Consider the following 57,671-nt stretch of genomic DNA (forward strand, 5'->3'; position numbering starts at 1 on the left):
AACCGCCAGCGGCCACATCGTGCGAATGGTGGCATCAGTCCGCTGGCGGCGGAAGAAAAACTTAAAACCGTGTCCGGGATTAGTTGACCACTACACAAACGAGCAAACGCTCATCAGGCTCGCCACTATCTTATTGAGAAGCTCAGAGCCTCTCGCGTAAGAGGAGCACTCTCGATTCTAAACACTGGAGATCCAACACACACGCTAGAACGTCAGACTTTGGAAGATGCACTTACAATGAGATTAATATCTGTAATGACTAGAAATAACTCTATAAAAAGGAAAAAAGCGGACACAACCACTAAGGTTGGCCCGCAATACGAGGCAAGAAGAGTAATGGGAACCTCACAGACTTTCCTTTAATGAACAAAAGTTCCTCTCTTGCTCGGGCCACTTCATTTACCAAATCGCTAATAATCGGTTTCTTATTACCTTTAATAGTATTGTGATCAAATAAAAAATTAGAACTCAACTAACTTTTCAGTCCAGGTTTAGCAACAAACTTTTAGACCGCCTCAATGATTGAGGCTATGCCCTGGCCAACACCTATGCACATGGTAGCCAGTCCATATCGCCCTCCGATGTACTTCAACTCAAGAGCAGCTGTTCCGATGAGACGTGCTCCCGACATCCCTAAGGGGTGACCAAGTGCAATTGCTCCGCCATTAGGGTTCACTCTGTGGTCGTCATCTTGCAATCCTAAATACCTAGCACTGGCCAACGCCTGGCTCGCAAATGCTTCATTGAGTTCAATAACATCAAGCTCGTCGATCGAAAGCTTCAACCTTTTCAGCAACTTCTCACTCGCTGGAGCCGGTCCGAAACCCATAATTTTCGGCTCCACTCCTGCCGTTGCGCCTCCGACGTATCGCGCAATGGGAGTCAACCCATATCTGTTAACGGCCTCTTCCGAGGCTAGCAGTAAGGCAGCTGCGCCATCATTCACCCCAGATGCATTTCCTGCTGTAACCGAGCCGTTCGCTTTAAAAGGAGTGGATAGCTTTGCCAGATCGTCCAGCGTTGTGCCCGGGCGAAGATGTTCATCTTTGTCGGCTATAAATCGCTCGCGCTTTTTCACCACCTCGACCCCGACAATCTCCTTAGCAAAGCGGCCACTACTATCAGCCCGTGACGCCTTTTGCTGAGAAGCTAGTGCAAACTTATCTTGATCAGAGCGCGAGATATGGAACTGTGTTGCAACGTTTTCCCCCGTTTCTGGCATCGAGTCAATGCCATACATCGCCTGCATCTTCGGGTTTACAAAACGCCATCCAATAGTAGTGTCATACACTGAGTTACTTCTGGAGAAAGCAGATTCGGCCTTTGGCATGACAAACGGAGCCCGGGACATACTCTCAACCCCACCCGCAATTGCCAGATCGGTCTCGCCTAAAGCAATCGCACGCGCTGCTGTTAAAAAAGCGTCCATTCCTGAGCCGCAGAGCCGGTTCAGCGTTGTACCTGGTACGGAAGTGGGCAGCCCCGCGAGCAACAATGACATACGTGCTACGTTTCGATTATCTTCGCCCGCCTGATTGGCACAACCGTAGACAACTTCGTCCAGTTCCGACCAGTCAATCTGCTTGTGCCGCTCAATGATCGCTTTAAGAGGAATAGCACCCAGATCGTCAGCGCGGACAGAAGAAAGGCAGCCACCGAATCGCCCAATCGGTGTCCTTACATACTCACAAATGTAGACATTCCGGCTCATACACCCTCCGGCACGACTAAGTCTTTTACACTGGCTCCAAGATGAAGTTGTGCACCGGTCAGAGACTGAAGCTCCTCAACGCTGATATTCGGGATCTTCTCTTTCAGCACAAACTTACCGTCTTCAATATCAATAACGGCCAACGAGGTATAAATCCGATTTACACAGCCAACACCAGTCAATGGAAGAGAGCAGCTTTCAACCAGCTTGGCCCCCCCTTTTTTGGTAATATGATCTGTGACTATCGCTACCGTTTTTACCCCGTTAACCAGATCCATTGCCCCCCCTACAGCGGGAATACCTCCTTTTCCGGTAGACCAGTTAGCCAAATCGCCGTTCTGGGATATTTCATAGGCGCCAAGAATCGCAACATCGAGGTGGCCGCCCCTTATCATCGAGAAGCTATCGGCATGGTGAAAAATCGAACAACCCGGTTTGAGGGTAATCGCCTTTTTACCGGCATTGATAATGTCCCAATCCTCTTCACCTGGCGCCGGTGCCTCACCAAAACCCAGTACTCCGTTTTCAGTATGAAATACCACTTCACAGCCTTCCGGCTGATACTTTGCAACCATTTCTGGAAAACCGATGCCCAGGTTGACGTAAGCACCATCAAACAGGTCTTGTGCGGCTCTCCAGGCTATTTGTGAGTTAGTTAGCTTCAACTCCTGAATTTTTTCTAGCATGGGTAACAGGCTCCTTCACGGTTCAGCACTTCTTCCTGCTTAGGTGACTTAACTTCAACAATGGTGTCGACGAAGATTCCCGGCGTTATCACCTGATCAGGATCTATTTCGCCGGCCTGAACGACATTTGACGCTTGTGCGATCGTTGTCTTCGCAGCCATGGCCATAAGTGGGTTGAAGTTCCTCGCGGCACGTCGATACGTCAGGTTACCCACGGTATCGGCGAGGTCCGCTTTTATCAGCGCGTAGTCCGCTTTTAGCCAACGTTCCTGGAGATACCGTTTGCCGTCGAAGATTGCCTCTTCTTTACCTACAGCAGTCTCTGTTCCCACCCCTGTAGGTGTATAGAACGCCGGAATCCCAGCCCCTCCGGCACGGATTCGCTCGGCCAAGGTGCCCTGAGGAACGATCTCCAACTCGATATCCCCTGCCAGGTAGAGTTCGTTAAACACTCTCGGATCTGCTGATCGGGGAAAAGAACAGATAATCCTCGCAACACGCCTCTGCTCAATTAACGCAGCTATACCAACGTGCCCGTTTCCAGCGTTGTTGTTAATGACGGTCAAATCCTTCGCTCCGCTGTCTATCAGAGCGTGGATAAGTTCGATCGGGGCTCCGGATCCACCAAATCCACCGATCATCACCGAAGCGCCATCACTAATAACGGAAACCGCTTCGAGAAGGTTACTTCCAACCTTGTTCATATCGCGAACACCTATGTATCTTTAAATCAGTAAAAAGAATATATTTCTGATTTATTATCCTTTCTACGGCAATTTAAAATAGTTAAGGATATGTTCGCCAAGCACAAAAAGGTGTTCGTAATATGAACAAAAAAGATGTAATAGGCTCTCTTGGCAAGGCCTTATCAGTTCTTGAGTGTTTTTCCGCCGATACACCCCGCTTAACGATCAGCGAAGCAGCAGGACTTACGGGATTGGACAGGGCGGCAGCAAGGCGCTACCTGATCTCGCTGGAATATTTTGGCTATTTAGAATCGGATGGAAAGTTTTACCGGCCCACAATCAAGGTTCTTCGCTTAGGCGTCAGTTCCCTAAGCTCGATGCCCCTCCCCCAAATTGTTCAGCCCTGGCTGGATCAACTATCGGAGGAGCTACAACAATCGTGCTCTGTCAGCGTTCTCGACGGTGATGAAATTGTTTACATTGCAAGAGCGAGCCAGAAGCGTGTCATGTCCGTCGGCTTGATGCCAGGTTCTCGGTTGCCGGCGCACTGCACCTCCATGGGCAGGGTTCTTTTAGCCTACTCCGATAGCACGATCGTCAATGAACTGCTGAGTAACACCAACCTCACCCCCCTAACGCCATACACGCTGAGTAATCTCGACGCGATTAAAGCAGAGCTCGAAAAAGTTAAAAAAGAAGGGTTTGCAGTGGTTGACCAAGAGGTCGAGCTCGGCTTGCGCTCAATCGCCATCCCTTTATATAGCCTACAAGGAAACGTGGTAGCAGCTCTCAATACCGGCATACCTTCGATCATCGCCGAGCCGGAACAGATGCGAAAGCTTTACCTCCCCGCGATGATCAAATTTCAAAAAGGGGTGCGCCGTTTCATACACTAGTAACGAACGGCGAACCCAACTGTCATACGACGGTGAAATAGTGAATACAGCGCTTGTTTATACTCGTTAAACCGTCTCTACAGACAGCACGGGTAAAGAGTTCAAGCTTCGCGTCATATTCGCCAGCTTGATTTCAGGCTCTCCAGCCTTAAAGCTTTTAATACGGCGGACAAAGGCCGAAAGAATTGCATTCGCCTCAATTCGAGCAAGATTCTGCCCTGCACAACTGTGTACACCACTGCCAAAGCTTAATTGGGCTGATGCATTACGCGTGACTAAATATTGATCTGGATTCTCAAACTTACGTGGATCTCGGTTCGCTGATGCAAGCATAAGTGCAACCTGACTGCCAGCTGGAATTTTCGTATCACCAATCACAACATCTTGCATGACCAAACGCCCAATCAGACCCAATGGACCCTCCAAGCGCAGCGACTCGTTAAACGCAGAGCGCACCAAAGATGGATCATTGACCAGTAGAGCATATTGATCGGGGTTCGCAGCCAAATGTTTTAGCGTATTTCCAATCGCGGCTATCGTCGATTCGAGCCCCGCTGCAATGTATTGGTGAATGATTGGCCCACAGCTCTCCCGTGCAATTTCGCCACGGTCCGCCGCTTCAAAAATACCTCGTCCCAAGCTACCTTCCGTTAGCTCCTCCGGCTTAACATTGGCGCAAAACTCGAAGAGTTCTCCAGCCAGAGGCAGGTTCTCAGCTGCACGCTGGTTCATTGGTCCCAAAACGTTAAACGCTGCATCTCCCCAAAGCAGTACTTTTTCACGCGCTTCTCCCTGAACGCCCAGCATATCTGTAACTACCTCTAGTGGAAACGCGCGTGCAACGTCCTCAATCGCATCAAAGGAGCCTTTCTCAACCACACCAGCGATCATCGTCTCCGCTTTTTTAGTGATATCGTCCTGAATTTTCTTCAGCGCAATCGGCGTCAAAGGCGCAAGAAGCGTTTTGCGCAGTTGAGCGTGTTCAGGCGGATCTGTCGCGAGGCTCGTTCCTTTCAAGGCCTCGTTCATTACATCGTTAAATGCCACTTTTGTTGAGGAGAAGACCTCAGTGTTACTCAACGCGTCACGAACATCATCGTATCGGGTTATTGCCCAAACCTTATATTTATCCATCCAGACAACGGGAGCCATTTCACGCAATTCGGCAAACACTGGATTGGGATTTCTGAGCGTCTCATCAGAAAAAAGGTCGATATTACTTGTCTGCATAGCGTCTTTATTCATGGGGCCCTCCTCGGGCATATTCGACCAACCATCACAGAATTCAGCCTGATCTCTTTCTGCAACCAAATGGTCATAATATTATAACATTGGCTTGGCTATTTTAGCCTCGAAACTCTTTATTGAGTTGTAGCTTTACCAGCGCGAGAGTTCCCAGACTCACTCGAGCAAACGAATTGTTAGGCGGTCACTCTGAGCACGAGAAACACATGGCATGATGTAATCGTCGCGCTGATCATCGGTCAAAACCTGATCCCTATGGTCCGGAACTCCATCAACCAACTCGCATACACAGGTCCCGCAGGTGCCACTCTCACAGGAGTAAGGTATTTGAACACCAGAGTTTTCGAGACTCTCGATGATCGTTTGACCTACCCCCACGAGCACTTCAATATCCGTATCAGCAATCGCCACTTTAAACGGCTCATTATTGGCACTATTCGGCGCCCCCATGACACCAAAATCTTCAAAATGAACGCTAGCTGGCAACCAGTGCCTCGACTTGTCTCGCACATCATCCATCAATCCCGCTGGGCCACAGCAATAGAGATAAGAACCTTTTTCGTTTTCAAGAAGCGAGCTCAGATCAACGCGGCTTTCCGACTTACCCTGGGTATGATGAATCGTAATGTTGCCGCTAAAACCTCCCAGCCCAAGCTCATTTAGGAAAGCAGTGGATTCAGGGTTACGTGTTAGATAGTGAAGCTCCCATGCGGTTGATCCACTCATCTCTAAGTATTGGATCATTGAATATATAGGGGTAATGCCTATTCCACCTGCAATAAAAATATATTTTTCAGGATCACCTACAAGCGGAAAATCATTTCTGGGTTCAGAGATCAGCAAGGTGTCGCCCACCGCTGAATCTTCAATCAAACTTCTTGACCCCCCTTTACCCTCAGGCTCATATTTAACCGCAATCTTGTATAAACCTCCTTCCGCTATCGATCCATAAAGAGAATATTGCCTTTCTTTACCATTCGGAACTCTAACAATTATATGCGATCCTGGCTCAAAGGCTGGCAGCTCTTCTCCCTTCTCACTCGCAAGCTCAAAACTATAAATACCCTGGGCTATTTTGTTTTTCCCAGAAATCTTAACTTTTATTTTTGTTAATTTGCTTGTCATCAATGGCCCCTCAATAATAATTTTGTTTACGGTACCACGGCCGAATAGCCAAACAGGTCGTTTAACTGCGTTATTTAAAATAAAGCAGCTTTAGAACCCTAAGAATTTTCCAGAACAGCAATGCCGCTCAGTGATCGGTAAACACATACGCGCAGTCTTTTAATCAAGTAGATATATGTCTCTCGAAGCCGCTTCCCTTCCTACGGAGCAAACCGGTTCTTCACTGGCTCCTTATTTGTGGACTAGGAATCTATCAAGGTAATGAAACGTCCGATCACCAATGATAAATATCGAGATCATTCGCTATTTTGAACTCACCGCTATACAGTTCGCCCATCTCCGTCTGTACTTCCGACACCTCGTCCGCAATCACGTGGTTTAGTACCAACATCCCTGGCTGCACAGTCTCAGCTATCTCAGCCAACTGACTGGTACTGGTATGCGCATCTAGCATGTAATACTGCCAACTCGGTGGCATGCGGCTGAGCGTGGCTTCGCCTATTACTTCATGAATTAGAAGGTCAACTCCCTGATAAATCTCAAGGGATTCGGGCTGGCGTGTATCACCGCTGAGCACAATAGTTTTGCCGTCGCGAGTTTCAATACGGTAACCAACACTCATACCTTCATCCCAATCGCCATGCGGGACGTAGAATGAGGATACAATCACCTTATCGTCTTGATAAACCATCCCCTCCTCATCGATCTCCGTTACATCAGCGCGATAGCCCGTCGGATTGGCAGGCTGAGACCCATAGAGACGGTGGTCGATATCCTCGCGATAGCCTTTGAGGATGTGGTGCACCATAGATTTAGTGCCCTTGGGGCCGACGACCTGAACTTTATTTTCGCGTCCTAGCGTCCAGGGTCTGAGCAGAAGTTCGGGTAATCCCAGCACATGATCGGAATCAAGATGGGTAATGAAGACCTTATCCAGCAGCGTATAGGCTGTCTCTCCACCGAAGCTGAACGATGACACCTTTGGCATAAACGCCTGGTCCTTCAATGCGTCCATATTACGCAGTGCTCCTGGGCCTGCTTCAAACAGGTAGAGCGACTTGTCGACGACAACGAGTATACCTTGCCCGGCACGATGGAGATTTACAGCGGGAACGCCTGTACCAAGCATCACGACAGTGGTCTCGGCCCTAAGTCCAAAGCACGTAAATATCAGAAAAAAAGGGATTAACCTCGAAGCGAACGATTGAATTTTCATTTAAAACTTCCATTTATTTTTATTGGAGAAGTTATTTACTCATATAAGCGGGCTCAGCTTTGACGTAGATTTCCTGCCTTTTTTAAAGCAACCATGACGCCAATAAACCCGCTAAGCAGACCGCTTACTAGTCCGGTGATACCATGACCAACGGTGTTATCCATACTGGTTTGCGGAAACGGTACGAGAAAGTGATTAGCGAGCATGCTCAGCCCCCCTGCGATGACACCACCGATAATGCCAGCGATAATTGCTTCTTTAATTTCGACAGTCATTGTTCTTATTCTCCGAATTAATTTTCATTGGATAGATTCTTGCGTAAGTCAGTGGACGCGGCGAAGGCTTATATCCCCGCGTCCCGTAGCCTCGTTTAAAAGAACTGATCAAGAGGCAGAAATACAGGTACTCTCTTTGTTACTCTCCCGGCAATTAAGCTCTTGGGCCCCGGAACCTAACTCCGTCGAATCGGATGTTTTCTCAGTCTTACGAACTTCGACCTTGAGCAAAAAGCGAGCAAGAGCGGGCAGAAGAATCAAGGCAGCCAGCATGTTACCGATGAACATGAATGCCAGCATCAGCCCCATATCCGCCTGAAACTTGATAGGACTGAACGTCCAAGTCACCACACCGATCGCCAAGGTGGCACCGATCAACATCACCACCTTGCCAGTCAGTAGCAACGCCCGATAGTAGGCCTCTGATAGCGAACGCCCTTCCCTAAGCTGATTCAGTGTTACCGAAAGGATGTAGAGTGCGTAGTCGACACCTATTCCCACCCCTAGTGCTATAACCGGCAAGGTGGCAACTTTCACGCCGATACCCAGTACGACCATCAGTGCTTCGGCAAGAATAGAGACAAGAAACAACGGCAACATCGCAACCAACACTGCACGCCAAGAACGGAAAGTCAGCATACACAGCAGGAATACCGCGCCGTAAACAAGCAGCGTCATTTTGTGCCAGGCTTCACCCACGACAATATTAGTCGCTGCGTTAATACCGGCCGTACCAGCTGCGAGCAGGAACTTCACATCATCGGTATTGTTTGCAGCCGCAAACGCCTCCACGTGTTCTACCACACGCGTGAGCGTATCGGCCTCATGGTCACTCAGGTAGACATACAGCGTTAATAGAGAACAGGAATCGTTATAAAGCCCTCGCGGCGCACTGGAAGTCACTAGGTTTAGCATCTGCTGATTGTGGTTAAACTCATACCATTTGGGGCTACCTTCATTCAGGCCTGCCAACATACGTCGGTTTAAAAGAGACAGCGTGTTAGTACCCTCGACCCCCTTGAGCTGACGCAGTTCCCATTCCAGCGCATCCACTTTGTTCAAAGTTGCGTAGTCAGAACAGTAACCCGTCGGCGTCTCGACCATAATTGCAAGTACATCGCTGGAAGCACCATAAACACCGTTCATAAAGGCTATATCTCTGTTATAGGTACTGTCTGCGCGCAGTTCAGGTGCGCCGGGATCTAGGTCGCCGACCTTAAGCTGAGTCGAAATACTGTATCCGAGACCACCAAACAGAACCGCCACGCTTATCGCACATATGGCCCAGCGCTTAGTCGTGAACAGATCCAAAAACCGCCAGACCGGGTGTCTAGCTAATCCGGTCAGGTCCGCCTGCTCCGCCTTCAGGCTTCGCACGGCGGCGGAGTCACTGACGCCAACATAGCTAAGCAGCACCGGCAGCAAAATCAGGTTTGAAAAGATCAGCAGGCCCACACCGAGCGATGCGGCCAGAGCCAGCTGCTGAATCGCGCCGATATCGATCACCAGCAATACGGCAAAGCCGACTGCATCAGACAGCAGCGCGGTCACACCGACCACAAACAAGCGCCGGAAAGTCAGGCGTGCCGCCACTAACTTGTGCATACCCCGACCCACATCCTGCATGATGCCGTTCATCTTCTGCGAGCCATGACTCAACCCTATGGCGAAGACAAGGAAGGGCACCAGGATCGAATAAGGATCTAGGACATAACCCAAGGTTGGAAGCAGACCAAGCAGCCAGGTCACTGCCACCAATGAGACCAGCACCACCAGCAGCGTCGAACGCCAGCAGCGTGTAAAGGCAAAGATGAAAAGCGATGCGGTGACGATGGTGATGGCAAAGAACAGCATCACTGAACTCACGCCCTCAATCAAATCGCTGATCAGCTTGGCGAAACCGGTAACGTGGATGTAAACACCTTGTTCCTCGTACCTGCTGCGCAGCTCCTCAAGCCTGTCTCCGAGCTCGCCATAATTCAGCCCCTCGCCATCCGGTGTCTGTGCCAACAGCGGTAAGAAGATGATGCTGGAACGATAATCTTCCGCTACTATCTGACCCACTTCTCCCGAGCGCGCGATGTTCGCTGCCAGCTGATCCAGTGATCGTTGCGAGCCGTCGTATCCCTCAGGAATAACGGGGCCGCCTTCCAGACCGAACTCAGTGACACCAGTCCAACGAGTGTTCGGTGTCCAGAGCGACTTCATCTGACTGCGATTCACACCGGGCAGTAAAAACACTTCGTCATTGAGCTGTCGGAGCGTTTCCAAGTAGTCGGCGTCGTAAATGCTGCCTCTAGGGTTTTCAACGGCAATGCGAATCACATCACCCAACCCCATCAGATCATTCTCATGCTTTGTAAAGTTCTGCACATAGGGGTGCGCCTGCGGGATCATCTTTTCGAAGCTGGCTCCCAGTTCCAGTCGCATTGTCTGATAACCCAGTAACACAGTCGCCAAAGCACATAGCATCAGCACAAACCAACGGTGATTGAAAATCACGCGTTCCAGCATAGACCCGCTTTTAAGGTCGAACCCGCGCAGGTTCTGGTTTATATCTGTCTTTCTTGTTGTCATTTTCACTAACCTTCTCAGCGATCAACCTGGCTCACCCGAACACCCTCCATGGTCAGCAGTACTAGCTGGTCCTCACTGAACGCGAAGGTATTAATGGGTGGGAAACGCTCTCCTTTGGCCGGTTTCAACCTGCCATCGGAAAGCTCAAGCAACACTCCCGCCTGGCTGCCCAGGAGCAGTTCACCTGACGCCGATAGGAGTGAGCTGGTGATTGACGCGTCAATAGGGTTTGGCAACGACGTCCAGGTGTCACCGCTATCGTCACTTCGCCAAACATTACCTTTCAATCCAGCGGCCACAATCGACTCGTCGCTTGGCAACTCAACGGTAAAAAAGCTTCCGCTATAGGGCGTGTGAATCTGAGCCCAGGTGACACCACCATCCTCTGACAGGGAGACCAATCCCCGCTCGCCTACAGCAACCAAACGATCACCCCGTTTACGAAGTGCATAGAAATGGGACATCTCAGGGTTAGCCATGCGCGACATAATCGGATGCCAGGAGCCTCCACCGTCACTCGTTTCATATGCCAGCCCATATGCGCCGACGACGATGGCGTGTTCGGGGCTGAGCAGAAGCAGATCTAGAAAGGGCTTATCCGCGCCCTCGTCAACTAGGCGCTGAGCTTCCCAAACCGCCCGCTCATCCCCACTTTTCTCAGCTGATTCCAGCGCCAACTTAGCGGCGCGTTTGCCGTCGAACAGCAGCTGCCAGGTCTCGCCCCCATCTTCTGTTCCGAGAACCACGCCAGCATGGCCAACTGCCATACCTACTTGATCATCAATAAAGCGTAAGGCGGTCAAACCAGTACTGACTGGCACCTTTCCCTGCCGCCAGCTCGTACCATTATCGTCGGACAGCAGAACTAAACCGCGCTCCCCCACGGCAACAATGGTCGACCCCGCCCTTGCCACGCCAATCATGAATGCCCCTTGCGGATTACCGACTTCAATCGCCGACCGAGCCAACGGCTCGACAACAGCTTCAGTGCCCAGCGCCACCCCGGAGGTAGCGCTCAGCAATACAGCCACCATGAGCACACGGGGAAAGTTACTGCTATTCAGTCTCATTCCTATGACCCCTTAACGGAAGCTGCTGCCTGCCATGGCATCGGGCGTATACATTATGTCCGAGCGAGGTTTTACCAGGTATTCAAACTGATTTTCTTTCTCATTGTTTATGTGAGCAAAGAACGCTGAGCCCTCTATCAGGTCATACATACCGAAAGCTCCCATGGAAATGCCCGGCAAATCAGGGGCCACGAACGTACCAGCCCACAGCACTTTCCACAGCTGACCATTGGCGTCCCAGCGATCGCCTAGCACGCAGATCCAGGTATCTTCGTCGCAGTAATATCGGCTCTTCGAAACCTGGTGACGCTCCCCGTCGCGCAAGTTGGCTTCGACGACCCATACACGATGCTTTTCCCAGCGCATGTAGTCCGGGTTCCAGTGATGCGTGCCTAATACATCATCGTCGGAGGTCGGCTGCATAAAACCGTTGGTGTTGTAGGGGATAAACATCTCCTTCTTACCGACGATATTCCAGTCGAAACGATCCAGCTTACCGGTCCAGACATAGAGTTCGTCAAAGGTCATCTCACCTGCCGACGCTGGCTGAGGGGTATCGCAACAGGCATTCGGCAGGCGACGCACACGACGCTGACCTGTCAAGTAAACCCAGGTCTGGGTGTTGTCCTGATCAAGATACTCATGGGCTAGAAGCGCTTGGCCAGCACGGATCGGCGGACCTATATTTTCGATCTTCACTTTCCAAAACGGCTGGTTATCTTCGACAAACTTTTCCAAGGTGTTGTCGTGGAAGTAATACGGTACCTGCTCATTCACCTCAGCATCGGAGATCAGCACTCGACGACCATCGTCCAGGATCTGGTACCAGTTGTCCTTATGGATCAGGTCACCGCCGCGCCAGCGAAGCTGGTGGTTCCACATCACTTCAGCGCCCGACTTAGGGATAGGGAAAGGAATGCCCCCAAATGCATTTTCAGGCACATTACCCTTCATCGTTGAACGGATGGCATTTTCGTAGGTGTTGTCATAAACCCACTGCGGCGCCGCTGCCGTGCGATGCGTATTGTAAACATCGATACGGAAAGTATCGGGGTACTTTCTCAATAGAGCTTCAGTACCCGGAGTCAGATTATCGGTATACTCCGCCATATTCTCAGCGGTGATGCTGAACTGCGGGCTCTCGTCTGCAAACGGGTCTGCACGGCGACCGCCGCGTTCATAATCAGGGTTCGGATCGGTAAACCCTCCGTTCCATTCTGGAATACTTCCATCGGCATTACCGGCGCGCTCAGCACCAAAAGGCGTAAGCTCACTCTTGAGATGCAATGCCTCCTCGGCCGTGACAGCAGCAAAGGAGATGTTGCCGAAACTCAGGGCCGATATAAGTGCGACCAATGCGTATTTGTTTCTAATAATCATAATTAATCTCCGTGATCAGAAACGACGGCTGATAGTGAAGGAGAGGAAGTCGCGATCCTTCCTGGCCTGCTTATAGCTAAAGGCTGGATCGCCGAAGGGGTCATCTGCGCGCTCGACCAAATGGCCATCGCTTGCCCCAAAGAAGTTGGTATAGGCCAGATTAATCTGCCAAGTGTTTAGGTAGGTGCCGTTCAGACCAAGGGTAAAATCGCCACCGCCTTCTGGCGGATACGCCAAACTAAAGCCTGAACGTGAGCCTTTGGGCGAGTAGCCAACACCGATAGGCACGCCAAGATCGAGGCCGGAGACAACCTGTCGGTAAACTGGTTCGAATACGAAGCGCATCGCAACGGCATCGCGACTGGCATTAGGATCCATAGCAGCGCAGTTTTCGTCGCAGTCTAGTACCCGATTCCACGCGACTTCACCAACGAAGGTTGCTTCCTGCCAGAGCGGCCCTGGATCCAGCAACCAGATCGCTGACAGGTTAATATGGGCTGTATCACCCACCGCATACCCCGGATTATCCTTATTGTCGGTGGCCGGCAGACCAAGCGCCGAAAAATCATGGGCACCAGACGATACCAGCGCCTGATCTTTGCGAAGTGACGCTTCGGCCGCTAAGTTCACAGAGCCAAAGCTTCGGCTAACACTGACGCCGTAAGCGGTGGTGTCTTCGTGATAAGTCAGATAGTAGCTCTCGGGCCCGGAAGGACCGATGTTGACGACCTGCTGGTAGTTTTTGTCATGGAAACGTACGACGTAGAACCCTAGGTCGGTATAACCCAGGCGCCAGCGCAGTTGCAGACCGAATTGACCGCCGTCGTCAGCCTCCTCCTCGCGGGTGAGTGGAATCGATGTGAATGGACCAACCCACATGTTCTCGGCTCCAGTAACACCTGTATCCTGAGTCGACATGTAGCTGCCGACCGCTGGCAGACGGTTCGGCTCGAAACCAAACTGGTAATAGGCACCAAGGGTGATATCGGGGTTAAGCTGGAAGTCTACGCCGATCTGCGGCACCGGCAGCACAAACTCTTTGGCTTCGGCTGTCGGATCTCGCATAAGTCGATCGATATCGAAGGCGTTCTGAGCGCCGGCAATACCGTTATCGGCAAAGAATAGACTCTCCCCCCAAACCGATGCGAACTGCCCGGCTCTGAAACGAAGAACCGAATTCCCAATATTGGTGCGGCCGAAAACAAAAGCGTCTCGCAACTCAATATCCCGACCCAGAATCTCTTCGGTGTCGTCGGTAAACTCGGCGGCGTCATAGCCTGAAGATACATGGTTGGGAATAGCCGAGCCGCCGGGCGGGAATCCGGAGTTGTCGTTGCTCTGGTTATAGATCTCGTCATACCAGGCAATACCGCTGATGCGACCACCCCAGCCGTTTTCATAAACAACATCAAGCTCACTGAGCAACTCGACGCGGTTGGATACTATGCCCTTATCGAAGTTAGCATTACCGTCGTCGATATTGGCGCTCTTGTTGTTCTCACCGTTGAAAAGCAGGTTTGAATCCTGATCATTCAATCTGTACATAGCGTTGTACTGAACATTATTAGTCCAGTTGAACCGCGGGCTACCAAAGTCCCCCATGGCATGGGCCGGGTTTCCCTGCACAGCAACTGCAATCAGGAAAGATAGCGGTAATATCCTGTTTTTATTACATTCCATCCTGTCCACCTCTGGTTATTTTTATTGTGAAACTGATCTACGGGCGCGAGTTAGCCCCCGTAGAGGAACTTATATCTCCACGTACTCGTTCGATCTCGTAATGGAACCCTCTCGACTGAGAGCGCTCCTCTTAATCCGACAAAGGTCGGCTAGTGGTCGACTGACACAAACGGCAGTACAAGACGCGACAAGTGCTTAGCATCTCGATAGACCGTGTGTGTTACGGATCGCCCGACAGGCAGATGGAATGCATCTGGGGGTAGCAGAGAGTTATGATCGTCAACTAGGGGCTCGTTACACATGAGCTCAACAACCAGCTTGTGGCCAACCCGGAAGTCATTGGCAAAGGGGTAGATCCGGATCACATATTCATTGATGGTGCCAGGTTCGACCGGCTCGCTACGGGTATGTGGGTGGTAGGGGTTACCCTCGCTGGTACGTTCATCAAGCTCATTGTGTGATGCCTTGAGGAAGCCGGTCGTAACCAACTGACGCTTACCCGAAGGTGCCTCATCCCAGAACCGCAGGATAAAGTTGGTATCGGGCTGATCGATCTCGACATACAGATGGGCTGCACCTACACCGTGTATCGAAGTCACTTTTTCGAAGGGCTCGGTTGCCCATGAGAGCTTTTCTACTTTGTCGGTTATGGTGAGTGGCGCCTGAAAAAAACCTTCCGGGTGTGCAACCTCAACACCGTACGGCTCGGGCTCGAAAGCCAACTTACCACGTGATCTCAGGTAGAGGGGCCGATACTCAACGTCCTTCACAGGCCATTGCTCACCTGTTGCCCAGTGCCGTGTACCTTCGACATGAACTTTGACGCTAGGCTCATCCATGATGCCGTTATCAATACCCTTCAGCCAGTAGTCGTACCAGCGGAACATCGTGTCATGTTCGTCCACCCAAGGGCGCGTTTGCATCGGTGGGTAAGGCCCAATCTCAAGCTTCTTGGGACAATTAAGGACATCAAATAGCTCGATAGTGCCATCAAGCGTCCAACCGCGCCCTTGGTTGATCTGCAAATACACCGGGATATCGATGTTTTTGGCTAGATTGATTGGGTTCTGTTCCTCATACCACTCGCCATCGACTTCGTTGGTGATGATGTCGAACCAGGACTCGTGATGAATTGGGTAATTGAGCACGTGTACCAGGTTGGGCCAAGCGGCCACATCGGGATCTGCCAAGCGCTCAGCTACGCGTCGCTTAACCTCTTCCTCAGAGTAGGTCTCCAGCATGCGAGACTTATGCCGGTGCGTGAATGCCCAACCTGAGTCTCCCCCGCGTCCCTCGCGCGCTGCGCGTGGCATAAACCACATAACACCACCGTGGTAGGTCGTCTCATAGAAATCGAAATGACCTCCACTGACGAAGATAGCCTTAAGACTGGGTGGGCGCTCAGATGCAGCAAATACCTGCATCGAGCCGAAGTAAGAAATCCCTATCATGCCAACGACGCCGTTACACCAGGGTTGAGCAGCCACCCACTCGATGAAATCGTAGGCATCCTGGCCCAGAGGTACCCCGCCGGCATTGTAGTTACCAATGTGTTCGCCCTCCGAACCGCCTGACCCGCGTACATCGCCAATGACATGCACATAGCCTTCTTTTACGACGCGAGAAATGTCACCCGCTTCTATACATCCATCCCACAAGGGAGATGGACGTTTCTGGGGAGGAATAGTCAGCGCCAGGGCTTGTAACTCTTTGCCATACGGGCTCAGTGCAACCAGGGCAGGACGCGGCTCGTCGCCTTCTGCATGGTAGGCATCAGCAGCCAGATGAACGCCGTCACGCATTGGGACATGCAGGTCTTTGTGAACTACCATCATGATCTATAACCTTTATTAAAATAGCCGTGCATCGTGGTGAAGAATGGCGATGGCTCCAGCGTCGGATCACCGTCGTAGCGCAGATAATCAGCAATACAACAAAACGGAGAACACAGCGCTTTGGCTATTTCTGCGCCATCGATACCCACCTCATCGGTGACATTACGAACACGGGCCTCTATATCGAGACTCTCCTGAATTTTCTCTGTGGCCTGCTCTCGGTTGAGCTCCACCCCCAGAGGTTTTTCACCCTGGCTTCGATATGGATGTCCGAGGAATAAGCGGTTTGGCTTAACCTGATCACGCAGGTGCAGCAGGCTGGCACGATAGGCGTCAGGATCCGCATAGCTCGGGAATCCATTGGCCGCCCCGTGAATCTGAACGGCATCGCCCACAAAGACGTCACCCTGGCCCTTGACCTCGTAGGCAACCGAACCTTCAGTGTGACCCGGCACGGAATGGACCTTGATAGTCACATCCGGACCAAGTGACAGCTCGTCGCCATCACGCACCACTATATGAGGTTCCATTTCGCCAGAGATCGCCGCGAGACAAGCTGCCATCACCTTGGACTCGCCGTCGCTATCATTGATGTAACGCCCCCTCGCAGAGAGGTATTCATCAACATGCGCACGTCGAGACTGAAGAAACGGAACATCGGCCTCGTGGATAACTACCTTGGCTTTGCGACCCGTCATCTCCCAGAGTGCATACGCACCACCGATGTGGTCGATGTGCCCGTGGGTGAGGAGTATCCAACGCACATCTTCGATGCGCCGTCCCAGCTTCTCCAGGCCCGACGCAATGCCACCGGCGGGCGAGCTGGCGATACCGGTATCGATAATTGCCGGCTCGTTACCATCGATAAAAAAGCTGTACAGACCGAAACGCCCCCACTCCGAGTACAGCGAATGAATATCTACGGCACTCATCCCTGCCCCCTCAGAAACGCCGCCGTCTCTGCAAACACGCCGTGAAACTCAGGCAACCAAGAGAAGTGCTGAACAAATCCATGGCCAGCCGACTCGTAGCGCCGCACCGTTACCGACACGCCGGCTTCGGCCAGTTTTTGACCATATACTTCACCTTCGTCGCGAAGCGGATCGCATTCAGCGGTGACGATGAGCGCGGGGGGTAGTCCAGCAAGATCCTGTCGCTTGATCGGCGACACCAGAGGGTCGGCAGGATCGGCACCACTATCGAGGTAGAAAGCGTTGAATGGTTTCAGCATGGCTGTCTCCAATCCATTACCCACCGCATTGGTCTTCAGTGACTCGTAGCGCTCAGTATCAAAGTCAAGATCGAGCCCCGGGTAATAAAGCACCTGGTGGGTGATAGATGTCAGTCCCTCGTCCAAAGCCTTTGCTGCAATCGCAGCGGCAAAACCGGCGCCCGAGCTATCACCGGCGACGGCCAATGTTTGCCCATCCCAGCCGATCCCATCACTCTCTTCCTGCCCATGTTCCGCGACCCATTGCACCACGGCGTAGCAATCGCTCAGACCAGCGGGAAAAGCGTGTTCAGGCGCGAGACGATAGCCAACTGAAATAACGACACAGTCAGTCGAATTGGCAAGTTCGCGAGCCACGTGATCATGCGTATTAAGGCTGCCGAGAAAGCCCGCTCCGCCGTGGAAATAAACCAACGCAGGATGGGTTTTTGCTGCCGACGGCGTGTAGACGCGCACCGGCACATCGCCTATTGCTGTCGATACAGCCCTGTCGATCACCGAATGCACCGGCAGACGTTTTTCCAGCGAAGGTACATTGCTTTCATCAACCGCTCGCATCGCTTCTGGGTTAAGCGGCCCGGGAGGCGGCGCGGGCAACTCGGCGATGAACTTAGCTACAGTAGGATGTAATGGCATATCAGCTCCGTGCGGCAATCTGGCCCTGGTGCTGATTGGGGAAGACATCGTTGACCTCATCTTCGCTCCAGCCTTGGCGGGACTCGTGTTGTAGGACGTCTGTTACGGGCTTGCGATTTGCCTGATAGTGCGAAAGTGCGTCAGAAACAGAATTGGCCTCTTTGAGGGAGTCAGCGAGAGCCCCAGCATCGAGAACAGCAGAGTTGGCGCCCTGACCTTGGTGATGGCACATTGCATGAGCTGCATCGCCAACCAGAACCACTGAGTTAGAATGCCAGTTATCAACCGGGTCGATATCGTAAACGGCGCGCAGGTTAACCTGGTCCATATCAAGACCTTCGGTGATATCTATCAAGCGCTGATCAAAGCCCTCGACCACTTTAAGTAACTGCTCTTTACTCGAAACCGGTGCCGGCGTGGAGTCGGTGGCGAGGCAGGTAACGTCAAAAGACACCTCGTTACGATGGAGCAGCGGGAGCAAATAAATCTTGGTCCCACGCCCCATGTACATACGCAGATTTCCGTCGTCCACCAGACCATAGGTGTCAGCCATAGGTATCACTACTCGGTAAGCGTGCTCACCAGCAAAAACAGGGGGCTTATCACTAAACAACTGATTACGAACTTGAGAGCGAATACCATCAGCACCAACAATTAAATCAGCATTCACTGTTACTCCATTGTCAAACACAGCGGTAGCACTAGAGCCGTTATCAATGATCTTGCTGAGGCGGTGCCCAAGTTTCACCATTCCTGCCGGCAGCACGTTCAGCAAAGCATCAATAAAGTCACCGCGGTGGACAAAATGGGTATCAGCAGAAAAAGCGTCTTTTTCGGGCCACTCTTCCATAGCAATGCGCTGGCTATCTGCGGTCAGAATTTCAAAATAATCACTTGGTGAAGTTACCGCATCAATCGCATCAAATATCCCAAGCTGGCGGAACTGGTCCATAGTTGAGGGACGTAACCCAATACCTGCCCCTACCTCCTTAACCTCTTGCGCTTGCTCATATACAGTGACTTTTGCGCCCATCAGATGGAGAGCATATGCAGTAGTTGCACCGGCATACCCAGCACCGATTACAGCTACATTTAGGTCTTTTAAGGCTTCTGGTTTCATGTTTTTCTCCAGTCTTATTGTTTTCGTTACTTCGGCTGTTAATCGGAGATCGGCTGCAACGTCAGGAAGTCTGCTGTGTTGTGCACAAATAGCTGATCGATTAAAGAATCATCGATACCTTCCTCGCGGAGGTCTGGAATCAGTTGTTCAAATAGGTAGTTAACAGTGTGTCCCTTCACACCCGGCCAGCCGAGCGGAGAGCAGTTCGCATCTGCCGACGCAAGAACTTGATCGACCAAACCACTGTTGATGAAACGAAGGAAATGCTTGAGGCGTTCCGCACGAGCCCTCCCCCAAAATGGCGGATCAGGCAATTCCAGGTCGTAGCCAAAAGTATCAAAACCAATTCGACCGCCTGCATCGAGGAGGGCTTTTTCGTTGATCTTGCCTTGGCTTACGCCATCATCTGCATGCCCAAACAACACCCGATGGCAAGGAAGGCCCTCTTCAGCAAAAATGTTCAAAGCAGGTTCACAGTCGACCGCTAGATGAGTAAAAATCGGCGCCCCTGTAATCTTTGATGCCCTGGCAGCGGCACGATAAATACGTAGATCCAGCTCCTTCATTTTAAAACCACGGCTCACGCCGACTTTGATGATCCCGGCTTTTGCCCCGGAGTCACCGATACCCACGGTGATCTCGTGAACAAACTGATCAGTCAAATACTCGACACTTGCTCTCTCAAAGAAAGGTAGAGCGGTATCGCCACCGACAAAGCCAGTACTGGCCACAATGTGCACACCGGTCTTTGCCGATAGAGATTTGTAGTAATCGATATCCCGGCCATTGCAGATACCAGTAGCTTCTACAAAAGTTGCTGCGCCCCACTTCTGCGTGTTTTCGTGGAATTTCCGCAGCTTAGGTACTGTCTCTTCATAACGCTCTTCGGGTGTTTTCCACCAGCGACTGTCGAGTTCACAACCCGGCATTCCGTAACCTATATGCTCATGAATGGCAACGAAGCCGAGTTCCGCAGCCGAAATAGTGCCAAGCACTGTGTTAACGCGAGTCATTTAACTTCTCCACTTACACTCAGCAGGTGCGCTGCGTTGGTGGTCAGCATCATTGCGACGTTTTCTTCGGATACCCCTGCATCCAGCAGCATGGGGACAAAGTGAGTAAGGACATTACTGTATGGAAGGTCATTGCCAGGCTCGCCAAACGACACGCCTGTGGCACTTGAAGACAGAGTAATGCGATCTACATAGCCCGCATCGATCAGCTCCTTAACCAAAGCAACACGCTCTGAATCATCAAGGTAATTTGAAGAGGTGGACCCTATGTGATCGATACAAACATGAGCACCGGCATTAACGACCTGCATAGGCCAGCCATTTTCCACGGCGTCACGACGATCCATTCCTGCCATAACAATTCGCTGCAAGTCGAGAGATTCATCACGGGCTAGCTGCATCTCAGCGATAGCATCAGACCCACACCGGATAAAAACTGGCACCCCATATGCAGCCCCTGCACGAGCAGCGCCGCGAACTAAGCTGGCATCAGTGGGTGTCATCCCTTCCTCTGTAACAGCGGTACAAATCATTCCAGCTGGAGCTCGGCGCTCCAGACGGGGAACGACCATGCCGTCGTTCACCTCACGGCCAAAGAGTTCGGCGAACTTTTGCGCTGGCCACGGAGTAGGTGGATTGGTCTGCGGTGTTAGGAAGTATCCGCCAAGCATAGCCTCCGGCCCCTGGCCCGTGGTGGCGACGATATGAACACCAGTGGCACGCGATAAAGCTTCATACAAACGTAGGTCGCGACCGTGAAACATACCGGTAGCATCAACGATTGTTCCACCACCTGCCGCCTTGAACTCCAGAAGCTTAGCTTCCAGTGCATCAAAGACATCAGCACGATCAATCCTGATGTCGTAAGCGTATTCCGCTCCCGGCAAGACATTCATCAACGATTCACTGAGAAGCGTCACGCCCAACTCATTGGAGCGGACGGAACCAAGCACGGTATTGACTGACGCCACGGTGGGGTTGTTGGAAGGGCGATCGAGAAAGAGAGATGTAAACGGCGGGACCGACTCAGATGCCCCCTTGCTGTGTTTAAGGCACATATCGACCTCCTTGAAGCATGGAAGAACCATGCATCCCCCAAGCAAAGAGTAAAGTCATGTCATTCAAGCGGAGACTCCTTCTTATTATCCGGACCGAGTCGAATCAGCCTATCATTATATTGTTATAACAATAGACCAAAAACTCGTCTCATTTGTCATATTGTTATGACAATATATTCCACAGAAAAACGGCCTGTCAACCGCCAAGGCCAAACGAATACTTAAAGTCTTCTGCGCGATGCACCGCACGCCTCCATCCTCCTGGTTGCCCATCATCGGTGTACATCGTTGTCTCGGCGACAAGAACCGGTGTCCCTACACTCAATTCCAAAGCTTCAGCTTCTTCCTCGTTCGCACCGGAAGCCCAGATGTTCTGCGTTCCCTTTGTGAATTTCAATCCAAGCTTTCGCTCGATCAAACCAAATACAGAACCTAGACGCTCAAGTTCTTCTATCTCTGGAAAAAAATCTGGCGGCGTATAGAGGTAGCTCGAAACCCAGGCAAGAGGCGTACCTTTAACGAAAATTACCCGTTTGAGGTGCAGCATTTTCGCCGACTTCCCAAGACCAAGAGCTTCCGTAACCTCCTCAGGTGCCTCGACCCGTTCAAGCCCAACAATCCGAGAGTTCGACTTTAACCCCTGCTCTGCCAAGTATTTACTAATTCCACCAAGCTCCATAGCAGGAGGTAGGCTGACATTGAGACGACGAACTGGAAAAGTACCTTTAGCCCTGTGCCGCACTACATATCCCTCATCCTCCATCTCCTTCAAAGCTTGCCGAATCGGTGCTCGACTAACCTGAAAACGCTTCATCAGCGTATTCTCGGTGAGAACAAGCTCGGATACCTTATCGATATCCCTCATCTCGTGAATAAGGATTTCCTTGATCTGACTGTACAGTGGTACCGAAGAGCTGCGGTCGAGTAGACGATTCATTACGTACATTCTGTAGCGGTTATTAGATTATGCATTTAGCCTTTTAGACGCGCCTCTTTCAAGCGAGAGATGCATCTAATCCTTCTTGCAGTATTTTGTTAGGTAGATCCACCCCAATAAACACCATTTTACTTTGCCGTACTTCGTCTGGCTTCCACTCTGGACCGAGATCGCTCCCCATAACTTGATGTACACCTTGGAAAATGACTTTCCGGTCTGTTCCCTTCATGTCCAATACCCCCTTATAGCGCAGCATTTTTGGCCCATGCACTTCAACAACGGCACCGAAAAAATCTTCAAGACGAGTAGGGTCGAAGGGTCGATTCGCCCTGTAGACGAAGCTTTTGACATCATCATCGTGATGGTGGTGACTACCATGCTCATGCTTATGCGAGGAATGACCACACTGCTCATCGTGATCATGATGACTGTCCGCCCCGCCTTCCTCGCTGAGAAAGTTCGGGTCGATATCAAGTTTGGCGTTAAGGTTAAAGCCTTGCAGGTCTAGAACCTTTGTTAATTGTGTTTCACCAAAGTGCACAGCCTCGACAGGCGCCCTTGGATTCATTTTTTTGAGTCTGGGAATTAGAGCATCCAACACTTCCTCATCCACAAGATCTGATTTACTGACAAAAATCTGGTCTGCAAAACCAACCTGTCTACGCGCCTCTTGACGATCGTTGAGCTGTTGAGCTGCATGTTTAGCATCTACGAGCGTGATTATGGAATCCAGCATATAGCTCTCGGCTACATCCTCATCCATGAAAAAAGTCTGAGCTACTGGGCCAGGATCGGCAACTCCCGTCGTTTCAATGATGACCCGATCAAAATCCAGCAAGCCATCATGCCTTTTCGCCGCGAGCATCGTCAGCGTCTCGCGCAGATCTTCTCGAATGGTGCAACAGATGCAGCCATTACTCATCTGAATTATCTGCTCTTCGCTGTCAGCTATGAGGATATCATTGTCTATATTCTCCTCGCCGAATTCGTTTTCGATGACAGCGATTTTCTGCCCATGAGCCTCGCTGAGGACTCGCTTGAGCAGAGTGGTTTTACCCGACCCAAGAAAGCCTGTAAGTATCGTGGCCGAAATAATCTTCATATTCACCCCTACCAATCATCATATTATTATAACATTACCAATCGCACCGTATGCGACTTCCAAGCGTAATGCGATGCATAATCGCAGGTCAACAGAATCAAGCTTTGTAACGCCCCCCGGATCCGCTCAATGCTGCGTAGCAAAATTTCAACCTAGATTCGATCACAAACGTTCCAGCTACCGCGCCCATGGCGAGGAGATGACATATCTACTCTCGACACCTTAAGCTCAAACATGTTTACAAGCTAAGTCGTAGGCGGAGTCGAGGTATCAGCGAGTTTCTGATTTCAGAGGGGGGGGCGGCGGCCGCTATCTGGTCCGTATACTAATCAAAGAGTCCGATCTTATCTGCAATTAACCGGGGCCGAGCTACTGACTATGCCGATATATCTAATATGGGCAGTTGTACCAAAGGCGGTTTTGACCACTTTGGTCCACTTTCAAACTCTTGGGCACCGGAGCATCGTCTGCTGGCCGGCCATCAAACCCAAATAAGAGCATTGACCATAGGCTTCTCAACTAGCTGAATACCTATAAAATAACCATCTGTCTCATTCATGACACGGAGACGTCATGCCAATTGTTACATCGAAACAGGACAAAGCCTTCGCCGATGTCCGACAAGTTGCAGGCGACAAACAAGAGCGCGATGTCGCCTTCTACTTACGACGAGCGTTTAAGGACCGTGAAGATATCTATGTGTTTAACGATTACGCCTTTCGCTACAAGGGTGAAAATGCACAGATAGATCACCTTATCGTGCACAAGTACGGGTTCATGCTCCTAGAGTCCAAAAGTATCTACGGTGAGGTCAAGGTCAACTCGACCGGCGAGTGGTCTCGTAGCTACAAAGGCCTTTGGTCGGGCATCGCCTCTCCAATCAAGCAGGCTGAGTTGCAGCAGAAGCTGCTCAAGCAGATGTTGAGTGACAATGTTGAGCAGTTTCTAGGCAAAATGCTATTGGGTATTCAACAGGGTGTAGGGGGACGAAAATGGGATACTCTTTGTGTTGTCTCCAATTCTTGTATTCTTCATCGCGACAACATTCCATCCAATATCAACGCTCAGATCATTAAAAGTGAAGCCGTCGCCGAAGCGGTTGAAAAAGTCGGTGGTAAGGGGTTTCTCAAGGCGTTTATAGATACCTCACCAGCATTTTCAAAAGAAGAACTAGAGCAAATCGTAGAGCATCTGTTGAAGCAAACCGCTTCAGCACCAGAGCTACGTAAAACCCCTTCGGCCCCCGAAGAGCCCAATGCACCTGAGCCAGCAGAACCTGTCCAACCGGCTCCAGTTGTCGATTCCAACGCTTCCCGACACCTCAAATGCAAAAAGTGCGGTGAAGCCAACCGTTTGACAGGCTGCTACGGAAAATATGGCTATTACGTAAAGTGTGATCTCTGCGGTACGAACACGTCAATGCGGATAGCTTGCACACAATGCGGCGGTACAGATGTCAAAATAACCAAGAATAAGAATCAGTATTGGGCGAACTGTGCATGTTCTGAGCCCGTACTGCTTTTCAAGCAATCGAATCTTGGTGAATAGTTAGGAGCCTCCTTGGCAAACCAATCCGCAAGCGGTTATCTCAACCAAGGAGGCTCGGCACTTGTGCCGTCACCTTAAACACTCGATGGGAGTAGCACAGCGGGACAATACTCCTAACCTGATTAGATATCATTTGTCTTAACCTGGCTTCTGCGCATGACTCAGACGATGCTTTTATACACTGACGGTATAACGACAAACCGGAAATTCGCTACACCCCATAAATTTACTGCCGTCCTTGGCCGAGCGTTGAACCATGTGACCTTTGCCACAATCGGGGCACAGTTCTAGCGGACTGCCGTCGAGGTTCTCAAGGCAGATATTCTCTCCCCCTATCTGTATTAGCTCATCAATATATCGGGACCTTCGCGCTTGATTAGTAAGCATGAATACCCCTCTGCTTGCCCGGGTCAATGCTACATAAAATAAGCGGCGTTCCTCCGCATATGGATAGGTCTCTGGAAACGGAATCACTAGTTGCAGCAGTTCATCATCTTCAATGCGACTGGGCACACCAAAGTTGCCTTCACTCACATCCAACAATACGGAGTAATCAGCTTCTAGCCCCTTCGCTCGGTGAAATGTCATGCAACGCACTTCAATGTATGAGAAGACAGGCACCTTCCCCTGAAACGGGTTTTGCATGTTGTATCGTGATAGCACGAGCACACTGAGCTTAGGTTTTGCCTTGGTCTGCCACTTAGGAGCGATCTTGGCCGCAAAGCTGTTAAGCCTGTTGAGCATCTGGTGACAGGCCTTGTCCATGCTGGGCTTATCCCACACGACCTTTACCGGAATGACCCTGATGGAACGCGGTATTGCTGGGCGAACCGACTGAACCTCTTTCGCCATCTGTTCAGGGTTTCTCTGCACAAAATCTGCTGCGACGCCTGCGATAAGCTGATTGCAGCGGTAGGTCTGTTGCAACCGCCCTATCCAGCTGGCACCGAACTGCTCCTCAAACTCGGTGAACAGCGTTATGTCCGATCCTGCAAACCGATAAATGGACTGCCAGTCGTCACCAACTGCAAATACCTTTGTAAAAAGCCGTTGTGCACGCAGGGCCTTGATGAGCTTCGCGCGCGGTGCGGAGATATCCTGGAACTCGTCGACCAAGATGAGCTTGAATGGGCTGGTGTAACGCCCGTTTTCAATCAGTTTGACGGCATCGCCAATCATGCCCTCAAAGTCGATGCGCTGAGCCTCATCCAGCTTCTGTGAATAGGCCTGGGCCAATTGCCAGACGGCGCGGGCAAATCTATCGGCACGTGCCCTGTGCTTCAGCGCCTTAGAGCGCTCGACCAACATCTCCTGAGTCAGCTGGGCTGAACGGATATGCTTGATACAGACGGAGACCAGATTGTGGTATCGCCTAATAACATCGGGCTCCAGAGCTTTCAGAATCTCATCAGGGTGACGAGGAACCGGTTTGATGGCGCGCTTACGGAGCTGCGCCTCTAGGACTTCCAGCAGCGTATCATCAGTTGCTTGCGCGCTGATCGTTTCAAAGAAGTCGATCTTAGCGTGGCGATACCCTTCACGCTTCTCTTGGGCTTGTTCGACGTAGTTCTCAAATGGAGAAGTACCATCCTGGTTGATAGCAAAGTGCTCATGATAGGTATCGATTTGGGGATAGTAGAAATCAGGCTGTACATAGAGTGCATCGCTTCCTTTCCCTTCGATTTCCACTTGGCGTTCGTACTCGAACGGAATTGAGTTCAACCACAGCCAGTTCGCAATACGTTGCTCCTGAAGCGATCTCACGTAGATACCAGAGAGCGTTGAAATAGTGCCACCATCATGTTGGGCACGGTCGCTTACGTACTGCCGGTAATCTTCCTCGGAGTCGAACACCTCGACCGGAATATCCGCCTTGGGATAAAGCGCCAACAACTCGGTCCATAATCGCTGAAATGCCGGGTTACTCAGCCGCAAGTCATCGATGAGTTGTTCTATTATTTGTGACTCCCCGGCAGGGTGCTCCGCCCAATTTGCCAGCTGGGGAGGCTTACCCTCAACCTGTTCAATGATACGGCGCCCGAGAGCATGAAAGGTGGATACCTGACAGCGCAGATCTGAAGTGCTGACCTTGAGCTGCTTCGCCAAACGCTCACGGAGCTCTTTTGCAGCATCGTTGTTAAAGGCGAGCAAAAGAATCTCTTCAGGCCGATAAAGCCCTTTATCCAAGACGTAGGCTACCTTGCCGACCATGGTGGCGGTCTTTCCTGAGCCAGCGGACGCTACCAGCAGGTTGTTGTCCTCAAGACGAATACAGGCTTCACGCTGTTCGTTAGAGAGTGAGCGGCCATCCAGGTCACTGAAGAAGCTGTCGAACCGTAGCAGCTCTGAACTAACGAAATGCTCGTTGTAACGCTGACGCTCACCTGGATCGACCAGCATGGATAATGAAGCTGGGAATTGCTCTACAAGGGACGTCGGCAACTGCTCGACCTTGAATAATGGATGCGAGATCGCTCTGGCAGCTTCACCCGGTACGGTGGAAATCGTCTGGTTAATATCAGCGAGAGCGAGGTACTGATGACCGTTCCGGGTCAGCGTTTGAATCGCCTCATCGATTTCAATCAGCTGAGCCTTGTCGGCTTCAATCGCAGTGATCAGATGCTCATTAATAGCCCCAAGAAGCATCGTAGATAGCTTTTCGGCAGCTTCACGACTGAGACCACCCAACACGTCGGTTCGGTTCTGCGAGCGTATTTCTACAGCTGACCAAAGCAGCCCTTTAGTGATGTCGATCGCTGCGATGGTATCGAACGGCAATTCAACGCTTTGCTGAAGAGACAAGAACAGCCGGCCTGGCGTCCGAGGGTCGAAGGTCAACTTCCATTTTTGGGGTAAAAATAATCGCGCCCAAAACCCCGGTTTGACCGTGAGCTGTTTTGATACCAAAGGGGATGCCCTATCTCCATGCTGAACGGCGCCGATAGTATCATTCAACGCTTCGGGTGTTTACCAAGTCCCCCTTCATCAGGATGTGCGAACCGACCTCCATCCACACATACCTATGCTAGCCGCAAGAAAGCCCGCTAGTCTCATTAAGAATGATTGCCAGCAAAAGAACAAACGCAAGAGACAACATTTGGAGAGGCTTCAATTTTTACTGTATGTTTATACAGATCCATGGATAGATTATTATTAAAAAAAGTTGAGCTTTGGGGGGAACACAGACGATGGTTGATAAAGTCACATTCCAGAAAGAGAACTCTCTGCGCAACAAGAGCACTGCTTACATGCTGCTCCTGTTTGCAGGTGTTGTCGGTGCTCATCGATATTACTTAGGCCGCCGGGTCTCTGCTGTCATTATGACTCTTTTGGGAATTGCAGCCGTGTATGCAGTCTTGAACGAGCTACTTGGCTGGCAAATCTTATTGGCGGCAATATTTCTGTGGTGCTTGCTAGACGTGCCTTACATCTATCATGTCATCCGCCAACGGCGCAGAGAGGTCTACGATCTGAAGCCTCGCATCACCATCTATTAAGCGGCTCAGAAGTAAAGAGTGGATGCACGGTAACCGCTTCCCCTTTCGAGATCCGTGACTCTCAGGATCGTCAAAAGAACTATGCCCTTAGTGGAATCCTAGGCTGGAACATTCAAAATGCCTGGACCCATGGTTACATTTGCTAAGGTACTTAGGATGCTGCCAAAATTTTGGGAGGCTATATGTGTGGCCGCTTCAACGTAATTGATGACCCCTTCACTCAGGATTTGCTAGAGCAGCTAGAAGTTAAGGCTCGTCTAGATACCCAGTACAACATTGCCCCCACCGAAGATATACAAGTAGTCATGCAGGAAGACGGCGCCAACCGTTTACGCCATATGCGTTGGTGGCTGATTCCGTCCTGGGTTAAAGAACCAGGCACAAAATATTCGATGTTCAATGCCAGGGCTGAAACGCTGGAACAGAGCCCTGCATTTCGGGGGCCTTTCAAGCACCAGCGCTGCATTATCCCGGCAAGCTCGTTCATAGAATGGAAGAGTGAAAACGGGCATAAGCATCCTTACTCAATCAGGCCATCCGATCAAGCGTTTGCGTTCGCAGGCCTGTGGGACCATTGGGGGCATGGAGCAGAAAGGATCTACAGTTGCTCAATGATAACGACCGATGCCGTACAGGCCTTTCAAACTATCCATAATCGTCAGCCGGTGATGTTGCCTCGCGACGCCTTCGATCAATGGTTGAATCCAGATATAGAGGGCGACGAACTGATACACCTACTACGGCCCACTTTGCCCTGCGCGCTTGAAGTGCTCGAAATCGACCCCGCAATCAACAACAGCCGGCACAAAAAACAAATTAAGCCGACGGGAGAGCCCTTTCAGATATGGGTTTAAGAGAGGGCAGTTACTAGCGAGCCCAAGAGTCTAAGAGAGCTGCTTGGAGCACCTTCCCGACCTTACGAATGTATTGTCTCATCCAGAAAGCCGACATTCGGTAAAATCTGGTTTAACCGCCGCTACCGGCTGTGGATTCAACTGATCGACGCAACACACTGACTAAACCGTTCTGCCGGGGTATCGTAGTCGAGTGTTTTTCTTGGCCGAGTATTCAGTTGTCTGGCTACTTCATCTAACTCACCTTGTGAGTGAACAGATAGATCGGTTCCTTTCGGTAAGTATTGTCTGAGCAACCTGTTTGTATTTTCGTTGGATCCTCTTTGCCAAGGGCTTTGTGGGTCACAGAAGTACACCTGTATATCCGTGGCCACAGTGAACTTTTGGTGCGACGCTAATTCTGAACCTCTGTCCCAGGTTAGTGACTTATAAAGCTCTTTGGGGAGGCTTTGTGACTGTCTTACAAGCTCTGGGACCACTTCGTCGGTTTTGCGACCGTTCACTTTTACCAATAACACATACCTAGAATGCCTCTCTACCAGTGTGGCCACATAGCTGTTCTTCGAACCAGCTATCAGGTCACCCTCCCAATGGCCAGGGACTGCCCGGTCCTCAACTTCCGGTGGTCTTTCGTGGATAGATACGGCATCTACTATCTTCCCGAGTCCCTTTTGCTTCAGTGAAGCTGTCTTGGCCCGTCGGATTGATCTTTTGGAGCGTAGATAAGCCTGAAGCTCCTTTTTTAGTGCTCCCCGACTTTGTATAAACAAGGTCTTGTAGATGTTTTCGTGTGACACATGAAGATGCTCGTGTTGGGGCAGTTTCCGTTTGAGCCAGCCGGCAATTTGCTGAGGTGACCAGCGTTCCCTGAGTTTTATTTCAACGACAGCACAAAGCCCTACGTTAGAAGCCAGTTTACATGTCTTAGGCCTAAGCGCTTTGCGCAGCGCCTCCTGATCTGCACTTACGGCTCTGTATAGATGTGCACCACCGTTACGCGTTACTTCACGGCTGATAGTAGATGGGGCTCGCCCCAATTTAGCTGCGATTTGTCGAAGCGAACAGCCTGCAACCAAACCTCGAGATATTTCCTCGCGCTCGACCAGGGTTAGGGCTCGAGCAGATCGCTTCCGTTCAGAAGGACGAATCCCTCCGGTACGAGCCAAGAGCTGATGAATGGATGAAGAGGGTCGGTGAAAAAGCCTACCAATGTCCTTAAGAGAAACGCCTTCATTCCAGCGATCCCAGATGACTTTCCGTTGATCTTCGCTGTAGAAAATCCTTTTGCGCCGCTGCATGGATGCCTCCATCGTTTAGAGCCTACGATAGAGTGTTGCGATCACCAATTGAATCCACAGCACTAAGCGGACATTAGTAGTTTGTTCGGCCCTTATTATTCAGATATATCCAAATAACGTCTTACTGAACTATCGAAACGCTCCTGTTCAGTGTATTTGCCAATCAGCGACCTATAATGAAGGTCATCCGCCGATACCGGCTTACCTGCCAGGCTCGACAGTGCGTGGTACGCGGCGACGATAGACGCCTCGAACGGCGTATGCCCGCTCAACAGCAGCTTTACGTTGCAGTTCTTGTAGTGCTCATTGGTCAGCGTATTTTTCTTGCCATAGGTGATGAGCATCTTCGGTTTGTCGCTGCCCCGGGAGATAAATTCCAGCTGCTCGGGATCGGTCACACCTGCCAGGCAGATGCCGTCAACGCCAGCATCGGAGTACTGGAACACCCGCTCCGCAACGGCTTCAAGTTCTTCTCCGGCGACCACCTGGGTTCGGGCGATAATACCAAAGCGGTCCGAGCTTCTCGCATCCAGCGCCGCGGCTAGTTTATCGAGCTGCTCCCGAGGAGAGATCAGCTTGGTCTTGGTTTGGCCGTATGAGATTGGCAGCTTGGTATCTTCAAGTGTAACGGCACTGGCACCGGCCATCTCCAGCTCGACGACAGTTCTCATGGTGTTAAGCGCATTGCCATAGCCGGCATCGCCATCAACGATGATCTTCAGGCTCGAAGATTGACTCGTACGTTTGACTAGGTCGCACAACTCTGTCGAGGTAAGCAGCATCAGGTCCGGCGTTCCCAGCATACTTAGGGAAGCCACGGATCCCCCGACCATGCCGTAGTTGAATCCCAGATCCACCGCCATCCTGGCAGCGATAGGACAATGCACCGAGGCCAGGACTTCGTAGCCATCTGTCTCTGCAATGGAGTTATAAAACGCAGTCATCGGAAAACCTCTTGAGAAATCTGCTCGTTGCAGGTGCAAGCGTGGATTGTTGAAGCCAGATGCTTAGGGCAACTTCTGAAATAGCGGTGATAAAGGAAAGCGGGACAATGTCATCGATAGGTCGCGACACGTCTAGAAAACACTGGATAAGCGGTCATTCTGTGCCCGGGCATCCCGCCCCAGGCACAGAATCGCCTTCAGTTTAATGCGTCAGCTCATCGCTGCTCAGGCGCCTGCCACGGCAGACTTGGCACCCACCATCTTGCGCAGCAGAAACACCGCAACAGCAAGACTCAGACCAATCAGATCAGTCATCAGCCCACCAGAGATCATCAGGAAGGCCGCAGCCGTCAAGACAAGGCGAATCGCCAGATTTGCGCGGCTACCTATAAACCAGCCCTGAACAGCGCATGCCAGCAAGAAGATACCGAATGCAGCAGTTACTCCTGCTCGCAGCACATCGATGATTTCACCTTCCATAAGCAGAGTGGAGTTATAGAAAAACATGAACGGTACAACAAAGGCCGCGATGCCGATCTTGAACGATGCCATTGAGGTCTTGAGCGGGTTCGCGCCCGAAATACCGGCCGCCGCGAACGATGCCAGGGCCACTGGGGGCGTAATGGCAGAGACCACCGCGAAGTAGAACACGAAGAAGTGGGCAGTCAGCAGTGGAATCCCCAGATCCACCAGACCAGGCGCAACCACCGAGGCTGCAACCGCATAGGCCGCTGTAGTGGGCATTCCCATACCCAGTAGAATCGCGATACACATGGCAAAGAACATAGCGAGTAATTGCGATGTATCCGCCAGGCTCAGCAGCAGGTTGGAGAAACGCGCACCGACACCGGTAAGCGAGATAACACCGACGATAATACCGGCACAGGCACAGACGGCGATGATCTGAATCGACATGTGACCGGCGATCTCGAATGCGCTGTAGACTCGCTTAAGGTTCATGCGATAGGGCGTGAACCAGCTTACGACAACCGCCGCAATCGTGGCCAGGGTACCTGCACGAATAACCGAGTAGCCCAGGAACAGTGCGACGATCAGGATCAGTATCGGCACAAACAGGTATACCTGACGCACCATGGTAGCAACGCGCGGCAGTTCCTCCTTGCGCATCCCTTTCATGCCCATCTTGGCCGCTTCGAAATCGACCATAAAGAAAATCGACACGAAATAGAGGATGGCAGGAATAATCGCCGCGATCGCTATATCCGAGTAGGGAATACCGGTAACTTCCGCCATGATGAAGGCGCCGGCCCCCATGATCGGCGGCATAATCTGGCCACCTGTCGAGGCAGCTGCTTCGATGGCGCCGGCGGTATTTTTCTCGTAGCCGACCTTCTTCATCAGCGGAATGGTCAGCGAGCCTGTAGCAACAACGTTACCGGCAGACGTACCGTTGATCATTCCCATCAGGCCGGATGCGAATATCGCAACTTTCGCAGGGCCGCCTCGCGCCTTACCGGCAACAGCAAAGGCAAAGTTGACGAAGTAATCACCCACTTTGGATGCCTGTAGAAAGGCCGCAAAGATGATGAATAGGATGATATAGGTTGAGGATACCGCCGTGGTCGGCCCCAGTACGCCGGCATCGGTGTAAACCTGGCTGAAGAACCGTTCCCAGGTGATGGCCGGTGAACTCAGGAAGCCGGGTAGAAATTCGCCGACAAACACGTAAACCAGAAACACCGTGGCGATCACGACGAGCGCCATGCCGGCCACTCGACGGGTCAGCTCCATAATCAGGGCCGTACCGGCCACCGCCGCCATGGAAATCCCCACCGGTGCAAAGGGAGTACCGGTCGAGTTGCGCATCAGCGTGCCATAGATGGTGATCAGATAGACAGCCACCGACAGCGCGCAGGCAGCCAGCACAAAGTCGTGGGGCGCAAACCTGCCACGGCTCTGCTTATCGAACCAGGAAAGCATGATCGAACCGGCCGTTGCCACCCACAAAGGCGCCCCGTACAGCCAGATTTCATTGAAACGGATCCCCTTATCGATACCGTTCCACATGGTCCCGGATGCAATTTCCCAGGCAAAATAGAACGCCATGCCCAGTGAGAACAGCGCACTGAGCAGCAGAGGATAGGCGAGAAAGCGTACTGCTTTCGGGCGACTCTGTTCCTCTTCAGGGAATTTGGTTGCCGAGAACATCAGAAAACCCAGTACCAACGCACCCGCCACATGAGCAATACGGAAGTTCCAGGTTTCGATGGGAAAGTCCGGCAGAAACGTGATATCAACCAGGCCACCGGTTAATGCCTTTAAACCCAGTCCATTGAGGGCAAGCATATGAAACGCAGCATAGACGGCTGCGATAAGCGTTATAACCTGGTATGAGCGCCCTTTATAGGTTCTGAGATTGGACTCAACAGGCTCATCATCAACCCCGTGGGCGATGAGGTGGTCTGGCTCTTTAGCCAGATTATTATCGTTATTCATGGCTAGACCTTCGCTTTCTGTAGCGCGAGATTGCATGTTTAAAAAGGCGTGACATCGCGTTAACGATGCCACGCTAAAAGCTGATTACTGATGAATCAATTCCGCTTGGATATTGCCGCCATTTTCATTGAACCAACGTGCAGCGCCCGGGTGCCAGGGCAGAAAGGTGTTTTTATCCCAATGTTCAGGCAGCGTAGTGCGCGCACCTTTATGCGCCTGAACCATCCGCGCGTTGTCTCCCATCACCGCTTTTACCGCTTCGTACACGAAGGGCTCGGGCAGGTCGCAGTTGGCGATGGCAAAGTTCCACATGGATACAGAACGTACCGGCGCATCGATGCTCTTATAGGCTCCGGGTGCGATCTCATAGTTGGTCACAGGGAAGGCCGCAGTGATTTTCTTCTGCTCATCCTCGGTGAACTCAATAATGTTGATATCGGTTTGGACTTCGAGCTGGCTCACCGCCGGTACCGGCACACCGGCCGCAAAGGCAACCACATCAAGTAGGCCATCCTGCAACTGACCACCGAGATCCGACCAGCCTCCGTTACGCCGTTCAAACGTCAGACCCAGCTCTTCCAGCATACGCGGGAAGTAGGTATCGGAGGTGGAACCTGCCGGGCCAAAGCCGATCTTCGCCCCCGCCGGGATGTCGGCCACAGAGGTGATACCGGATGAGGTCAGTGCGGTGATTGAAAACGGCGTCTGGTACATCGGGAACATGGCGCAGGCGTTATCCATCGGCAGACCCGGGGCGATGGCGTTATTACCCTCCATCGACTCACGAGCCGGGCCCAGGGTTGTCATACCGAAATGGTTATCACCGGTATGTACCAGTGCCATATTCTGCATCGGCCCGCCGGTAACCTCGGCGCCGCCTGGCACACCGGTTTCTTCCGACACTATATTGGCCCAGGCGGTACCGTAACCAAAATAGGCACCACCCTGGGAGCCGGTTCCAACGGTAAAGCTTTCCGGCCAGCCGGTTTTGTCAGCCGCCATCAGAGATGTCGATGCAGCCGCTACCGCTACAGAAAGACCAAGGGTTTTAATTATTTTCATAGGTATCTCCAGGTTCACTTTATTTTTAGAATGAAATACTGTGGGTCATGAGAATCGATATTAAATAATCACGCAGACGTTATTTTATGAATTTAACCTGTTCGCTAATTTTTTCTAATACAATCGATTTACGCTCGTTGTAGGTTTTCTTATTGATCTCGAAGATGTTGTTTCCATGTGTATCGATGGAAATAATCAACGGCCCAAAACCTTTTACACGGTTTATCCAGAGCGTTTCCGGCATACCCAAATCTTTCCACTCAGCGCCCTCTATAGCTTCCACCTTGGTCGCTGCAACCACGGCACACCCGCCGGGGAAAACCGCGTGAACTGCCTTGTTTTCCTGGCAGCCTGCGGCGGTTTCCGGGCCCATACCGCCCTTGCCAATGATTAGTTTGACGCCGGTTTTTTCGATAAACTCGCGCTCGAACTTTTCCATACGCATGCTGGTGGTGGGTCCGATGGAGACCATTTCAAAGCTACCATCGTCTTTTTCCCGCACAATTGGGCCTGCATGAAAGATCGCACCGCCGGCAATATCCACCGGCAGTTTCTGGCCATACTCAATCAAACGGCGATGCGCCACGTCCCGGCATGTCACCAGGGTTCCATCCAGGTAAATAACGTCGCCGACTTTAAGGTCTTCCAGATCCTGGGCTGAAATCGGTGTCTTCAGTACCTTCTTCATAGCTGTACATCCTGATGGGAGATAATTTCGTAGGAGAGGTCTGCATTGACCTTGATTTGACCGCGACGGTGCGCCCAGCAGCCGGTGGAAACAGCCACACCGATAGTAGAAGGGTGGCGCGCAGACGATTCGATATTCACACCCATCACGGTGTTGTCGCCGGTGAGCCCCTGAGGTCCGATACCCAGCTCATTAATGCCGTCGGTCAGCAGCTCTTCGAGCAGCGCAGCCTGCTCATTCGCGTTGCGGGCATTTACCGGTTTCAGGATCGCTTTCTTGGAAAGTCGTGCAGCAGTCTCTGCTGAGGTGGAGACACCCACGCCTACAAGAAGTGGCGGGCAGGCGTTGAGGCCGCGGGAGGTCATCACATCGAGAACGAATTCTGCCACACCCTCGTAGCCCTGCCCCGGCATCAATACGGTTGATGCGCCCGGCAATGTACAACCGCCACCTGCCATATAGACATCGATGATGGCGTAGTCTTCGCCCGGAAGAATTTCCCAGTCGAGCCAAGGAATCTTGGAGCCCGTATTCGTGCCGGTATTCTTCTCGACAAACGACTCAACGGCGTTGTGGCGCAGAGGGCCAATTTCGGTTGCCCCCCGGGTCGCCCCTTCCAAAATCGACTCTAGTTCACCCAGCAACGGAAAGGAGGAACCCGCCTGGATGAAATACTGAATAACGCCGGTATCCTGACAGCTAGGACGATCCAGCTTGTCGGCGGCGTCCTGGTTTTCCGCCATCACGTCAAAGATCTCGATCGCCATGGGGTTGGTTTCTTTGGTGCGCAACTCTGCCTGTTTTTCTTTAACGTCTGTTGGAAGACGTTTTCCGATATAGGCCGTGAATTTCGCGAGAGTGTCAGTCAGAGACTGGACTGCGGCTTCTTTCTCCACGCTTGTATCCTCTTCGTGTAGTGTCCCGGCTCCCCTTATAGGAACAAACCGGATGGAACGTGTGGCTATCATAGGAGGTAGAAAGCGTGTAAAAATGCACCAAAAGTAAAAATACAATTTCTTAAAGGTGAAATATGGATGCTGAAGACTCGATGCGATTCTTCGTCAGCCTGGCCCAAAAGCGATCCCTTTCGGGCGCCGCGCAAGAGCTGGACCTGTCCCCGTCCGCAGCGACAAAACGGCTCGCACAGATCGAAGATCGAATGGGGGTAAAGCTGGTTAATAGGACGACAAGGCGTATTTCACTGACACCAGAGGGCGAGATCTATCTTGAGTACGCCCAGAGTATCCTCAGTCAGATGGAGGAGATGCAGGATGTGATTCGCAACCAGTCCGGAACCCCGACCGGCCAACTGAACGTCCACGCCCCACTAGGCTTTGGCAGAAAATATATTGCGCCGCTGGTGTCCGAGTTTGTTTCAGAATACCCCGATCTGGTTGTGCGACTCACCCTAAGCGACAGGCATGTTTCTCCACCGGATGATGCCGTCGACATCCTGATTCGTTTCGGTGACGTACCGGATTCACGTTTAATTGCACGAAAGATTGCGCCAAACAGGCGGTTTATCAGCGCCAGTCCTGGCTACCTGGATAAGATGGGGCGTCCTGCCGTACCACTGGACTTAAGCAGTCACCAAGCGATAGCTCTACGCCAAAATGATGAAACCGCCAACCTCTGGCGGCTAACCAAAGATAACCAGACCCAGGCGGTTCGCGTGCCGGTAAAGCTGAGTACGAACGATGGCCATGTTGCTCTTCAGTGGGCGATCGAAGGACATGGGTTGTTGATGAGAGCTCAATGGGATCTCGCGAAGCACCTAAGAAGTGGTGATCTAGAGCTGGTCCTGCCGGAATATGAAACTCCCCCTGCCGATATTTATGCGGTCTATCTTCAGAAAGCCCGACTCGCTACACGTGTTTCTCTGTTTCTCGATTACCTTGAGGCGTCATTCCTAACCAAGACAACGACTAGTGACTACTGGTAATTCACAGCATGTATCTGAGCAGATGCTGATTTATCTTTAATTTAATTACATAGGTGCACTAGCGATGTAAGCAACTGAAGCTATATCCAGCTAATTCCGAAATGTGCGCCAACTCATTGCCATGACCCGCTTTACCAAAAAATGTCCCACATCATAGCCAATGAGTCGGTAGTTGGCCCAAAGCCGACCGTTAGAAGTGGCTAATATTCGTTGATAGGTGCATCTGAGAGTAGTCCAAACGCGGACATTTCAGTAAGCCTGCTCTGATGACTCCTGCTGCGACTGAGCGGCCATTATTCACGCTGCTCCGTATCTACCAAAAGAGGCTGAAACGGAGGCAGTTGATGGCTGATTCACATCAACCGCCTTTCCCTTCGCTAGCCTCGTATCCTATTCGCCGGCCAGTTTTCGCACCACATTCAGCAGTACATTCGCCCCAGCCTCGATATCATCGGGGCTAGTGTACTCCTCGATGTTATGGCTGAGCCCCTTGACGCTGGGTACGAAGATCATCGCCGTCGGGCAGTTAGGCGCGAAAGCCTGTGCGTCATGGCCAGCGCCGCTTGGCAGGCGTTTTACTCTGTAGCCCTGGCGGTCAGCTTCCATTTCTACCAGGCTGATGAGCCTTTCATCAAAGGGGGTAGGGTCGAACCTGACCAATTGCCGCGTTTGGATAGTGACCCCCTCTTGCTCGGCAATTTCCTCAATAAACTGCTGGAGTCTGCTCTCTGCTTCCTGCAACTTATCATTCTCGGTATTGCGCAGATCGACCGTCATCTTGACGCTGTTGGGGATGACGTTCACCAGGTTTGGCTTCATCTCGATGCAGCCGACGGTCGCCACCTGGTAGCCCCCCATTTCTTTGGCTAAAGCGCGCGCAAAGGTGGCGATAGCCATAGCGGCATAACCAGCGTCATGCCGCATCGCCATCGGAGTCGTGCCGGCGTGGTTGGATACGCCGCTGACAGTGATTTCGGTCCAGGATATTCCCTGCACGCCCTCTACTGCACCAATGGTGAAGCCTTCCTGCTCCAACACTGGTCCCTGTTCGACGTGAAGTTCGATAAAGGCGTGAGCCCGCATGGAACCGCAGGGCTCTGAACCGTTGTAGCCAATCCTCTCCAGCTCCTCACGCAGAATCGTGCCATCCGTTCCTCTGGTATTGAGCACGGATTCAAGCTCAATATGGCCCTGATGCACCATGCTTCCCATCATGTCAGGCGTGAAACGAACCCCTTCTTCGTTGGTGAAAAAACCGATAGCAATCGGACGTCGAGTGCTTATGCCAGCTTCATTGAGGGTCTGCACCACTTCAAGGCCTGCAAGAACCCCCAGGTTGCCGTCATACAACCCACCAGTGGCGACGGTATCGATATGGGATCCCACGAGCACCGGCTTGCCCGGCTGCTGGCCTTCGCGAACAGCCAGCACGTTACCCAGTTGATCAACGCTGATTTTCAGCCCTAGCTCTTTCATCCAGGACACCACCTGGTCGCGTCCTTGTTTGTCTTGCTCAGTGAGCGCGATTCGTGCGGCGCCGCCGCCTGCCAGTGCTCCGCATTGACCCAGTGCTTTGATGCGTTCGATAAGTCGCTGGATGTTGATGTTAGCTGTTTGTGTCATATCACTACCTGTCTGTAAAAGTAACAAGCGTCCCTCTATGCTGGAAAGTAAGCATTAAAAAGGAAGGCGCTTAGGTTTTCCTCTCGAATAATATTGCGGAATATGTCCTTCACTGTGGCCATTGAAGGGGCCAGCAACTCGCCGAACCCCTAGTTGCCGTTAGCGCATCTTTAGTAAGTGCTCTGGACTTCCTTCAGCCAAGCTGCTTGCTTCTTCTGGGTGAACCCACGCGGTTTTATCCAGATCAAGGTCGTTGAACTGGTTGATATCCAGTTGTGGCTCCTCAACACCTTGATTTAGCTGTTGATCATAGTCATTAAGGATGCGTTTTACCGGCTTGATCAGCAGCGCCAACGCGACCAGGTTGATGATGGCCAGCAGGCCCATGGTCAAATCGGCAAAGGCGAACACCGTGCTCAAGTTCTGCGCTGATCCCCAGACCACCAATACCAGGAACAGGAATCGGTAAGCGTTAAAGATCGTTGTTTTTTCCCCGAACATGAAACTCAGGCTGTTTTCCCCTAAGTAGTAGCTATACATCACCGAGGTGAAGGCAAATAGAGCTAGCGCGATACTGACGAAATAAACACCCCATCCACCCACGTGTTCGGCCAACGCATTCTGCGTCAGCGCAACGCCGCCCAAGTCAGTGCCAGACTGATAAATGTCGGAGAGGAGGATGATGATTGCGGTGCAGGTACACAAAATCACGGTATCAACAAACACGCTGAAGGCTTGCAGGATACCCTGCTCTACAGGGTGCTTGACGTAGGAGATGGCTGCGGTATTCGGAGCGCTGCCTAACCCTGCTTCATTCGAAAAGAGGCCTCGTTTAACGCCCATCAAGATGGCCGCACCGACTCCTCCGCCAACGGCTTGCTCCAGACCAAATGCGCTGTTCACAATAAGGCTCAGAATATCCGGCACCGATTCGATATTGGTGCCAATCACCCTAAGGGCAACCACCAGATAACCAATGGCCATAAAGGGAACGACGTATTGAGCCGCATCAGCAATACGGCGCACACCACCAAAGATAATAATGCCGACAACAGCAGCAAGCGCGATTCCGGTTGCATAGGCCGGGATGCTGAAGGCGCTTTCAAATGAAGAGGAGACGGTAAACGACTGTAGGGACGGGAATGCAAAACCAAAGGTCAGCATCAGTAGGACGGAGAACAGATGTGCCATCCATCGGTTCTTCAGGCCGTGTTTGATGTAGAACGCCGGTCCGCCACGGTAACTGCCATCCGGCTCGGTCTGCTTGAACAGTTGAGCCAGGGAGCACTCGTAAATGCTGGTCGCCATACCCATCAGGCCTACGACCCACATCCAAAAAATTGCGCCGGGTCCCCCCAAAGTGATAGCGACAGCAACTCCTGCAATGTTGCCCGCACCAACGCGGCCCGCCACGCTCATAGCGAGCGCTTGGAATGAACTCAGGTGGTTGCCTTCGTGCCGAAAGGATCTCCCAAGCAAGCGAAACATGCGCCCGAAGTAGCGGAACTGAGAGAAGTTGGAAGCGACCGTGAAGGTAACCCCCAAGGCGATCAGTAGGGCGATGAGCACCTTGCTCCATAAAAGATCGGTTATTAGGGACAGCATTTCTTTCTCCACTATTTGTTGTGTGATTTGTTGTTATTGGCTTATCCAACACGAGAGGATTGTCATCATGCTACCGGCCATACGATGGACAGATGCATCGAAGTAACTCACCATTGCGAGGTTATTCACACAATTTGAACTTATAAATGAAGAATAAAATCATGGCTGATATAGACGATTTTGATCGCCAAATTTTGGAAATCGTACAGCGCTCGAATCGCACCACATCGGATGTCATCGGCGAGGCGGTCGGGCTTTCACCTGCTGCTGTTCAGCGGCGTTTGAAGCGGATGAGGCAGGAAGAGATCATTGAGGCTGATGTCTCGGTCGTGTCACGGCAGGCCGTGAACAGATCCATGACGTTTATCGTGCAGATCACGCTGGAGCGGGAGCGTGTTGACCTATTGGTCGATTTCAAACGACAGATGCTGAACAACCCCCATGTTCAGCAGTGTTACTATGTCACCGGTAGTTATGACTTCATCATTATTTTAACAGCGGCTGATATGGCGGCCTACGAGCAGTTCACAGAGAAGTTCTTTTTCAACAACAAGAACATCAAAAGCTTCTACACTAACGTGGTGATGGATTCGGTGAAAACCGGCATGTATATCCCGGTGGTTCAAGAGCCAGTTTGAACAAACGGAAAAGGGGCGACATGAGCCGCCCCGTTTTATTAACTCTTCTCAGTGGTTAACGCTCGCCGTGGAGTATCTGCTGATACAACTCAGGGTCGGTTGCGCCTTCCGTGCCGATAATCAGAATCGAGCTGTTGTTATCAACTCCCATTAATTTGCGCATCGCCTCATCCCCTTGGATACCTAGGAGCGCCGCAATACCAGCCACGGCCGACTCTCCTGCTTCGATGGAGGGATCATCTCCACAGCCCCTGGCCAACAACCGCATGCTTTCGGGCACCAGTGCCTCCGCGACGGTGGTGAAGTCATCCGCGCCCGTTTCCAAAATTTTCCACGCCAGCAGCGACACCTCGCCGCAAGCTAAGCCCGCCATCAGTGTCTCTAGTTTTCCGTCGACTATCACCAGCTTTTCTTCAACAGCGCTGAGTTGCAGGCAGTTCGCCTGCTCCGGTTCGACGACGATCAGGCGTGGGCGTTGATCGCCCCAAAGATCCCAAAAGAATCCGCAAACGGCTGATGCTAACCCCCCACATCCTCCCTGAATGAATACATGACTGGGAATATGTCCGTCCAATTGATCAACGGCTTCCTGGAGCATCACGCTGTAACCTAGGGCGACACTCTTGGGGATCTCCATATATCCCTCGTAGCTGTTATCGGAGACAATGATCCAGCCATTTTCCTTGGCGGCTTGGTCCGCTTCCTTCACCGAGTCGTCATAATTACCGGCAATACGGATCACTTCAGCACCCAGTTCTGCCATAGATCGTTCACGACCGACTGAGACGTCGGCGTGAATGTAGATGACACAGGCGCAGCCAAACATACGGGCACCCCAAGCGACCGAACGACCATGATTTCCATCGGTAGCAGTCGCCACGGTGACCTGACGAATCACCTCGGCATATTTGCCGCTGAACAGGTCTTCAACTTTTGCCTGCTTGCCAGTTTCTAGACGGATCGCCAGCAGCAGCTGCATGGCGACCGCATAGGAGCCGCCCAGGGATTTAAAGCTTTTCAGCTCGAACCGAGTTGACTCATCTTTATAAAACAGCTTACCGACTTCGATCTGGTCGGCCAGTCCCGCTAGCTCATGCAAAGGCGTGGCGCTATATCCAGGCCAGTGCCGCATATCCGCCATCGCCTCACGCGCTTTGCTCGCACTGAGTATCGACCGCATTGCATCAGTATAAGGAGCGTTTTTATTCGCTTTAGGGTTACGGTAGTGGGTCAGGTAACGGTTCTTATTAAGCATCTTAAAGACTCCTTGGTTTTATAGCTGTTGTTCCACCAGCGCCGTCCAGTAGAGAGCTCCGGTTTCTAGGATGTTGTCGTTAAAGTCGTAATGGGGGTTATGCAGCATGCACCCGCCTCGGCTGTCCGCCCCGTTTCCCAAAAACACGTAGCAGCCGGGGACAACCCGCTGTAGGCAGGCAAAATCTTCCGAAAAACTCTTGGGTGGAACGTCCAGCAACACCCGCTCGGGGCCGTTTACTTTCAGGGCCGCACATTGAGCAGCCTGTGTTTGTGCTTCGGCATTGTGGGTAACGAAAAACTCGCGGGAAAACGTCACCTCGACCAGGGTGTCAAAGGCTTCACTGATACCTGCTGCAAGCGTCCTGATTCTTCGCTCCACCTGATCGGTGGTCGCATCGTTGAAGGTTCTGCAATCGCCTTTGAGAGTGACGGTGCTTGGAATCACGTTGCGCGCACCATCGGTCAGCACTTCGGTAACGGAGACCACCACCGCCTCCGATGGATCCACGGTTCTTGAAACGATGGTCTGTAACCCCTGAACAAGGTGGGTGGCAGGAATAATGGGGTCATTAACCAGGTGCGGTGAGGAGGCGTGGCCGCCGCAGCCGTTGATCTGGATCTCAAGCAGGCTTTCACTGGCCATAATTGCCCCCGCACGCAGCGCCAACACCCCCGCTTCCAGTCCCGGAAGGTTGTGCATGCCGTACACTTCGGTTGCCGGAAAACGCTCGAATAGACCATCGTCGATCATGGCTTGAGCACCCAACCCATGCTCTTCATTGGGCTGAAAGATAAAAACGACAGTACCTTCAAACTCACCGCGTTTGGCTAGCTGGCATGCAGCCCCAAGCAGCATAGCGCTGTGTCCATCATGACCGCAGCCGTGCATTTTCCCATCAACGCTGGAGCGATGATCGAATGTATTCAGCTCAGTGATCGGTAACGCATCAGTGTCGGCGCGCAATGCGATCATCTTTCGGTCAGGCCGATCTCCTTTACGCAGGACGGCAACAACGCCGGTTTGGCCAATCCCCTCATGGACCTCAAGCCCCCACTCCTTGAGCAGCGAAGCGATTAGCTGTGCCGTCATATGTACATCGAATCCCGTTTCAGGAAGGCGGTGCATCTGGTGCCGCCACGTGGTCATCTGCTCAACGAGTCCGTCTATTAGTTGGGTCATCACAAAATCCAGAAGTCTTGTTTGTTCAGGACTCCCATTATCCCAACGAGCGCCAAGGGCATTCTGCATAGCGCAGAGTGGACATGAGGAATTTCTTCGAATTAAGCTTGGTTAACGCGGAAAAAACCGAATAAAAGATGGGGTTCGGGAAAGCTAGGCTTGAGTGGTTACATCGTTGCAAGCGGAGAGTCAGGCACCAAGCCTCCAAGTCTTAGGAGGTGTGTCTGATGACGAGTAAGTGCCCTTATCGGACCATAAGGGCTTTCTAATATATCCGGATAGCGGACATTTCTTTCGGCTGTTCAGATCAATAAAAATCGTCACTTTCGACCCGAAGCGGACGAAACGCTTGAGCAGCTGATAAGTCGGATATGCGCACTTTGCTGACGTAGTCTGATTGAACAGAAATCCCCAGAGCAGACATTCGCAAAAATCCGCTCAACCGCAACTATCGACCCAAAACAGTCACTGGCGAGATAAGGTATCTCCAATTGGTTCAGTCAGTCAGCCGTTGCTTCACATGTACAGGAATATCTTCGCTAAAATCCCCACCATTATTCGGCTCTTTTGCTCGCGTATAGCTCGTTTGATGTAAGATTATGAGACGGAGAAGACTCCCTTTCTGCTGGAAAAGGAATGGTTTCTGTACGAGAATCAAAGGCATGGATAACCATGTGGATTAGATATAGAGGCTTCTATCAGAACGACATAATATGTGCATTCGAAGTTTTCAGAGAAGCTGAGTTAGGCTTGTCATCAAGATTTTTCTTCTCTTTTGGTTCGATATCTAGATATTGTGATCTTCGCTTTTTAAGAAACCGAAAATTCTCTATATAAGATTTATACCTTATAGCTAGAAAACGATTAAAAACAGGAAATTGGCATGGAAAGCATTCAGACGAGTTCAACTTCTGTGAGAAATGAATTCAATAAGTTTAGTCAAAGTAAAGTAATAGCTGAATATATATGGAATTCATTCGATGCTGATGCAAATGAAGTTCATTTGAGATATACCGTTGATGACCTAGATACTGCTCTGTCATTATCAATAACAGATGATGGCGTTGGTATTAACCCAGAAACCCACGAGCAAACATTTGGTAAATTTAAGGACTCCCCCAAAAGAAAACTATCATCTCCAACAATAAGAGGAAAAAAAGGACTTGGGCGATTTTCATTTCATAAAATTTCTAAATCTATTATTTGGGATAGTTTCACCTCAACATCATCATGCTCTATCATAATCGACTCAGATACACTTAATAATTATGAAGTGAATAATGTTCGCGATAGCTTTCGTCCGGTTTCTACTGGAACGAGAGTAGAATTTATTGGAGTGTCAAATAATGGAGTTAGTGGTCACTTTATAGAGAGCCAAGTGTTACCAATTTTGTCGCAAGAGTTTTCTTGGCTTTTAGCATCTAGCAATAAAAAAAGAATCATTGTGAATGGTGAAGATTTAAGAATACTTGAACGAACAGTAAAAGATGTTGATTTTACTTTGTATGGCAATATATTTATTGCAAATCTAGTTAATTGGGATGTGAATCCAAAAGAAGGCTCTTTTATATATTTTTTGGATTCTACAGAAAAAATAGTTCATAAAATAAATTCAGGGCTTAACAAAAAGAACGGTTTTTATTCGAGTGCTTACGTTAAATCAGATTTTTTCGATGAATACATATTTTCTGACTCTGACTTATTGGATGGGAAAACGGAGCAACAGTTCGCGATCTATTCTGAAGTAAAGGATAAATTAATATCCTTGCTGAAAGACTTACACGATAGCTTTCGTGAAAAAGCGGCAGAAAAGCTAATAGATATATATGAAGAAGAAGGAATATTTCCAGATCATTCAGGTGACTCAATTCCACTAAAAAAGTGGAAGGATGAGTCACTCAAGAACACAATTCGTGTTTTGTACAGTGCAGAACCTAGTCTATTTTCTTCACATCTAAACAAAACACAAAAGCGGATAATTGTTAAACTGCTAGATAAACTGACGGTAAGCCCTAGTAATGATTTATTTGATGTTCTAAATGGTGTTGTTTCACTCAACAATGAAGAGCAGAAAAAACTTGCTGATATATTAAAAGAGACTAGCTTAGGTAATATTGCTAACGCAATTTCTGAAATAAGGTCTAGACAAAAAGTCATCAATATAATAAACGCTCTTAACGAGGAGCACACAAAGACAACCAAAGAAGTCGGTGAAATTCAAAGTATTGTAGAAAATAATCTATGGTTATTTGGTGAAAAATATCATTTATTAACAGCAGAAGAACCGGATTTTGAACAGGCACTTAGAAAGCTACTTTCCATTCATGGTAATGAAGAATATTACCAAAAGGGAACGGTAGTACATCCAGATAAGAATAAAGAAATGGATATATTCGCTATTCGAAGAAATTTTGATGTGGATGAAAGAGGGAATGAATTTTATAGATGTTTGGTTGTTGAGCTTAAGAGACCTTCAGATACACTTAAAGATAAACACTTAGAACAAATACTAAATTACTTCAAAGTTATTTCTTCTCATCACATATTTAATGATGGCCTACATAAATGGGATTTAGTTCTTGCTGGACGCAAGATAACTGAGACACCAACTGCAAGGACCATGATCGATGCTCAATTAGATAACTCAAAAAACCATGGTGAGCCAGGGTTGTTAATGAAGACAGAAAATTTCAAGGTATCAATCAAGCCATGGGGGCAAATATTCTCGGAGCATAGTATTCGACATAAGCATCTTTTAAAGCATCTGGAAACCAATAAGACTAAAATTGGGGATAATAAAGATGACTTGGTATCCGTTGCTGTTTCTGTTGGTAAATCTATTTGAAGAGGGATGGTGTTACAGAGCACCGCTAAAAAGGTTTTCTGGAATATTTTAATTTAAGTTTATTATCCGCCAAAAATAAGAGCGCTATCGTTTATGGATATAGAGACTATATATAAGTAAGTTAATGTCTGGTTGAATAATAACCAGGGTACTTTAGCCGTTATTATTTTCTCAGTCACACTTCTTTTTGGATGGATTAGTGGAATTTTTTCCGCATTGAGAAAAAGGCCAAAATTTAAAATAGATTTAATGGATGGACCAACGTTCTGCTGCACCTACCTTACAGGTAAGATGTATGATGAACATGAAATACACCGCACTGGAATAGCATTATATCTTTGCATAACTAATTTTGGTTCCGCGCCTTCAGACATCAAACAGATATCTATCGGTTACCATTGGAATCTTAATAGGCTCAGTATGCTTTGGTTGAGGAACACTATTGGTTGGTTTTGGGTTACTAGGCAAGCGGTCGCTCTAGATGATTTTCAGGTTAGTATTGGAGACCGAATAAAGGTATATCCGTTCCTAACTCAAAGAAACAACTTATCGCCGGCCGAAAATAAATCATATCTTCAAATTGGAGAATCAACTAGAGGGGTTGTTTACTTTGAGCAAGACGACAGTTGGGGGGATGCTTCCCCATGATCATTAAAGGTCGTGTCTTGCTAAAGGTACGAGTACAGGATGTATTTGGAAGAAAGTATTCTCGAAAGTTCTGGGTTCCGGCAGTTTCATTCCAAGATGCCCTAAAATACAATCCATCCTTTGGCCAAACACTCGCTGAGCTGCGAGGAGAAGGCCCGTCGGGTAGCTTGGGCTAATCTAACAATTAGTTTAACTTCGGCCGCTTCCTGTCAACAGACCAGCGGGGGGGACTGAACGCTAAGTGCCAATCTGCGACCTCCTCTGAGCCAGACACTGATGATGGGCTGAGAGAGCAGAAACGACCCGAAGTGGTCTGACAGGCGATATTAGGAATGTTACTCTGACCTCGGTATCTTCGAATATTCCATTGGTTATTCTCCACTCTCGTTGAAATCTGGTATCCAGTAACTTCCGTCTGAATATGCAGCGAATGGACTGGTGTTGGCTTCTCTATGCATCTCTGCAATACCAAGTAGTGCGTGATGGCACAGCTCTAAGAAAAAACCTACAGGATATGTAAGTTCCCAGTGATTACTTAGAATAAGTCCTTGTTCTTCCGTGTATCCTTGAATGGTCGATGCTTCTATATAATATGGTAGTGACTCATTAAGTCTCATAGTATTGAATCCACCGCCGGGGCTTCTGTATTCATGTACTAGCCTATTTCTGTATAGCCATAACATATGCTTATGCTGAAGTTGATATGGCTTAATGCTGCCAATGGATAAAAATTCATCATTGTTATCCCTAGGCCAAATATTCTGGATGTCCAAGAGGTGTGGATCACGGTTAATCAAAGGTGAGGCCGAAAGAATTCTTCTAGAAACTGGGAACTCAGTCCGGAAAAGAGAAATACTCCATTCTCTGAGTTCTTCAAATTCTGGAGGAATATTAGTATAAATATCGAAGGCCCTTACTAAGTGAAGCAAGCTAATTCGATCACGATCTTCCCAATTTGAGTAGGAGTCTATCGTCGTTTTAAACCTGCGGGAATTATTTGAGATGTTTGCGAATGCACTTTTCGATAGTGAATCAAAAATAGAGCATAAAAGAACTTTGGCGTGTATAGCGCCATTTTGAAGATTTCGTTCCGATACAGCAACTTCTATCATTTGCTGATTATGGGCTATAAATCGGTCGCATTTTTCTGAAATTGACTCACACATATGGTTCTCTCCTTTTACGGTGAGTGTACTCATGCTGCCTTTAGCCATGACAGGTTTCGCGTAGCCTGATCTCAGAAACCTACCTAATTTATGAGATTCTGTCCAAACTGGCGTGTTGAATAGCCCAAAATTTTCTCGTTACATCGACGCCTCCGGGGCGGCCTTTTAAATGAGTCACGAGCGGCCGCTTCGTGCCGATCAGTGCACATTGGTAAGGCATACCTAACGTCCGCTTTGGGCCAGAACCGGAAGGATCTTCAATCCAACCAGAGCACGTCGCTGAGCAGTCGGGTCAACACTGGATAATCCAACCAATAACAGATCTTGACCAACTGCCCAGCAGGTTAGACTTCCAAGCTCAGAATGCAATTAGCCGCAATTTTAAATAGACTTCTTAGCAGCGTACGGGGATGGTTTCAGCTGTCTGCCACACTGACCACCTATCGAAGAACCTGGGTTAGCGTCGCGGGGCGACTCGTTGAGAGCTGTCCATGAGGCGTACTTACACATCAAGACGGTCTGTCGAGTGATTACGTCTGAGATCTGAAACTACGGCTATCAAGCGATTGACAGGTTCGGCCAATCGTTTCGGCAATACACGGTGCTCTGAAAACGTTTTTTTATCGACAATCCAGCGCTTTGCGACCCACACATCGTCTTCAGGATGATTGTTGTCGACTCCGTTGCAATACTTGTAGCCAACCAACGCATTGGTGTGCGATAGCAGTATACGCGCCATGGTCATGTGAAAACGGTGAGCTTGAAGATCACCCGGCCCCTTGGGACGAGGAAGGGTTAGGCGAAGACATTTCTGATCATTGAAGTCCTGCCAGTCAGGACCAACAACTTGCCCGGCACGCTCCAACATCTTGCGGGCTTGGTCGCTCTTACCGTTCACTAATGCTACAGCTACCACTCCCTTCGGATACTCCAGCTTGTCTGCCAACAGCTTCATCCACTGCACCAATTTTTCCAACGTCTGATCATCGGCAAACACCAGGAACTGGTGTCGCTGCTCGTCATCAAGAAAGGTTGGTAGTTGTGCATAGAGGGGGTATAGCAGGTCATGGAGATAGATGTAGGTCTGTCGGCGTCCTTGTTCATGACTACGCGTGGTTGTTGTCAACACTCGCTGTGCCCACTCTGGCGTCAGTTCGGTCAGTTTCATTTCGGTTATGTCGATGGAAATAAGTGGAAATCCGAGAGACTTTCCAATCAGCGCTTTTCGCCCGTCAAAGGCGTGACCGAGTTCGATTTCAACCCCACCAAGCACCATCGGTTCAGCCTGAACCGGTGGGCCGAGCACAGCAACGTCGAGTCGAAACTTGCTGCCAAACGGCGTCTTCAAGGAGTGTTCGGTTGCAACTTGGTCGGCCCCAAGCAATAAGTTGCCTTCCAGAGGATAATCCGATGCATCTTCATCTTTGAACGTCCAGGGCATTGCAAGCCCGGCATTCAAACGTCTGGAGAGTTCTTCCGCGACTAGTTCTTTAGCCCGTCGGTGTTCCGGGCTTTCCTGCACACTGTGCCATCGAATAGCTTCTTCATCATCAAAGTGCTCTTTAGGCTTAAAGGTGAGCTGGTCAGGCAGTACCCGAAAGTGCGATCGTCGGCGCAATTTCCCATTATCAAAGGAGGGGCTGACCCAGGTGACCATTCGCCGTGATTCGTCGGGCGAAACCAAAGGCCAAAGCTTGCGGGCATGTTCCCGGCTACGCACATCACGTGCCGTGATCGTGGTCTTGAAGATCCCTTTCCTCGAGAAAACAACAATCGCTTCGTCCACAGTTTATCCCTTTACGCCGATTGTAGTGGTTCAATGGTTCCGGACACCGATTTAGATTTCCTATATTCCCCTTCACACGAAAGTTAAGCGGAACTTGTGGTTCCGCTCATATCCCAGAAAGATTAGGTCAGATCTACCACTGAGGCGTTGGGCGCGTTGACTTTAACTGAGTTGACCCCAACTTCACGTCCCGTCGGTGACTGATACATCTGGCTCGTGCCAATGACCTGATAGTTGTTAGCAAGTAGGTTGAAGTAGTACTTGCTGTTCTGGGAAGTGAGCCGACGATAGTTCGAGTCGTATGGAGCATTGTTCTTCACAGACTGAATCCCGTTAGTACACCCGACTTTCTGAAGGTAGCCTTCACTAACCAAGATGACCTCACCGTTTCCGGCTTTAAGCCGAAAACGGTACTGACTCTGCGCGTCGGTATAAATCTCAAATTTTGCTGACATAGTGTTTCTCCTATTTCGACTTTTCTTTACGTACACCTTTGAACGGCTTCTTGTCGGATGTCTTAACATCCATAAACCGGCCAGTTTTCGTATCCCGCTTCACATAGTGTCCAGACGACGTTTTGGTCTGGGAGCGGCTCTTGACAGCACCGTTACGGTGGCCGTCTCCAGTTGGTGGGTTTGTAGCCATATCTGCTATCCTCATTTCGCTTTGAAGTGTTGGTTGAAGGGCAAAGCTTTCGTGAAGACGATTCTTGCCCCTCATAAACTTAAGACGGGTAAAAAAAGAAGAGCGGACATGTCCGCTACAAAAAAAAATCCCGTCTATTAGGGAATAGAGGCATGGAGCAGAAGAGTACTTACCTCAGTGCGGATGAGTTCGCTGAAAGGATAGCGAAGCTAAGTAGTGCAGATTACAAGCGGTTGCTGGTAATTGCGGGGAGCTTCTCTCGGAGGTACAACCTCGGAAACGACCCCGCATCGCTTATACAGGATGCTTATGAACGTGTCTGGCGTGGAACTCGCCGCATACCAAGGGATGTAAATATAGTTAAAGCTCTTGGCAATATCATTCATAGCATTGCTGGAGATCATCCTTATAGAAAGTTCGGAGAGAATGAAAGTGCATTCTCCGACCTTGGAGTAGATGACGCTGATTCATGGGTAGGCTCTGCGTTAAAACCTGGGCCAGAAGAAATAGCTATAGCAGAGCAAACTATCGAGCGTATAGCCAGTCACTTCGAAAACGATACTTACGTTAATGTTCTAATTCAGGCATATTCAGCAAATATGAAGCAGCAACAAATAATCGACATTGTTTTTAAAGGAGATAGAAAAACATACGAGGCTACAAGGAAACGTTTTAGACGAGGAATAACAAAAATTCAGGACGAAGGTACGGGGTTATGAGCAAAATAAAAAATCCAGACTGGCTAAGTGATCTGATCATAGATGACATTATGGCCTTGTCTGAGGATGAGTTGGACCATGAGCTAACCGAAAACGGTTTAAATCCAAAGCATGCTGTTGATGAGCTTCGCAGCTCCCTTGGCTCCCTGTCTGTTGATTTAAGAAAGAATAGATTCAGTAGTATTAAGGCGGAATTAGATCGAAAGAAAAAAATACTAACGCCTGATTCAGATCGCTTTATTGAAAAATTTCTTGATTCCGGGAAAAATGCAAAAGACTTTCTAATTGAAATAATAGCTTCAGGAAAGGCTCCTAGTGATTTAACTGTTGCTTTTAGAGATGGGAAAGAGATAACCGACGACGAAGCTGCGAGCATAATAAAAGATTTAATGGATCTAGGATACATCAAGGATTTATGATGAAAGCGATAATAGATGACATCTACAGTCTATACTATAGCCTTGGAATTACAGAGCCCTATGAAATAGACCTAGAAGCCATCGCTTATTTTAAAGGCGCAGAAGTGAAATATGAGCCATTAACAGGCTGCGAAGCCAGAATAATAGGCTATGACGATCGAGCTATTATCACCCTAAATAAAGAATCTATACCAGAAAGACAAAAATTTTCGCTAGGGCATGAGATTGGACACTGGCTAAAAGACAGAGGACGTATAGGAAATCTTTGTTCTAAGTCTGAGATCAACGAAAAGTTTGAGGATAACCCCTCTGGTGGAAAGCACGCCCATAGGGAAAATATAGCCAATAACTATGCATCAGAGCTTCTGATGCCATACTTTCTGATAGATCGCGCCGTAAAAGGCTCACGATTAAACTTTGACCTACTAAGGACTATCAGTGCTAAATTCGGTACAAGTTTAATCGCGACGGCATTCCGCATCATTCGGCTAGAAAATCATGTAGGATTTTTAGCAGCGTATGACCAAAGCTGTCAAAGAAAATGGTTCATACCTAACAAAAATTTACCGTACTCTTTCCTACCTCCGAGAGTCGCTCCGGCCGAATCAGGCATTGCTCGTATTATAAAGGCGAACATCACGAGTATGTTTAATGATAAGGTAGATGGCAGTGTATGGTGCAAAGACTCGTGGGCCGATCACTCATCGGTACATGAAGAGGCTATTCATTATCATAACGGCACCTATCTTACTTTGGTCTGGTGGGAGGATGAAGAGCCGGTTTGGGAATCTATATGTCATAAAGAAGGTATTGAGTAATAGTATAAAACTTATATTAGTAATTTTAAAAAACAATTCAACAGAATTACTAATTTTAATTTTCTACGACTTAACCGTCTTTTAGGTCATTAAAATCTACCCATTCGCTGCCGCTGCAAATATATTCCAGCTCCGGAACTAACTGTTGGGAAAGGTCAAGATTAATGGCAGATAACCATTTGCGACTATCACCTAGTTAGTAAGATAACTGGCTTACATGTAATAACTCACGAGAAGGCCCCCATAAATAAAATACTTTCCCCCACACTTCCTGCTTTATTGATGAAATTTTCATTTTATAGGAAGATCCCGAACACAATTGATGTGCTAATCTAATATCAGACACACATATATTTAGGAATTGATTTTTCGCAACCGACAGGTAATAAAAATGCTGTATTAAAAATGATGCTCCGTTATTCATCAAATAAAAATAATCTTCTGATATTTGCTCTATATCGAATCCGATTTCAGAATAAAAGCAAAGAGACTCATCCAGATTATTTACCTGAATCATCCCTTTTATAGATGTAGCATTCATATAAAGTCAATATATTGGGTCGCCTATTGTTGCGCCGTTACGTTCCATGTGTTTCATAGAATTTATATTATCAGGACTAAAACCCTGGCGTAAACGTTGGTAATCCTCTATCGAAACTTCGACTTCCTTGTATGGTTTTTTTAAGCGATAGTCACTTCCAGACTTCGTATAAACTACTAATTCTTCATCATTCTCATACGCGCTAATAGCAACGGAAGTGATCATCCATTCACAGTGTCGCAATTCGAAGGTCTTTACGGGCGCTCCCCAGCCAAGACGTCCGACCCGCTCTTTACCATCTTGTGTAGTCAAATGGATTAGGTACGAGCCTGGCTGAAGAACCGCAGTCGCTGGTTCTACAGCCACTGTTCTTTCTATCACTTCAAGACTGTTTAAGATTTCGTCAGCAAAATATCTATAACTTTTAGTCTTATAGGTTTCCTTTAATCTTTCACCGCACCAGAATGTATAACTTCTAGATTTTATGCAAACATCCTTTTTTCCAGGCTCTCTAAAAACAGCATTGGTTAACTCATAGTCGCTTAGCATCTCACTTCGTAGCGGCTCTGGAATATTTTTTACAGCGAGCACAGGGCCAGAGACTGGCACACTCATCATTAATTGCAAAAGGTCTCGTATCTTCATTTTTTACATAACTCTTTTGAAGGTTATCGCGCCAACAGTGTTGTCATAATCGCTTGTTATCAAACCGAAAATATCATCTTTATCTATACCCTCCGGAATCGGAAATCCTTCGATTAACATATTTTCAAAAAATGGAAATAATTTATCCGATGTGTAGGTCTTTTCACTCAGGGGTAACCTGTAAGCGATGGAAACACCATCTTTTATAAACTCTTTATCATATGTGAATTCATAGCAACATCTATTGTATTCAACTAATTTACCCGCGACTTTTCCGTTATAGTAAACCTCAGCCACTCTCATTTTTTACCACTCACTCCTGGCGAAACAGATGGAAAACCCGTTATTAATAGGTGAACCAAGTGACTCACCACTATAAAAGAAATTCTATTGAAATAGACGTTCCGCGTGCTGGTCTCGAATGTATTGAATTAATATGATTTGTCCCTAATTTGGGGACATTTTAGCGCGTCCCTAAGATAGGGACAATGGATAAATCGACAAGAAATTCTCGTTATGCGCTGCTCATCGAATGGCTGCGCCAAGAACGGATCGCTCGGGGCCTGACGGTAAGGGAGGTCGGAACGCTCATTGACGAGCCTTTCCAGTTTGTGAGCAAAGTAGAGAACGTAGAACGGAAGTTGAACGTTTACGAGTTCGTTCAATATTGTGAAGCACTCGGGATTGATCCCGTGGTGGGTCTTGGACTGCTTAAGTCAAAAAGTCATACGCAACTTGAGGAAGACTACTTTTAGTTAAAGCAGGTAGAACATCAGCTGAACAGCTGTAATCGACAGAGTCACTGCACTACCTGATCTTCGCCCTAAGCAGCCAGTCCAGCAGACCTGCGCTTAGCCCAAACCCGACAGTCATTCTAAGAGCCGCATTTACTTTGGTGTTAGCCATTGGCCCCATCAGAATTCGAGTAGTGAAGACACTAGTTCGTGTCTGGTGGAAAAAAGAACGCCCCTCTGGTCCAGAAGCCTTTCGGGGCGCACTATTTCGAACGATTAGATGCTAATCATCATCCCAAGGGTCCGGATCTTCTTCAACAGCCATGATCTGATCATCGGTTATGTCGAAGTCACCCTCCAGAATTTCCACTGACGTAGTACTAGGTGGTGAGCCTGGAACCCAAGTTACACGCAGTTCGAGCCCTGAGTTCCAGTAGATATATAATACCGATCCGTCACTACCATCTTGTTCCGGGCTAAATTCACCAGCACCTACGCGTAGCTCATCGCCATCACTATTCACAAGATCAACATAGCCGACAATGCCCATTTTCCATTCTCCGTTAAAACCTGAATCCACGTCTTCCGAGAATAACTCGTCCGAGCTAGCGCTCTCATCTGTTACCTCAAAACCTTGATCGGCCAGTTCCCACTGTCCGGACCGCCAACGGGTCCATAACTTTCCAGTAAGAGCCAACGAATGCCCAGAATAAGGCCGATCAATATCCGGTTCGCCTGTGTACTCAAAAGATACATTGCTTATGAGAATGCCGGTATCTGGATCGTAACTACTTGAAGCTACGTCAAGGTTCTCAATCATGAACATGGTTGCATTCATATCAGCGATCGTGCCAGCCACTTCGTTCTCAACAGCAAGGTCTAGCTCTCTATAAATGTTATCCATATACACGACATTCGACTCCCAATCAGGGCCAAACGCATAGGTTCCTAGCCGGGGATCCAGTGGATTATGTCTAGCGAGGGTCTGCATCTCATGATACGTCGAGAAACCACCAACTCTGGCAGCTCGCTCGTAGGCTTCCGATAATGAAAGATCCGGATATATCGAACGTGCAGTTTGCTTGATTACATCTAAGTACAAGTACGCCATGTCGATCTCCACGGCACCTGCTACAGAGTTGTTCGCTCACCCCACGGTGCCTGAAGTTCTGGCTATGGGTTAATTTAAATCAATTGTGATGATGGGGAAGGGTTTGCCAATTGCGAACGGCTAGCGTCCATCAGCGCTTCGTCCACCCTAGCGTAATTTTTGAACACGAGCAAGGCAGCCCCATCTTAAAAATCTTTACCAAGGGCAAACGGCTCTATACTTCAAATTGATGGTGCACGAGCTTGCGTTACCCAACTTCAACTCGACCACCAACTTCTTCAGCCGATGGTTGTCCTGCTTTAGCTTATTTAACCGCATCAGCAAAGATGCCAAGCTCGCCATATTTCTTACAACAAGTGTAAACCTAGCATTCGACGTGCCCATCTTTCAGCACACTCAGGGGAAGAGGGAACATCGCTTGGTTTGCTTGAAGGCAAAGGTGGGCCGCAGCTCAGTTCAACAGGAAACATGGATGAAAAAGACATCCTCTATTTCGTTCCATTCTTACCACCTGTGGTATATCCTGAAGCGAATCCCTAAAAGTTCCAAAATCATAAGTTTTAGAGCGATTCATCATTGAAAACAGGGCATTCTGGAACCATATTCACCATTTACCATGTCAAACTTACCATGAAGACATGGCAAGTGACTGATAGTAAAGATTTATTCCAGCAAACCCTGAGTTTTGGAACGTTTTTTTACGGATTATATATAACGAACCCCACAAAATAATCTTTTGATGAAAGGGCCTCTATATCTTGAGGCCCTTTGCTTTTAACTAGCCGAAGCGAACTGTTGTGATCTTAATCCAGAACCTTTACTTCCTGCTCGCCGAGCCAGGCCTTTTTGCCCTGCTGACCGGGCTCGTTATCTCGCTTTCCGTTGGCAGTTTTCTTAACGTCGTCATCTACCGGTTACCGGTGATGATGGAGCGCGAATGGCAGTCGATGACCGCTACTGCTGACTCAGCCGATGCCCATCAGGAAGCGTTCAATCTGGCAGTGCCTGCCTCACGCTGCGGACAATGCGGCCACCGTATCCGCTGGTACGAGAATATCCCGGTGCTCAGCTACCTTGCCCTGCGAGGCCGCTGCAGCGGCTGCAAAAGTCCGATATCACTGCGATATCCATCAATTGAACTACTAACAGGAATACTTGGCGGTTTTATTGGCTGGCAATTCGGCCTGGGGTTGGCCGGCGCAGGGATGCTGCTGCTGACCTGGATACTGGTCGCACTGACCTTTATCGATATCGATCATCAACTGCTTCCTGACAGGCTAACGCTGCCACTGATGTGGATTGGTCTGCTGCTAAATACTCAGGGAATTTTTACCTCCCTTGAACACGCCGTTATTGGTGCCGCGGCAGGATATCTTGTGCTCTGGAGCGTGTATTGGCTATTCAAGCTGCTTACAGGCAAGGAAGGCATGGGCTATGGAGACTTCAAACTGTTGGCGGCTATAGGAGCCTGGGGCGGTTTTGAAGTACTGCCTCTGACTATTTTGCTGTCATCGGTGGTGGG

At 49.7% G+C, this 57,671-nt stretch carries 48 protein-coding genes (1 of these 48 running past the window's edge); 12 read left to right on the forward strand and 36 right to left on the reverse strand.

Annotation, left to right across the window (positions count from 1 at the left end; all coding sequences use genetic code 11):
- Nucleotides 1–505: 505 nt before the first annotated feature.
- From pcaF to CLV83_RS19690, 3 genes are read right to left on the reverse strand one after another with little or no spacing between them, the layout of a single operon-like run.
- A complete protein-coding gene (gene pcaF, locus CLV83_RS19680; protein WP_132296745.1) occupies nucleotides 506–1,711 on the reverse strand; it encodes a 3-oxoadipyl-CoA thiolase in 1,206 nt (401 codons plus the stop codon).
- Entirely contained in the window at nucleotides 1,708–2,397 is a 690-nt protein-coding gene (locus tag CLV83_RS19685) for a 3-oxoacid CoA-transferase subunit B (RefSeq protein WP_132296748.1), read from the reverse strand. The genes pcaF and CLV83_RS19685 overlap by 4 nt, the downstream gene beginning before the upstream one ends.
- Nucleotides 2,391–3,101 (reverse strand): 3-oxoacid CoA-transferase subunit A, encoded by a 711-nt coding sequence (locus CLV83_RS19690; RefSeq protein ID WP_132296750.1) that lies wholly within the window; start codon nucleotides 3,099–3,101, stop codon nucleotides 2,391–2,393. The genes CLV83_RS19685 and CLV83_RS19690 overlap by 7 nt, the downstream gene beginning before the upstream one ends.
- A 122-nt stretch (nucleotides 3,102–3,223) precedes the next feature.
- Here CLV83_RS19690 and CLV83_RS19695 point away from each other — a divergent pair, with 122 nt between their 5' ends.
- Nucleotides 3,224–3,979: an IclR family transcriptional regulator domain-containing protein gene (locus CLV83_RS19695; RefSeq protein WP_132296753.1), complete on the forward strand. Its 756-nt coding sequence runs from the start codon at nucleotides 3,224–3,226 to the stop codon at nucleotides 3,977–3,979.
- A gap of 66 nt (nucleotides 3,980–4,045) precedes the next feature.
- On the opposite strand, the gene CLV83_RS19700 is transcribed toward CLV83_RS19695, so the two are convergent.
- The 16 genes from CLV83_RS19700 to CLV83_RS19775 form a co-directional block, all read right to left on the reverse strand.
- The gene (locus CLV83_RS19700) at nucleotides 4,046–5,224 is read right to left on the reverse strand and encodes a cytochrome P450 (protein WP_132296756.1); all 1,179 of its coding nucleotides are present in this window, start codon (nucleotides 5,222–5,224) and stop codon (nucleotides 4,046–4,048) included.
- A 156-nt stretch (nucleotides 5,225–5,380) separates the two neighbouring features.
- Nucleotides 5,381–6,349: a PDR/VanB family oxidoreductase gene (locus CLV83_RS19705; RefSeq protein WP_132296759.1), complete on the reverse strand. Its 969-nt coding sequence runs from the start codon at nucleotides 6,347–6,349 to the stop codon at nucleotides 5,381–5,383.
- A 274-nt stretch (nucleotides 6,350–6,623) separates the two neighbouring features.
- Nucleotides 6,624–7,565, reverse strand: a complete 942-nt coding sequence (locus tag CLV83_RS19710) for an MBL fold metallo-hydrolase (RefSeq protein WP_132296762.1) — start codon at nucleotides 7,563–7,565, stop codon at nucleotides 6,624–6,626.
- A gap of 53 nt (nucleotides 7,566–7,618) precedes the next feature.
- Complete coding sequence (locus CLV83_RS19715) at nucleotides 7,619–7,840, reverse strand: hypothetical protein (protein ID WP_132296765.1); 222 nt, start codon at nucleotides 7,838–7,840, stop codon at nucleotides 7,619–7,621.
- 108 nt (nucleotides 7,841–7,948) lie between these two features.
- A complete protein-coding gene (locus tag CLV83_RS19720; protein ID WP_132296768.1) occupies nucleotides 7,949–10,417 on the reverse strand; it encodes an efflux RND transporter permease subunit in 2,469 nt (822 codons plus the stop codon).
- 14 nt (nucleotides 10,418–10,431) lie between these two features.
- Nucleotides 10,432–11,487, reverse strand: a complete 1,056-nt coding sequence (locus CLV83_RS19725) for a WD40/YVTN/BNR-like repeat-containing protein (protein ID WP_132296771.1) — start codon at nucleotides 11,485–11,487, stop codon at nucleotides 10,432–10,434.
- A 12-nt stretch (nucleotides 11,488–11,499) separates the two neighbouring features.
- Nucleotides 11,500–12,867, reverse strand: a complete 1,368-nt coding sequence (locus CLV83_RS19730; protein WP_132296774.1) for a DUF1329 domain-containing protein — start codon at nucleotides 12,865–12,867, stop codon at nucleotides 11,500–11,502.
- Nucleotides 12,868–12,882: 15 nt separating this feature from the next.
- On the reverse strand, nucleotides 12,883–14,547 hold the full coding sequence (locus CLV83_RS19735; RefSeq protein WP_132296777.1) for a DUF1302 domain-containing protein: 1,665 nt from the start codon (nucleotides 14,545–14,547) through the stop codon (nucleotides 12,883–12,885).
- Nucleotides 14,548–14,696: 149 nt separating this feature from the next.
- A complete protein-coding gene (locus tag CLV83_RS19740; protein ID WP_132296779.1) occupies nucleotides 14,697–16,382 on the reverse strand; it encodes a CocE/NonD family hydrolase in 1,686 nt (561 codons plus the stop codon).
- Complete coding sequence (locus CLV83_RS19745) at nucleotides 16,379–17,314, reverse strand: MBL fold metallo-hydrolase (protein ID WP_132296782.1); 936 nt, start codon at nucleotides 17,312–17,314, stop codon at nucleotides 16,379–16,381. The genes CLV83_RS19740 and CLV83_RS19745 overlap by 4 nt, the downstream gene beginning before the upstream one ends.
- Entirely contained in the window at nucleotides 17,311–18,249 is a 939-nt protein-coding gene (locus tag CLV83_RS19750) for an alpha/beta hydrolase (RefSeq protein WP_132296785.1), read from the reverse strand. The genes CLV83_RS19745 and CLV83_RS19750 overlap by 4 nt, the downstream gene beginning before the upstream one ends.
- Before the next feature lies 1 nt (nucleotide 18,250).
- Nucleotides 18,251–19,369 carry an FAD-dependent oxidoreductase gene (locus tag CLV83_RS19755; RefSeq protein WP_132296788.1) on the reverse strand — a complete coding sequence of 373 codons (1,119 nt, stop codon included), beginning with the start codon at nucleotides 19,367–19,369 and terminating at the stop codon, nucleotides 18,251–18,253.
- Between the two features lie 38 nt (nucleotides 19,370–19,407).
- Nucleotides 19,408–20,382, reverse strand: a complete 975-nt coding sequence (locus CLV83_RS19760) for a phosphotriesterase family protein (RefSeq protein ID WP_132296791.1) — start codon at nucleotides 20,380–20,382, stop codon at nucleotides 19,408–19,410.
- Nucleotides 20,379–21,440 (reverse strand): phosphotriesterase family protein, encoded by a 1,062-nt coding sequence (locus tag CLV83_RS19765; protein WP_207894973.1) that lies wholly within the window; start codon nucleotides 21,438–21,440, stop codon nucleotides 20,379–20,381. Before CLV83_RS19765 ends, CLV83_RS19760 begins: the two co-directional genes overlap by 4 nt.
- Before the next feature lie 196 nt (nucleotides 21,441–21,636).
- Complete coding sequence (locus CLV83_RS19770) at nucleotides 21,637–22,377, reverse strand: GntR family transcriptional regulator (protein WP_165900364.1); 741 nt, start codon at nucleotides 22,375–22,377, stop codon at nucleotides 21,637–21,639.
- A gap of 58 nt (nucleotides 22,378–22,435) precedes the next feature.
- Complete coding sequence (locus CLV83_RS19775; protein ID WP_132296800.1) at nucleotides 22,436–23,479, reverse strand: CobW family GTP-binding protein; 1,044 nt, start codon at nucleotides 23,477–23,479, stop codon at nucleotides 22,436–22,438.
- Nucleotides 23,480–24,052: 573 nt separating this feature from the next.
- Between CLV83_RS19775 and CLV83_RS19780 the strand changes: the two genes are divergently transcribed.
- Nucleotides 24,053–25,027: a nuclease-related domain-containing protein gene (locus CLV83_RS19780; protein ID WP_132296803.1), complete on the forward strand. Its 975-nt coding sequence runs from the start codon at nucleotides 24,053–24,055 to the stop codon at nucleotides 25,025–25,027.
- Between the two features lie 174 nt (nucleotides 25,028–25,201).
- Here CLV83_RS19780 and CLV83_RS19785 read toward each other — a convergent pair whose 3' ends face one another.
- Entirely contained in the window at nucleotides 25,202–27,982 is a 2,781-nt protein-coding gene (locus CLV83_RS19785; RefSeq protein ID WP_207894974.1) for a UvrD-helicase domain-containing protein, read from the reverse strand.
- A gap of 233 nt (nucleotides 27,983–28,215) precedes the next feature.
- Here CLV83_RS19785 and CLV83_RS19790 point away from each other — a divergent pair, with 233 nt between their 5' ends.
- A complete protein-coding gene (locus CLV83_RS19790; protein WP_132296806.1) occupies nucleotides 28,216–28,524 on the forward strand; it encodes an NINE protein in 309 nt (102 codons plus the stop codon).
- Between the two features lie 182 nt (nucleotides 28,525–28,706).
- Nucleotides 28,707–29,378 carry an SOS response-associated peptidase gene (locus CLV83_RS19795; RefSeq protein ID WP_132296809.1) on the forward strand — a complete coding sequence of 224 codons (672 nt, stop codon included), beginning with the start codon at nucleotides 28,707–28,709 and terminating at the stop codon, nucleotides 29,376–29,378.
- Nucleotides 29,379–29,515: 137 nt separating this feature from the next.
- Here CLV83_RS19795 and CLV83_RS19800 read toward each other — a convergent pair whose 3' ends face one another.
- The 6 genes from CLV83_RS19800 to ttdA all read right to left on the reverse strand — a co-directional run bounded on the left by CLV83_RS19800 (nucleotide 29,516) and on the right by ttdA (nucleotide 36,723).
- Nucleotides 29,516–30,676 carry an IS30 family transposase gene (locus CLV83_RS19800; protein ID WP_132296812.1) on the reverse strand — a complete coding sequence of 387 codons (1,161 nt, stop codon included), beginning with the start codon at nucleotides 30,674–30,676 and terminating at the stop codon, nucleotides 29,516–29,518.
- A 95-nt stretch (nucleotides 30,677–30,771) separates the two neighbouring features.
- A complete protein-coding gene (locus tag CLV83_RS19805; protein ID WP_132296815.1) occupies nucleotides 30,772–31,620 on the reverse strand; it encodes an isocitrate lyase/PEP mutase family protein in 849 nt (282 codons plus the stop codon).
- Between the two features lie 225 nt (nucleotides 31,621–31,845).
- Nucleotides 31,846–34,077, reverse strand: coding sequence for a TRAP transporter permease (locus CLV83_RS19810; protein WP_132296818.1), 2,232 nt, complete (start codon nucleotides 34,075–34,077; stop codon nucleotides 31,846–31,848).
- An 84-nt stretch (nucleotides 34,078–34,161) separates the two neighbouring features.
- A complete protein-coding gene (locus CLV83_RS19815) occupies nucleotides 34,162–35,139 on the reverse strand; it encodes a TAXI family TRAP transporter solute-binding subunit (protein WP_132296821.1) in 978 nt (325 codons plus the stop codon).
- A gap of 79 nt (nucleotides 35,140–35,218) precedes the next feature.
- Complete coding sequence (gene ttdB / locus CLV83_RS19820; RefSeq protein ID WP_132296824.1) at nucleotides 35,219–35,827, reverse strand: L(+)-tartrate dehydratase subunit beta; 609 nt, start codon at nucleotides 35,825–35,827, stop codon at nucleotides 35,219–35,221.
- Complete coding sequence (gene ttdA, locus CLV83_RS19825; RefSeq protein ID WP_132296827.1) at nucleotides 35,824–36,723, reverse strand: L(+)-tartrate dehydratase subunit alpha; 900 nt, start codon at nucleotides 36,721–36,723, stop codon at nucleotides 35,824–35,826. The genes ttdB and ttdA overlap by 4 nt, the downstream gene beginning before the upstream one ends.
- Before the next feature lie 134 nt (nucleotides 36,724–36,857).
- On the opposite strand from ttdA, the gene CLV83_RS19830 reads away from it, so the two are divergent.
- On the forward strand, nucleotides 36,858–37,769 hold the full coding sequence (locus CLV83_RS19830; RefSeq protein ID WP_132296830.1) for a LysR family transcriptional regulator: 912 nt from the start codon (nucleotides 36,858–36,860) through the stop codon (nucleotides 37,767–37,769).
- Between the two features lie 390 nt (nucleotides 37,770–38,159).
- On the opposite strand, the gene CLV83_RS19835 is transcribed toward CLV83_RS19830, so the two are convergent.
- Both CLV83_RS19835 and CLV83_RS19840 read right to left on the reverse strand, forming a co-directional pair.
- Nucleotides 38,160–39,392 carry a Zn-dependent hydrolase gene (locus CLV83_RS19835; protein ID WP_132296833.1) on the reverse strand — a complete coding sequence of 411 codons (1,233 nt, stop codon included), beginning with the start codon at nucleotides 39,390–39,392 and terminating at the stop codon, nucleotides 38,160–38,162.
- A gap of 159 nt (nucleotides 39,393–39,551) precedes the next feature.
- Entirely contained in the window at nucleotides 39,552–40,997 is a 1,446-nt protein-coding gene (locus CLV83_RS19840) for an alanine/glycine:cation symporter family protein (RefSeq protein WP_132296836.1), read from the reverse strand.
- A 161-nt stretch (nucleotides 40,998–41,158) separates the two neighbouring features.
- On the opposite strand from CLV83_RS19840, the gene CLV83_RS19845 reads away from it, so the two are divergent.
- Complete coding sequence (locus tag CLV83_RS19845; protein WP_243642452.1) at nucleotides 41,159–41,635, forward strand: Lrp/AsnC family transcriptional regulator; 477 nt, start codon at nucleotides 41,159–41,161, stop codon at nucleotides 41,633–41,635.
- 55 nt (nucleotides 41,636–41,690) lie between these two features.
- Here CLV83_RS19845 and CLV83_RS19850 read toward each other — a convergent pair whose 3' ends face one another.
- Together CLV83_RS19850 and CLV83_RS19855 are read right to left on the reverse strand one after the other, a co-directional pair.
- A complete protein-coding gene (locus CLV83_RS19850) occupies nucleotides 41,691–42,890 on the reverse strand; it encodes a diaminopropionate ammonia-lyase (protein WP_132296842.1) in 1,200 nt (399 codons plus the stop codon).
- Nucleotides 42,891–42,908: 18 nt separating this feature from the next.
- Nucleotides 42,909–44,072, reverse strand: coding sequence for a M20 aminoacylase family protein (locus CLV83_RS19855; RefSeq protein ID WP_132296845.1), 1,164 nt, complete (start codon nucleotides 44,070–44,072; stop codon nucleotides 42,909–42,911).
- A gap of 883 nt (nucleotides 44,073–44,955) precedes the next feature.
- Here CLV83_RS19855 and CLV83_RS19860 point away from each other — a divergent pair.
- Complete coding sequence (locus CLV83_RS19860; protein WP_132296848.1) at nucleotides 44,956–46,917, forward strand: ATP-binding protein; 1,962 nt, start codon at nucleotides 44,956–44,958, stop codon at nucleotides 46,915–46,917.
- Nucleotides 46,918–47,936: 1,019 nt separating this feature from the next.
- Here the strand turns inward: CLV83_RS19860 and CLV83_RS19870 are convergent.
- The 3 genes from CLV83_RS19870 to CLV83_RS19880 all read right to left on the reverse strand — a co-directional run bounded on the left by CLV83_RS19870 (nucleotide 47,937) and on the right by CLV83_RS19880 (nucleotide 50,972).
- Nucleotides 47,937–48,731: a hypothetical protein gene (locus tag CLV83_RS19870; protein ID WP_165900365.1), complete on the reverse strand. Its 795-nt coding sequence runs from the start codon at nucleotides 48,729–48,731 to the stop codon at nucleotides 47,937–47,939.
- Between the two features lie 502 nt (nucleotides 48,732–49,233).
- The gene (locus CLV83_RS19875; protein ID WP_132296854.1) at nucleotides 49,234–50,517 is read right to left on the reverse strand and encodes a hypothetical protein; all 1,284 of its coding nucleotides are present in this window, start codon (nucleotides 50,515–50,517) and stop codon (nucleotides 49,234–49,236) included.
- A gap of 122 nt (nucleotides 50,518–50,639) precedes the next feature.
- Nucleotides 50,640–50,972 (reverse strand): YegP family protein, encoded by a 333-nt coding sequence (locus CLV83_RS19880; RefSeq protein WP_132296857.1) that lies wholly within the window; start codon nucleotides 50,970–50,972, stop codon nucleotides 50,640–50,642.
- A 342-nt stretch (nucleotides 50,973–51,314) separates the two neighbouring features.
- Between CLV83_RS19880 and CLV83_RS19890 the strand changes: the two genes are divergently transcribed.
- The 3 genes from CLV83_RS19890 to CLV83_RS19900 are packed head-to-tail and all read left to right on the forward strand — an operon-like array spanning nucleotide 51,315 to nucleotide 53,118.
- A complete protein-coding gene (locus CLV83_RS19890; protein WP_132296863.1) occupies nucleotides 51,315–51,881 on the forward strand; it encodes a sigma-70 RNA polymerase sigma factor region 4 domain-containing protein in 567 nt (188 codons plus the stop codon).
- Entirely contained in the window at nucleotides 51,878–52,300 is a 423-nt protein-coding gene (locus CLV83_RS19895; RefSeq protein WP_132296866.1) for a hypothetical protein, read from the forward strand. Before CLV83_RS19890 ends, CLV83_RS19895 begins: the two co-directional genes overlap by 4 nt.
- Nucleotides 52,300–53,118, forward strand: a complete 819-nt coding sequence (locus tag CLV83_RS19900; RefSeq protein WP_165900366.1) for an ImmA/IrrE family metallo-endopeptidase — start codon at nucleotides 52,300–52,302, stop codon at nucleotides 53,116–53,118. The genes CLV83_RS19895 and CLV83_RS19900 overlap by 1 nt, the downstream gene beginning before the upstream one ends.
- Nucleotides 53,119–53,665: 547 nt before the next feature.
- Here the strand turns inward: CLV83_RS19900 and CLV83_RS19910 are convergent.
- Nucleotides 53,666–54,304, reverse strand: a complete 639-nt coding sequence (locus tag CLV83_RS19910) for a hypothetical protein (protein WP_132296875.1) — start codon at nucleotides 54,302–54,304, stop codon at nucleotides 53,666–53,668.
- A 3-nt stretch (nucleotides 54,305–54,307) separates the two neighbouring features.
- Nucleotides 54,308–54,607, reverse strand: a complete 300-nt coding sequence (locus tag CLV83_RS19915) for a HipA N-terminal domain-containing protein (RefSeq protein WP_132296878.1) — start codon at nucleotides 54,605–54,607, stop codon at nucleotides 54,308–54,310.
- 185 nt (nucleotides 54,608–54,792) lie between these two features.
- Between CLV83_RS19915 and CLV83_RS19920 the strand changes: the two genes are divergently transcribed.
- Complete coding sequence (locus CLV83_RS19920) at nucleotides 54,793–55,059, forward strand: helix-turn-helix domain-containing protein (RefSeq protein WP_132296881.1); 267 nt, start codon at nucleotides 54,793–54,795, stop codon at nucleotides 55,057–55,059.
- Nucleotides 55,060–55,321: 262 nt separating this feature from the next.
- On the opposite strand, the gene CLV83_RS19925 is transcribed toward CLV83_RS19920, so the two are convergent.
- Nucleotides 55,322–56,149, reverse strand: a complete 828-nt coding sequence (locus CLV83_RS19925) for a hypothetical protein (protein ID WP_132296884.1) — start codon at nucleotides 56,147–56,149, stop codon at nucleotides 55,322–55,324.
- 797 nt (nucleotides 56,150–56,946) lie between these two features.
- On the opposite strand from CLV83_RS19925, the gene CLV83_RS19930 reads away from it, so the two are divergent.
- Nucleotides 56,947–57,671, forward strand: partial view of a prepilin peptidase gene (locus CLV83_RS19930; RefSeq protein WP_341540390.1) — the 5' portion only. The gene runs 148 nt beyond the window's last position; 725 of the gene's 873 nt are visible here — the first part of the coding sequence; its start codon is at nucleotides 56,947–56,949; the stop codon falls past the right edge of the window.

Origin of the sequence: Marinobacterium mangrovicola, from assembly GCF_004339595.1 — a bacterium.
In the GTDB taxonomy this organism is placed as follows: Bacteria; Pseudomonadota; Gammaproteobacteria; order Pseudomonadales; family Balneatricaceae; genus Marinobacterium_D; species Marinobacterium_D mangrovicola.

Coding starts and splice junctions, on each gene's coding strand:
- CLV83_RS19740 (WP_132296779.1), bottom strand. CDS start 16,382: ATGATGGTAGTTCACAAAGACCTGCATGTCCCAATGCGTGACGGCGTT.
- CLV83_RS19805 (WP_132296815.1), bottom strand. CDS start 31,620: ATGACTGCGTTTTATAACTCCATTGCAGAGACAGATGGCTACGAAGTC.
- CLV83_RS19830 (WP_132296830.1), top strand. CDS start 36,858: ATGGATGCTGAAGACTCGATGCGATTCTTCGTCAGCCTGGCCCAAAAG.
- CLV83_RS19685 (WP_132296748.1), bottom strand. CDS start 2,397: ATGCTAGAAAAAATTCAGGAGTTGAAGCTAACTAACTCACAAATAGCC.
- CLV83_RS19690 (WP_132296750.1), bottom strand. CDS start 3,101: ATGAACAAGGTTGGAAGTAACCTTCTCGAAGCGGTTTCCGTTATTAGT.
- CLV83_RS19850 (WP_132296842.1), bottom strand. CDS start 42,890: ATGCTTAATAAGAACCGTTACCTGACCCACTACCGTAACCCTAAAGCG.
- CLV83_RS19845 (WP_243642452.1), top strand. CDS start 41,159: ATGGCTGATATAGACGATTTTGATCGCCAAATTTTGGAAATCGTACAG.
- ttdB (WP_132296824.1), bottom strand. CDS start 35,827: ATGAAGAAGGTACTGAAGACACCGATTTCAGCCCAGGATCTGGAAGAC.
- CLV83_RS19895 (WP_132296866.1), top strand. CDS start 51,878: ATGAGCAAAATAAAAAATCCAGACTGGCTAAGTGATCTGATCATAGAT.
- CLV83_RS19860 (WP_132296848.1), top strand. CDS start 44,956: ATGGAAAGCATTCAGACGAGTTCAACTTCTGTGAGAAATGAATTCAAT.
- CLV83_RS19800 (WP_132296812.1), bottom strand. CDS start 30,676: ATGCAGCGGCGCAAAAGGATTTTCTACAGCGAAGATCAACGGAAAGTC.
- CLV83_RS19815 (WP_132296821.1), bottom strand. CDS start 35,139: ATGAAAATAATTAAAACCCTTGGTCTTTCTGTAGCGGTAGCGGCTGCA.
- CLV83_RS19765 (WP_207894973.1), bottom strand. CDS start 21,440: ATGTGCCTTAAACACAGCAAGGGGGCATCTGAGTCGGTCCCGCCGTTT.
- CLV83_RS19695 (WP_132296753.1), top strand. CDS start 3,224: ATGAACAAAAAAGATGTAATAGGCTCTCTTGGCAAGGCCTTATCAGTT.
- CLV83_RS19760 (WP_132296791.1), bottom strand. CDS start 20,382: ATGACTCGCGTTAACACAGTGCTTGGCACTATTTCGGCTGCGGAACTC.
- CLV83_RS19780 (WP_132296803.1), top strand. CDS start 24,053: ATGCCAATTGTTACATCGAAACAGGACAAAGCCTTCGCCGATGTCCGA.
- CLV83_RS19870 (WP_165900365.1), bottom strand. CDS start 48,731: ATGTGTGAGTCAATTTCAGAAAAATGCGACCGATTTATAGCCCATAAT.
- CLV83_RS19925 (WP_132296884.1), bottom strand. CDS start 56,149: ATGGCGTACTTGTACTTAGATGTAATCAAGCAAACTGCACGTTCGATA.
- CLV83_RS19840 (WP_132296836.1), bottom strand. CDS start 40,997: ATGCTGTCCCTAATAACCGATCTTTTATGGAGCAAGGTGCTCATCGCC.
- CLV83_RS19705 (WP_132296759.1), bottom strand. CDS start 6,349: ATGACAAGCAAATTAACAAAAATAAAAGTTAAGATTTCTGGGAAAAAC.
- CLV83_RS19720 (WP_132296768.1), bottom strand. CDS start 10,417: ATGACAACAAGAAAGACAGATATAAACCAGAACCTGCGCGGGTTCGAC.
- CLV83_RS19835 (WP_132296833.1), bottom strand. CDS start 39,392: ATGACACAAACAGCTAACATCAACATCCAGCGACTTATCGAACGCATC.
- CLV83_RS19880 (WP_132296857.1), bottom strand. CDS start 50,972: ATGTCAGCAAAATTTGAGATTTATACCGACGCGCAGAGTCAGTACCGT.
- CLV83_RS19920 (WP_132296881.1), top strand. CDS start 54,793: ATGGATAAATCGACAAGAAATTCTCGTTATGCGCTGCTCATCGAATGG.
- CLV83_RS19890 (WP_132296863.1), top strand. CDS start 51,315: ATGGAGCAGAAGAGTACTTACCTCAGTGCGGATGAGTTCGCTGAAAGG.
- CLV83_RS19775 (WP_132296800.1), bottom strand. CDS start 23,479: ATGAAGATTATTTCGGCCACGATACTTACAGGCTTTCTTGGGTCGGGT.
- CLV83_RS19915 (WP_132296878.1), bottom strand. CDS start 54,607: ATGAGAGTGGCTGAGGTTTACTATAACGGAAAAGTCGCGGGTAAATTA.
- CLV83_RS19900 (WP_165900366.1), top strand. CDS start 52,300: ATGAAAGCGATAATAGATGACATCTACAGTCTATACTATAGCCTTGGA.
- pcaF (WP_132296745.1), bottom strand. CDS start 1,711: ATGAGCCGGAATGTCTACATTTGTGAGTATGTAAGGACACCGATTGGG.
- CLV83_RS19725 (WP_132296771.1), bottom strand. CDS start 11,487: ATGAGACTGAATAGCAGTAACTTTCCCCGTGTGCTCATGGTGGCTGTA.
- CLV83_RS19700 (WP_132296756.1), bottom strand. CDS start 5,224: ATGAATAAAGACGCTATGCAGACAAGTAATATCGACCTTTTTTCTGAT.
- CLV83_RS19735 (WP_132296777.1), bottom strand. CDS start 14,547: ATGGAATGTAATAAAAACAGGATATTACCGCTATCTTTCCTGATTGCA.
- CLV83_RS19755 (WP_132296788.1), bottom strand. CDS start 19,369: ATGAAACCAGAAGCCTTAAAAGACCTAAATGTAGCTGTAATCGGTGCT.
- CLV83_RS19730 (WP_132296774.1), bottom strand. CDS start 12,867: ATGATTATTAGAAACAAATACGCATTGGTCGCACTTATATCGGCCCTG.
- CLV83_RS19910 (WP_132296875.1), bottom strand. CDS start 54,304: ATGAAGATACGAGACCTTTTGCAATTAATGATGAGTGTGCCAGTCTCT.
- CLV83_RS19750 (WP_132296785.1), bottom strand. CDS start 18,249: ATGCCATTACATCCTACTGTAGCTAAGTTCATCGCCGAGTTGCCCGCG.
- CLV83_RS19790 (WP_132296806.1), top strand. CDS start 28,216: ATGGTTGATAAAGTCACATTCCAGAAAGAGAACTCTCTGCGCAACAAG.
- CLV83_RS19795 (WP_132296809.1), top strand. CDS start 28,707: ATGTGTGGCCGCTTCAACGTAATTGATGACCCCTTCACTCAGGATTTG.
- CLV83_RS19710 (WP_132296762.1), bottom strand. CDS start 7,565: ATGAAAATTCAATCGTTCGCTTCGAGGTTAATCCCTTTTTTTCTGATA.
- CLV83_RS19715 (WP_132296765.1), bottom strand. CDS start 7,840: ATGACTGTCGAAATTAAAGAAGCAATTATCGCTGGCATTATCGGTGGT.
- CLV83_RS19770 (WP_165900364.1), bottom strand. CDS start 22,377: ATGAATCGTCTACTCGACCGCAGCTCTTCGGTACCACTGTACAGTCAG.
- CLV83_RS19810 (WP_132296818.1), bottom strand. CDS start 34,077: ATGAATAACGATAATAATCTGGCTAAAGAGCCAGACCACCTCATCGCC.
- CLV83_RS19855 (WP_132296845.1), bottom strand. CDS start 44,072: ATGACCCAACTAATAGACGGACTCGTTGAGCAGATGACCACGTGGCGG.
- CLV83_RS19745 (WP_132296782.1), bottom strand. CDS start 17,314: ATGAGTGCCGTAGATATTCATTCGCTGTACTCGGAGTGGGGGCGTTTC.